This is a genomic window from Amycolatopsis sp. CFH S0740, assembly GCF_004522315.1.
GTDB lineage: Bacteria > Actinomycetota > Actinomycetes > Mycobacteriales > Pseudonocardiaceae > Amycolatopsis > Amycolatopsis nivea.
Genome location: NZ_SDLS01000030.1, coordinates 1 through 57,671 on the forward strand (window position 1 = coordinate 1; position 57,671 = coordinate 57,671).

General features: G+C 71.0%; 42 protein-coding genes and 3 pseudogenes. 18 read left to right on the forward strand and 27 right to left on the reverse strand.

Going from position 1 to position 57,671, the window contains the following annotated elements; translation table 11 throughout:
• Window positions 1-574 precede the first annotated feature (574 nt).
• The gene (locus EIZ45_RS36110) at window positions 575-1,135 is read right to left on the reverse strand and encodes a cysteine hydrolase family protein (RefSeq protein WP_043830035.1); all 561 of its coding nucleotides are present in this window, start codon (window positions 1,133-1,135) and stop codon (window positions 575-577) included.
• A gap of 59 nt (window positions 1,136-1,194) precedes the next feature.
• The gene (locus tag EIZ45_RS36115; RefSeq protein WP_043830037.1) at window positions 1,195-1,719 is read right to left on the reverse strand and encodes a MarR family winged helix-turn-helix transcriptional regulator; all 525 of its coding nucleotides are present in this window, start codon (window positions 1,717-1,719) and stop codon (window positions 1,195-1,197) included.
• Between the two features lie 80 nt (window positions 1,720-1,799).
• Between EIZ45_RS36115 and EIZ45_RS36120 the strand changes: the two genes are divergently transcribed.
• A complete protein-coding gene (locus tag EIZ45_RS36120; protein WP_134668100.1) occupies window positions 1,800-2,621 on the forward strand; it encodes an oxidoreductase in 822 nt (273 codons plus the stop codon).
• A 29-nt stretch (window positions 2,622-2,650) separates the two neighbouring features.
• Here EIZ45_RS36120 and EIZ45_RS36125 read toward each other — a convergent pair whose 3' ends face one another.
• From EIZ45_RS36125 to glgX (EIZ45_RS36155), 7 genes and pseudogenes are all read right to left on the reverse strand, one after another.
• Window positions 2,651-4,102 carry a S1C family serine protease gene (locus EIZ45_RS36125; RefSeq protein ID WP_134668101.1) on the reverse strand — a complete coding sequence of 484 codons (1,452 nt, stop codon included), beginning with the start codon at window positions 4,100-4,102 and terminating at the stop codon, window positions 2,651-2,653.
• 201 nt (window positions 4,103-4,303) lie between these two features.
• A pseudogene (locus EIZ45_RS36130) lies at window positions 4,304-5,128 on the reverse strand (family 16 glycosylhydrolase); the annotation flags it as partial.
• A 495-nt stretch (window positions 5,129-5,623) separates the two neighbouring features.
• A complete protein-coding gene (gene glgB, locus EIZ45_RS36135; RefSeq protein WP_134668102.1) occupies window positions 5,624-7,825 on the reverse strand; it encodes a 1,4-alpha-glucan branching protein GlgB in 2,202 nt (733 codons plus the stop codon).
• 5 nt (window positions 7,826-7,830) lie between these two features.
• Complete coding sequence (locus EIZ45_RS36140) at window positions 7,831-9,243, reverse strand: aminoglycoside phosphotransferase (protein ID WP_370318232.1); 1,413 nt, start codon at window positions 9,241-9,243, stop codon at window positions 7,831-7,833.
• Between the two features lies 1 nt (window position 9,244).
• Window positions 9,245-11,038 carry a maltose alpha-D-glucosyltransferase gene (gene treS / locus EIZ45_RS36145; protein WP_037815557.1) on the reverse strand — a complete coding sequence of 598 codons (1,794 nt, stop codon included), beginning with the start codon at window positions 11,036-11,038 and terminating at the stop codon, window positions 9,245-9,247.
• A gap of 90 nt (window positions 11,039-11,128) precedes the next feature.
• On the reverse strand, window positions 11,129-13,108 hold the full coding sequence (locus tag EIZ45_RS36150) for an alpha-1,4-glucan--maltose-1-phosphate maltosyltransferase (RefSeq protein WP_134668103.1): 1,980 nt from the start codon (window positions 13,106-13,108) through the stop codon (window positions 11,129-11,131).
• Between the two features lie 358 nt (window positions 13,109-13,466).
• On the reverse strand, window positions 13,467-15,611 hold the full coding sequence (gene glgX, locus EIZ45_RS36155; protein WP_134668104.1) for a glycogen debranching protein GlgX: 2,145 nt from the start codon (window positions 15,609-15,611) through the stop codon (window positions 13,467-13,469).
• Window positions 15,612-15,780: 169 nt separating this feature from the next.
• Here glgX (EIZ45_RS36155) and EIZ45_RS36160 point away from each other — a divergent pair, with 169 nt between their 5' ends.
• On the forward strand, window positions 15,781-16,443 hold the full coding sequence (locus tag EIZ45_RS36160) for a helix-turn-helix transcriptional regulator (protein WP_370318234.1): 663 nt from the start codon (window positions 15,781-15,783) through the stop codon (window positions 16,441-16,443).
• Between the two features lie 104 nt (window positions 16,444-16,547).
• Here EIZ45_RS36160 and treZ read toward each other — a convergent pair whose 3' ends face one another.
• The 5 genes from treZ to EIZ45_RS36185 all read right to left on the reverse strand — a co-directional run bounded on the left by treZ (window position 16,548) and on the right by EIZ45_RS36185 (window position 25,781).
• Window positions 16,548-18,254 (reverse strand): malto-oligosyltrehalose trehalohydrolase, encoded by a 1,707-nt coding sequence (treZ, locus tag EIZ45_RS36165; protein WP_134668148.1) that lies wholly within the window; start codon window positions 18,252-18,254, stop codon window positions 16,548-16,550.
• The gene (gene treY, locus EIZ45_RS36170) at window positions 18,251-20,545 is read right to left on the reverse strand and encodes a malto-oligosyltrehalose synthase (protein WP_134668105.1); all 2,295 of its coding nucleotides are present in this window, start codon (window positions 20,543-20,545) and stop codon (window positions 18,251-18,253) included. The genes treZ and treY overlap by 4 nt, the downstream gene beginning before the upstream one ends.
• Complete coding sequence (gene glgX, locus EIZ45_RS36175; RefSeq protein WP_037815545.1) at window positions 20,542-22,668, reverse strand: glycogen debranching protein GlgX; 2,127 nt, start codon at window positions 22,666-22,668, stop codon at window positions 20,542-20,544. The genes treY and glgX (EIZ45_RS36175) overlap by 4 nt, the downstream gene beginning before the upstream one ends.
• Before the next feature lie 53 nt (window positions 22,669-22,721).
• Window positions 22,722-24,662 carry a 4-alpha-glucanotransferase gene (malQ, locus tag EIZ45_RS36180; RefSeq protein ID WP_134668106.1) on the reverse strand — a complete coding sequence of 647 codons (1,941 nt, stop codon included), beginning with the start codon at window positions 24,660-24,662 and terminating at the stop codon, window positions 22,722-22,724.
• A gap of 264 nt (window positions 24,663-24,926) precedes the next feature.
• Window positions 24,927-25,781 (reverse strand): TIGR03619 family F420-dependent LLM class oxidoreductase, encoded by an 855-nt coding sequence (locus tag EIZ45_RS36185; RefSeq protein ID WP_134668107.1) that lies wholly within the window; start codon window positions 25,779-25,781, stop codon window positions 24,927-24,929.
• A gap of 151 nt (window positions 25,782-25,932) precedes the next feature.
• Here EIZ45_RS36185 and EIZ45_RS46305 point away from each other — a divergent pair, with 151 nt between their 5' ends.
• Complete coding sequence (locus tag EIZ45_RS46305) at window positions 25,933-26,226, forward strand: DUF3040 domain-containing protein (RefSeq protein ID WP_167754255.1); 294 nt, start codon at window positions 25,933-25,935, stop codon at window positions 26,224-26,226.
• 3 nt (window positions 26,227-26,229) lie between these two features.
• Here EIZ45_RS46305 and EIZ45_RS36195 read toward each other — a convergent pair whose 3' ends face one another.
• Window positions 26,230-26,709, reverse strand: a complete 480-nt coding sequence (locus EIZ45_RS36195; protein ID WP_037815539.1) for an Lrp/AsnC family transcriptional regulator — start codon at window positions 26,707-26,709, stop codon at window positions 26,230-26,232.
• A 133-nt stretch (window positions 26,710-26,842) separates the two neighbouring features.
• On the opposite strand from EIZ45_RS36195, the gene EIZ45_RS36200 reads away from it, so the two are divergent.
• Both EIZ45_RS36200 and EIZ45_RS36205 read left to right on the forward strand, forming a co-directional pair.
• A complete protein-coding gene (locus EIZ45_RS36200; RefSeq protein WP_134668109.1) occupies window positions 26,843-29,158 on the forward strand; it encodes a pyruvate dehydrogenase in 2,316 nt (771 codons plus the stop codon).
• Window positions 29,159-29,172: 14 nt separating this feature from the next.
• The gene (locus tag EIZ45_RS36205) at window positions 29,173-29,865 is read left to right on the forward strand and encodes a GNAT family N-acetyltransferase (protein WP_205670236.1); all 693 of its coding nucleotides are present in this window, start codon (window positions 29,173-29,175) and stop codon (window positions 29,863-29,865) included.
• Between the two features lie 4 nt (window positions 29,866-29,869).
• Here EIZ45_RS36205 and EIZ45_RS36210 read toward each other — a convergent pair whose 3' ends face one another.
• The 3 genes and pseudogenes from EIZ45_RS36210 to EIZ45_RS36220 form a co-directional block, all read right to left on the reverse strand.
• Window positions 29,870-30,952 carry an alcohol dehydrogenase catalytic domain-containing protein gene (locus tag EIZ45_RS36210; protein ID WP_134668110.1) on the reverse strand — a complete coding sequence of 361 codons (1,083 nt, stop codon included), beginning with the start codon at window positions 30,950-30,952 and terminating at the stop codon, window positions 29,870-29,872.
• Between the two features lie 25 nt (window positions 30,953-30,977).
• Window positions 30,978-32,390, reverse strand: a pseudogene (locus EIZ45_RS36215) (aldehyde dehydrogenase family protein).
• A gap of 63 nt (window positions 32,391-32,453) precedes the next feature.
• A complete protein-coding gene (locus tag EIZ45_RS36220) occupies window positions 32,454-33,125 on the reverse strand; it encodes a GntR family transcriptional regulator (RefSeq protein WP_009079497.1) in 672 nt (223 codons plus the stop codon).
• 181 nt (window positions 33,126-33,306) lie between these two features.
• On the opposite strand from EIZ45_RS36220, the gene EIZ45_RS36225 reads away from it, so the two are divergent.
• The 3 genes from EIZ45_RS36225 to EIZ45_RS36235 all read left to right on the forward strand — a co-directional run bounded on the left by EIZ45_RS36225 (window position 33,307) and on the right by EIZ45_RS36235 (window position 36,331).
• Window positions 33,307-33,795 carry a hypothetical protein gene (locus tag EIZ45_RS36225; protein ID WP_134668111.1) on the forward strand — a complete coding sequence of 163 codons (489 nt, stop codon included), beginning with the start codon at window positions 33,307-33,309 and terminating at the stop codon, window positions 33,793-33,795.
• Between the two features lie 815 nt (window positions 33,796-34,610).
• Complete coding sequence (locus tag EIZ45_RS36230) at window positions 34,611-35,534, forward strand: serine protease (RefSeq protein ID WP_205670237.1); 924 nt, start codon at window positions 34,611-34,613, stop codon at window positions 35,532-35,534.
• Window positions 35,535-35,572: 38 nt separating this feature from the next.
• On the forward strand, window positions 35,573-36,331 hold the full coding sequence (locus EIZ45_RS36235; RefSeq protein ID WP_051729105.1) for a class I SAM-dependent methyltransferase: 759 nt from the start codon (window positions 35,573-35,575) through the stop codon (window positions 36,329-36,331).
• 70 nt (window positions 36,332-36,401) lie between these two features.
• On the opposite strand, the gene EIZ45_RS36240 is transcribed toward EIZ45_RS36235, so the two are convergent.
• The 4 genes from EIZ45_RS36240 to EIZ45_RS46310 form a co-directional block, all read right to left on the reverse strand.
• The gene (locus tag EIZ45_RS36240; RefSeq protein ID WP_037815525.1) at window positions 36,402-37,217 is read right to left on the reverse strand and encodes a hypothetical protein; all 816 of its coding nucleotides are present in this window, start codon (window positions 37,215-37,217) and stop codon (window positions 36,402-36,404) included.
• 94 nt (window positions 37,218-37,311) lie between these two features.
• On the reverse strand, window positions 37,312-38,838 hold the full coding sequence (locus EIZ45_RS36245) for a CehA/McbA family metallohydrolase (RefSeq protein ID WP_134668112.1): 1,527 nt from the start codon (window positions 38,836-38,838) through the stop codon (window positions 37,312-37,314).
• Window positions 38,839-39,803: 965 nt separating this feature from the next.
• Complete coding sequence (locus tag EIZ45_RS36250) at window positions 39,804-40,604, reverse strand: alpha/beta fold hydrolase (RefSeq protein ID WP_134668113.1); 801 nt, start codon at window positions 40,602-40,604, stop codon at window positions 39,804-39,806.
• A gap of 136 nt (window positions 40,605-40,740) precedes the next feature.
• Window positions 40,741-40,902: a hypothetical protein gene (locus EIZ45_RS46310; protein WP_167756662.1), complete on the reverse strand. Its 162-nt coding sequence runs from the start codon at window positions 40,900-40,902 to the stop codon at window positions 40,741-40,743.
• A gap of 173 nt (window positions 40,903-41,075) precedes the next feature.
• Here EIZ45_RS46310 and EIZ45_RS36255 point away from each other — a divergent pair, with 173 nt between their 5' ends.
• Window positions 41,076-41,597, forward strand: a complete 522-nt coding sequence (locus tag EIZ45_RS36255; protein ID WP_205670238.1) for a 2'-5' RNA ligase family protein — start codon at window positions 41,076-41,078, stop codon at window positions 41,595-41,597.
• On the opposite strand, the gene EIZ45_RS36260 is transcribed toward EIZ45_RS36255, so the two are convergent.
• The 3 genes from EIZ45_RS36260 to EIZ45_RS36270 are packed head-to-tail and all read right to left on the reverse strand — an operon-like array spanning window position 41,539 to window position 43,677.
• Window positions 41,539-42,621 (reverse strand): hypothetical protein, encoded by a 1,083-nt coding sequence (locus EIZ45_RS36260; protein ID WP_134668115.1) that lies wholly within the window; start codon window positions 42,619-42,621, stop codon window positions 41,539-41,541. The genes EIZ45_RS36255 and EIZ45_RS36260 overlap by 59 nt on opposite strands.
• A 7-nt stretch (window positions 42,622-42,628) precedes the next feature.
• Window positions 42,629-43,237, reverse strand: a complete 609-nt coding sequence (locus EIZ45_RS36265; protein WP_240690881.1) for a hypothetical protein — start codon at window positions 43,235-43,237, stop codon at window positions 42,629-42,631.
• Window positions 43,234-43,677 (reverse strand): hypothetical protein, encoded by a 444-nt coding sequence (locus EIZ45_RS36270; protein WP_037815518.1) that lies wholly within the window; start codon window positions 43,675-43,677, stop codon window positions 43,234-43,236. Before EIZ45_RS36270 ends, EIZ45_RS36265 begins: the two co-directional genes overlap by 4 nt.
• A gap of 224 nt (window positions 43,678-43,901) precedes the next feature.
• Between EIZ45_RS36270 and EIZ45_RS36275 the strand changes: the two genes are divergently transcribed.
• Both EIZ45_RS36275 and EIZ45_RS36280 read left to right on the forward strand, forming a co-directional pair.
• A complete protein-coding gene (locus EIZ45_RS36275; RefSeq protein WP_037815517.1) occupies window positions 43,902-44,846 on the forward strand; it encodes an NAD(P)-dependent oxidoreductase in 945 nt (314 codons plus the stop codon).
• Window positions 44,843-47,017 (forward strand): glycosyltransferase family 2 protein, encoded by a 2,175-nt coding sequence (locus EIZ45_RS36280; protein WP_134668116.1) that lies wholly within the window; start codon window positions 44,843-44,845, stop codon window positions 47,015-47,017. Before EIZ45_RS36275 ends, EIZ45_RS36280 begins: the two co-directional genes overlap by 4 nt.
• On the opposite strand, the gene EIZ45_RS36285 is transcribed toward EIZ45_RS36280, so the two are convergent.
• Window positions 46,947-47,453: a GtrA family protein gene (locus EIZ45_RS36285; protein ID WP_167756663.1), complete on the reverse strand. Its 507-nt coding sequence runs from the start codon at window positions 47,451-47,453 to the stop codon at window positions 46,947-46,949. The two genes, EIZ45_RS36280 and EIZ45_RS36285, sit on opposite strands and share 71 nt — an antisense overlap.
• A gap of 188 nt (window positions 47,454-47,641) precedes the next feature.
• Here EIZ45_RS36285 and EIZ45_RS36290 point away from each other — a divergent pair, with 188 nt between their 5' ends.
• The 6 genes from EIZ45_RS36290 (at window position 47,642) to EIZ45_RS36315 (ending at window position 56,074) form a co-directional block, all read left to right on the forward strand.
• On the forward strand, window positions 47,642-48,799 hold the full coding sequence (locus EIZ45_RS36290) for an NAD-dependent epimerase/dehydratase family protein (RefSeq protein WP_134668117.1): 1,158 nt from the start codon (window positions 47,642-47,644) through the stop codon (window positions 48,797-48,799).
• A gap of 106 nt (window positions 48,800-48,905) precedes the next feature.
• Window positions 48,906-50,219 carry an SWIM zinc finger family protein gene (locus tag EIZ45_RS36295; protein WP_167754253.1) on the forward strand — a complete coding sequence of 438 codons (1,314 nt, stop codon included), beginning with the start codon at window positions 48,906-48,908 and terminating at the stop codon, window positions 50,217-50,219.
• Window positions 50,216-51,658, forward strand: coding sequence for a DUF5691 domain-containing protein (locus EIZ45_RS36300; protein WP_167756664.1), 1,443 nt, complete (start codon window positions 50,216-50,218; stop codon window positions 51,656-51,658). Before EIZ45_RS36295 ends, EIZ45_RS36300 begins: the two co-directional genes overlap by 4 nt.
• Window positions 51,655-52,740, forward strand: a complete 1,086-nt coding sequence (locus EIZ45_RS36305) for an AAA family ATPase (RefSeq protein WP_043830093.1) — start codon at window positions 51,655-51,657, stop codon at window positions 52,738-52,740. Before EIZ45_RS36300 ends, EIZ45_RS36305 begins: the two co-directional genes overlap by 4 nt.
• Window positions 52,737-54,917, forward strand: coding sequence for a DUF5682 family protein (locus tag EIZ45_RS36310; RefSeq protein ID WP_134668119.1), 2,181 nt, complete (start codon window positions 52,737-52,739; stop codon window positions 54,915-54,917). The genes EIZ45_RS36305 and EIZ45_RS36310 overlap by 4 nt, the downstream gene beginning before the upstream one ends.
• Window positions 54,914-56,074: a VWA domain-containing protein gene (locus EIZ45_RS36315; RefSeq protein ID WP_037815505.1), complete on the forward strand. Its 1,161-nt coding sequence runs from the start codon at window positions 54,914-54,916 to the stop codon at window positions 56,072-56,074. The genes EIZ45_RS36310 and EIZ45_RS36315 overlap by 4 nt, the downstream gene beginning before the upstream one ends.
• A gap of 132 nt (window positions 56,075-56,206) precedes the next feature.
• Here the strand turns inward: EIZ45_RS36315 and EIZ45_RS36320 are convergent, their stop codons facing one another.
• Window positions 56,207-57,097 carry a MerR family transcriptional regulator gene (locus EIZ45_RS36320; RefSeq protein WP_134668120.1) on the reverse strand — a complete coding sequence of 297 codons (891 nt, stop codon included), beginning with the start codon at window positions 57,095-57,097 and terminating at the stop codon, window positions 56,207-56,209.
• A gap of 44 nt (window positions 57,098-57,141) precedes the next feature.
• Here EIZ45_RS36320 and EIZ45_RS47080 point away from each other — a divergent pair.
• Window positions 57,142-57,639, forward strand: a pseudogene (locus EIZ45_RS47080) (maleylpyruvate isomerase family mycothiol-dependent enzyme); the annotation flags it as partial.
• Window positions 57,640-57,671 lie beyond the last annotated feature (32 nt).

A 57,671-nucleotide genomic window follows, 5' to 3' on the forward strand; every position in this document is an offset into this window, starting at 1 on the left:
TGGTCCATCCGCGGCTTACACGGTTGCCATGACACGGCCCTGGCTTCCGCTCCGACCTGCTCTGGCCCTCCAGCCAGGCTCAACTCGAGACCCGCTCGCCCAGTCCCGGCCCGCCGCCCGACACCGAGCCAGGCGCGCCCTGCGAATGCGCCCGGCCACCCGCAGCCCGCCGACCGAGTCCGCCCCGCGAACGCAACCGACCAACCGCAGCCCGCCAGCCGAGCCCACCCCACGAAACGCAAGCGGCCAGCGCACGCTCCGCGTGCGAGACGTCGCGCGCCGCCGGGGCACGGACGATCTGCTGGTCCCGGCTCCCCGGCTTGTGGGTTCGGCTCGCGCTCCCCCGCGCAGATCGGCTGACCCGCCCTGGAGGATGCTCGAGCCCCTCTGCTTCCGGCTCCCGGAGACGGTCTCACGCTCCGAGCCGCGACCACTCGCGGCCAGGGCTGCTCCGGCTCCGGCTCCGGCTCCGGCTCCGGCTCCGGCGACAGTTCCATCCCGCAGCCCGCCGGTCCCACGTGCCGGACGCGAAAGCCTCCGCCCCCGCAGCACCCTTCCGGGATCCCCGCCGGTCTCACGCGCCTGGCTTAAAGGCGACCTCCTTCGTAGCGACAGTGCCCGCAGTCCGACCGGGGGCGGTCTGATGGGTCCAGTACAGGTTCGTGTGCGCGATGACCTGCGCGGGCGGCGGCGCGCCCCACTTCGTGCGGTCGCCCGTGGTGTGGGCGTCGCTCACCAAGGTCGCGTCGTAGCCGCGGACGAAGGCGCCGTGCAGGGTGGAGCGGATGCAGGCGTCCGTTTGGGCTCCGCTGACCACCAGGTGTCCGACTCGCAACTCGGCGAGGACCGACTCCAGGGTGGTGTCTTCGAAGGAATCCCCGTACGTCTTCTCCACCAGAGGCTCAGACGGCGACGGCGTCAGTTCCGGGACCAGGCCCCATTCCGGGCTCCCCTTCGCCAGGCCTTCGCCGTTGTGCTGAACCCACACGACGGGAACCTCGGCCTCCCGGGCCTTGTCCACCAGCGCGGCCACGTTCGCCACGACGTTGTCTCGCTCGTGCGAGTCCTCGACGACGCCGTTCTGGACGTCGACGACTAGCAGTGCGGTGTTCGGCCGGTTGTCGAGAGTGGTCATCGGATCTTCCCTCCAGTCAGGTACCGCTCACGCTAGCGCCGCCCACCGACAAAAAACTGTCACTCGGGGCGGAGGGCATCGTGCTGGGAGGACGGGCCGAACTCGGTTTCGAAGCGGGTCAGCAAGCGGGAGAGGAGAGCGTTGAGGTCAGACAGGTCAGCCTCGTTCAGGACCGCGTTGAACAGAGACTGTTCCCGTTCGGTGCGTTTCCGGGTGGCGGCGGCCCAGCGGGCGCGGCCTTTGCGGGTCAGGCGGACGGGGCGGCTCCGGCCGTCCGAGGACGCGGCGACGCGTTCTACCAAGCCTGCCCGTTCCAGGCGGTCGACGCGGACCGTGACGGTTCCGGAGGTGACGCCCAGGCGGTCGGCCAGTTCCTTGGGCGTGAGGACGGCCGCGCGGCCGGAGCGGTGCAACGCCGACAATGCCTGCCAATCCCCCACGCTGAAGCCGTATTCCTCCGCGACCCCGCGCAGCACCTGCTCGAACTGCCGCGACAGCCGTCCGATCCGCTGGCGGGCTGCTTCGACCTGCTCGTCCACGCCGTCGGGCATCACGGCCAGCCACTCGGGCAGGCCCGCCCCCACTGAGTCCAACTGGACACTCCCTCGATACTCAAGGTAGTTTGATTTGAGTATCAAAGTAACTGGTCCTGGGGAGGTCCGCAATGTCCGGACGCGTCTGGTTCATCACGGGAGCGAGCAGCGGATTCGGCCGTGTGCTCGCGGAAACCGTGCTGGCGCGCGGGGAAAAGGTCGTGGCCACGGCTCGCGACACGAGTGTGCTCGAAGACCTGAAGACGTTCACCGCCCGGCTGGACGTCACTGGTCCGGCGTCGGTGGAAGCGGCGGTGAGCGCGGCGATCGCCGAGTACGGGCGGATCGACGTGCTGGTCAACAACGCCGGGCACGGGCTGGTCGGGGCACTCGAGGAACTGACCGACGCGCAGGCGCGGCAGGTGCTCGAGACCAACGTGTTCGGCGTCCTCAACGTCACGCGCGCGGTGCTGCCGCATCTGCGGGCGCAGCGCAGCGGGCACATCGTGCAGTTGTCGTCGGTCGGCGGAGTCGTCGGGAACCCGGGGCACGCGCTGTACGCGACGTCGAAGTTCGCGCTGGAAGGGATGTCCGAGGCGCTCGCCGGGGAGGTCGCGCCGCTCGGGATCCGGGTGAGCCTGGTGGAACCGGGGCCGTTCCGGACGGACTTCGCCGGGCGGTCGATGACGTTCTCCGAGCCCATCGACGACTACCGCGACACCCCGGCAGGCGTGATGCGCCAACGGTTTTCCGCGCAGGACGGTGCACAGCCGAACGATCCGGCGAAGGCCGCCGAGGCCATTCTCAAACTGGTCGACACCCCGGACGCGCCGCTGCGGCTGCCGCTCGGGCCCGAGGCGGTGACCCGGATCCGGGCGAAGCTCGAGCAGCAGCTCGCCGATCTCGCGGCGTGGGAGGAGGTTTCGCTCGACACGCGGTATCCGGACGACTGAACGATCCAGCCGTCCGGACCGCCGGCGAGTCAGCCCACGGGGCCCTCGGCGGGCACGACGGTGACATCCTGCTGCTGACCGGTCTGGTCGACGACGGTCACCGTCAGCTTGTCGCCGGGGTGGTGCTGGTCCATCAGGGTGGTCAGCGCGGTGGGCGAGTCGACTGCTTTGCCGTCCACCGCGGTGATCACGTCACCGGCGGCCAAGCCGGCCTTCGCGGCCGCGCCGTCGGGGACGACCTGCTGGATCACCGCACCCGAACCGGTTCCGCCCTGCTGTTGCTGCTGTCCGGCATCGCTGACGGTCACGCCGAGGAACGCGCTCTTTCCGATGTGGACGGTGTCGGAGCCGGTGCCGCCGACGATCTGGTGCGCGATGGAGATCGCCTGGTTGATCGGGATCGCGTAGCCCTCGTTCCCGCTCGAACCCTGGGAGCCGTCGCCCTGCGAGTCGCCCGGGGAACCCTGCGAGTCGCCCTGGGAGCCCTGGGAGTTGTCGCCGGGGAAGCCGTTGCCGAGCCCGCCGTGGCCGCGCCGTCCGCCGCCGTTGAACTGGTACCCGGCCGACGCCGCGGTGTCCACGCCGACGACCTGGCCCTGCGCGTTCACGAGCGGGCCGCCGGAATCGCCGGACTGGATGTTGGCGTCGACCTGGATCAGGCCCTGCAGCTTCTCGGACGAGCTGTTCGATTCGTCGGACGCGGTGATCGACTGGTTCAGCGCGGTCACCCGCCCGCCGGCCGGGATCGGCGCTCCCCCGGCGCCGCCCGCGTTGCCGAGTCCGACGACCGCGTCGCCGACCTTCACCGACGACGAATCGCCGAGCGTCTCCGTCGCCAGCCCGGACGCGCCGGCCAGCTTGAGCACCGCGACGTCGTGGCTGCGGTCGTAGCCGAGCACGGAGGCGGTGTACGTCTGGCCGTTGCCGATGTCGGTGACCTTGATGCTCGTCGCCCCCTCGACGACGTGGTTGTTCGTGAGCACCTCGCCGTCGGAGGTGAGCACGATGCCGGTGCCCGCCGCGGCCGCGCCCTGGTAGCCCAGCTCGGTGTTGATGTTGACGATGCCCGCGCTGACCTTCTTCGCGATCGCCTGCGGATCGATCGCCGTGTTCGACGGGTTGGTCTGGTTGCCGATCGAGCCGAAGTTCTGGTTCCCGGACACGCCGGGCGGCGCGGACGGCGTCCACACGAAGTGCCCGACCCCGAGCCCGACGGCGACCGCCACCACGATCGCGCCGACCGTGACGGCCGCTGTCCGCAACGGGTGCTGCGCACGATGCTGCGGCAGCTGCTGCGTCGGATAAGGCTGACCGGCGTACTGGCCGCCCGGCTGGGGACCGTACGCGCCGGGCGGCGGAGTGCCCCAAGCCTGCTGCTGTGCCCAGCCCTGCTGGTACGGCTGCCCCGGCGAATAAGGATGCGCCTGCCCGCCGTAGCCGGGCTGTCCCTGGTCGTGCCCGCCGCGCTCCTGCTCGTTCATCGTCCGCTCCCGCGTCTCGTCACCCTCCGCCAGCTCAGCAAACACCCGCTACCTGAGATTTTCCTTGCCGTGATCCGTGCGGAAGCTGTGTACCCGGGACCGGGCACGGAAAAGCCCCGTCCGGCTCGGGAAAGAGCCGGACGGGGCCCGCGGAGACCGCGCCTTCTCCGCGCCGCCGTGATCCGGCGGCGAGGGTGGTCAGCTCACGTGCACGTAGTCGACCACCAGCTGTTGCGGGAACTGCGTGCTGCCGTCCGGGTCGCCCGGCCAGTCGCCGCCCACCGCGAGGTTGAGGATCAGGAAGAACGGGTGGTCGTACACCCATTTCTTGCCGTTGAGGTCCGCCGGGGTGCGGGTCTGGTAGGCCTGCCCGTCGACCAGCCAGACGATCTTGTTCGGCGACCAGTCGACCGCGTAGGTGTGGAAGTCGTCGGAGAAGTTCGGGCCGGTGAACGCCGCGCCGATGCCGCCCGCACCCGAGTAACCGGGGCCGTGGATCGTGCCGTGCACGGTGTTCGGCTCCTTGCCGATGTTCTCCATGACGTCGATCTCGCCGTCGTCCGGCCATTGCCCGCCGCCGAGCATCCAGAACGCCGGCCACATCCCTTGCCCGCGCGGCAGTTTCATCCGCACTTCCATGTGCCCGTACGCCTGGCTGAACTTGCCGGACGTGTTCAGCCGCGCCGAGGTGTACTGGCACGCGCCGTACCAGCAGGTGTTGCCGGAGTCCTCTTTCTTCGCGGTGATCACGAGGTGGCCCTGGCCGTCGAGCGCGCCGTTCGCCGCGCCCGCGGTGTACCACTGCCGTTCGTGGTTGTTGCCGTTGTTGTCGCCGGTTTCGTAGGTCCACTTGCTGCCGTCGGCGGGCGAACCCGCGGGGCCGTCGAAATCGTCGGAGAACCCGGCGGCCGGGGCGGCGGCGGGGGCGGCGTGCCCCGCGGGCGTCAGCGCGACCGCGCCGGCGAGGGCGAGCGCCGCGGGGATCGCGAGCCGCCGCCAGCGGGAGGAGGTGGGCGTGGACGTCATTGTCATCCCTCAATCACTCGAGGGGCGGCCTGGCGGCGCCACCCCGGGTTTGTTGTGGATGGCAACAAAGTATGCCCACCAGCGCCTTCACCGGCAAGACGTCGCGTGGGTCATTTTCCGACCGGGAGCGGCGAAAGGCGCTCACGGGAGGAATTCCGGGCAATCCGGGAGGGATGGACGGGCAACCGGCACCGGTCCGGACCGAAACCGGCCTGGCGCCGGGCCGGTCTCGGCGAGGTGCGTGAGAGCGACCTTCACGGACGCTGATTCCCAATGCCAGGAACTCAAGAGGTGCGGCAGGTGCGTTTCGAGGCGTATTCGCCCAGTTCGGCGGTGTGGCCGGGCAGGATCTGGGGTCAGCGGTCCGTGAGGGCCACCCTGAGGGAATCTGATTCCCTGAGGGTTCCCCTCACGACCCGCCGCCGTGCGGGAGGGCCACCCTCACGCACGCTGACGCAGGGCCCGCACGACCAAGCGGCAGCGGGCCCGAAAGGATCACTCCTCCACGGACGGACGCTCCTCCAGCAGCCACAACACCCCGCTCGGCGGCAGTTGCAGCACCGCCGACGCGGGCTGTCCGTGCCACGGCTCCTCGGTCGCCTCCACCGCGCCCAGGTTCCCGACCCCGGATCCGCCGAACGACTCCGCGTCCGTGTTCAGCACCTCGGTCCACCGGCCCGCCGACGGGAGGCCCACCCGGTAGTCGTGGTGCGGCACTCCGGCGAAGTTCGCGATGCAGGCCAGCCGCGAGCCGTCCGCGCCGAGGCGCAGGAAGCTCAGCACGTTCCCGGCCGAGTCGTTCGCGTCGATCCAGCGGAAGCCCTCGGGCCGGACGTCGCCACTGAACAGCGCGGCGGTGTCCCGGTAGATCGCGTTCAGCTGCCGGATCAGGTCGCGCACGCCGCGGTGCAGCGGGGTGTCCAGCAGGTGCCAGTCCAGCGACCGCGACTCCGACCATTCGCGCGGCTGGCCGAATTCGCCGCCCATGAACAGCAGCTGCTTGCCCGGATGCGCCCACATGAACGCCAGCAGCGAGCGCAGCCCGGCGGCCTTGTTCCAGTCGTCGCCCGGCATCCGTTCCCACAGCGAACCCTTGCCGTGCACCACTTCGTCGTGCGACAGCGGCAGCACGAAGTTCTCGCTCCAGGCGTACACGAGCGAGAAGGTCATCTCGTTGTGGTGGTACGCCCGGTGGATCGGCTCGTGCGACAGGTAGCGGAGCGTGTCGTGCATCCACCCCATGTTCCACTTGAAGCCGAATCCCAGGCCGCCGAGATGGGTCGGACGGGTGACGCCGGGCCAGGCGGTGGATTCCTCGGCGACCATCACGACGCCCGGGTGTCGCTTGTAGACAGTCGCGTTCAGCTCCTGCAGAAACCGGACCGCGTCGAGGTTTTCCCGGCCGCCGTACTCGTTCGGCAGCCACTCGCCGTCCTTGCGCGAGTAGTCGAGGTACAGCATCGAGGCGACCGCGTCGACGCGCAGGCCGTCGAGGTGGAACTCCTCCAGCCAGAACAGCGCGTTCGCGACGAGGAAGTTGCGCACCTCGTTGCGGCCGAAGTTGAACACGAGCGTGCCCCAGTCCGGCTGCTCGCCGCGGCGCGGGTCCTCGTGCTCGTACAGCGGGCTGCCGTCGAACCGCGCCAGCGCCCAGATGTCGCGCGGGAAGTGCGCGGGCACCCAGTCCACGAGCACGCCGATGCCGCGCTGGTGCAGGTGGTCGACGAGGTAGCGGAAATCGTCCGGCGAACCGAAGCGCGACGTCGGCGCGTAGTAGGAGGTGACCTGGTAGCCCCACGAGCCGCCGAACGGATGCTCGGCCACCGGCAGGAATTCGACGTGGGTGAAGCCGGTTTCCTCGACGTAGTCGGCCAATTGGTCGGCCAGTTCGCGGTAGCCGAGCCCGGGCCGCCACGAGCCGAGGTGCACCTCGTACACGCTCATCGGCGCGTCCGCCCAGTCGGTCGCCTCGCGCCGGGCGACCCAGTCGCCGTCGCCCCAGGTGTACTCCGATTCGGTCACCTTCGACGCGGTCGCGGGCGGCACCTCGGTGGCGAACGCCATCGGGTCGGCTTTCTCGTGCCAGTGCCCGTCCGCGCCGAGGATGCGGAACTTGTAGCAGCTGCCGACCGGGACGCCGGGCACGAACAGCTCCCACACGCCCGAGGACCCGAGCGAGCGCATCGGGTGGCCGCGGCCCTCCCACCCGTTGAAGTCGCCGATCACCCGCACGCCGCGCGCGGTCGGCGCCCACACCGCGAAGGACACGCCTTCGACGACGCCGTTCGGGGTGTCGTACCGGCGCACGTGCGCGCCGAGCACGTCCCACAGCCGTTCGTGCCGTCCTTCGCCGATGAGGTGCTGGTCCAGCTCCCCCACCGTCGGCAGCCAGCGGTACGGGTCGTCGGTGACGACAGTGTGGTTGTCGTAGCCGACTTCGATCCGGTAGTCGCCCGGGTGCTCCGGCAGCGTCGCGGCGAACAGCGCGTCCGCCACGCGGTCCAGCGGAACGCGGCGCTCGCCCGCGACGACCGACACCGACGTCGCGCCCGGGCGCAGCGCGCGCACGACGATGTCGCCGCCGGCGGTGTGCACGCCGAGCACCGAATGCGGGTCGTGGTGCTCGCCCGCCAGCAGCCGGTCGATGTCGAGCGGAGACGGGGCCGCCGAGGGCAGATCCGCGGGGACAGCGTTCACGGGGGTCACTCGCTTCCGTCGGTGCTGCGGGCGATCGCCGCCAGCGGCACGCTCAGCCAGTCCGGCCGGTTCGCGTGCTCGTAGGCGACCTCGTACACCGCTTTGTCCAGTTCAAAGGCGCGAAGCAGGTCCACATGCTCCAGCGGGTCGCCGACCGGGCCGCCGGCGCGCGCGTACCCGGCGCAGAACGCGGCGCGGTTGCGGCGGGCCCATTCCATCGCGTGCCGGGTCACGTCCGCGTTCTCGGGCTGCCCGACGAGCCGCTGGTGCGCCGCGTAGTCGAAGGACCGGAGCATGCCCGCGACGTCGCGCAGCGGCGAGCGCAGCGCGTGCCGTTCCGCGACCGGGGCGGCCGGTTCGCCTTCGAAGTCCAGCAACAGCCATCCGTTGACGGTACGCAGCACCTGGCCCAAGTGCAGATCGCCGTGGATGTACTGCAGCGAGATCGGCGCCTCGTGCGCGCGCACGGCCTCGAACACCTCGCGCAGCGCGGGCGCGTGCACCGCCAGCTCCGGGACCGCCTCGGACACCTGGTCGAGCCGTTCGGTCATCGCGCGCACCGTGCGGTCCAGCTCGTCGCCGTCCGCGGGCTCGGTGCCCAGCGCGGTCGCGAGGTCCGCGTGCACCTCGGCCACCGCGGCGCCGAGCCGCTCGGACTCCCCGGCGAAGTCGCCGCCCGCCTCGGCCGCGGGCTGGTCCGGATCGGCCAGCAGGTCCCGGACGCTCGTGGTCGCCATCGCCCAGCCGTCGACCGCGTCCGGCAGGAACTCCTGCAGCATCCCCATCGTCGCGGGTTCGCCGTGCAGTTCGCCGGAGATCGAGCCGACCACGCGCGCCACGTGCTTGCAGCCCGCGCTTTGCAGCGCGCGGTGCAGCAGCAGGTCCTTGTTCAGTCCCGGGCTGAGCTTGCGGAACAGCTTGAGGATGTACTGCCCGCCGTAGACGAGCGAAGTGTTGCTCTGCTCCGCGGTGATCGGCCGCGAGCGCAGCCCGGGTTCGAGCGTCGCGTCCGGTTCCGCGGCGAACCGCAGCGTCCCGGCGGACCCGCCAGCCGCCATCCGGTCCAGCAGCCCCGCGGTGAGGTCCGCGTCGCCGCTCGCCTCGTAGAACCGCTCGCCGAGCAGCGCCGCCGACGCCACCTCGGGAACCCCGGACCGGCGGCCGACCAGCAGCTGGTACGGCTCGGTCCGGTCGCCCTGCACCACGTCGACGACCGCGTGCACCAGCAGCGGATCCGGGCCCGCCAGCACGGTGAGGCTCGCCGGGCGGACCTCGTCGACCGGCCGGTCCTTGCCCGCGAACCAGCGCTGCGCGGGCAGCCAGTCCGGCAGCAGGGCGGCCAGCGCCCCGGACAGCTCGGGCGGTTCGGACAGTGCGGACAGGTCAGGCGGGGAACCGTGGGGCGACAGCGGACTCACCTCATTCTTCCGGCTCGAGCAGCTGGAACCAGTAGAACCCGTGGCCGGGCAGCGTGAGCAGGTACGGCAGCTCGCCGATGTCCGGGAAGCGCACCCCGCCGGTCAGCTCGACCGGCGTCGCGCCCTGGTGCGCGGACAGGTCCAGTTCCACCGGCTGCGGGAAACGGGACAGGTTGTTGACGCACACCACGACGTCCTCGCGGCCGTCCGGGCGCAGCCACCGGCGCTGGTAGGCGAGCACGCTGGGGTTCGAGCCGCCGAGGTCGGTGAAATCGCCCTGGCCGAACGCGTGGTGCTGTTTGCGGACCTCGATCATCCGGCGCGTCCAGTTCAGCAGCGACGCCGCGTTGTCGGCCTGCGCCTCGACGTTCAGCGCCTGGTGCCCGTACACCGGGTCCATGATCACCGGCAGGTAGATCCGGCCGGGGTCGCAGGTGGAGAACCCGGCGTTGCGGTCCGGGGTCCACTGCATCGGGGTGCGGACGGCGTCGCGGTCGCCGAGCCAGATGTTGTCGCCCATCCCGATCTCGTCGCCGTAGTAGAGCACCGGCGAGCCGGGCAGCGACAGCAGCAGCGCGGTGAACAGCTCCTGCTGGTTGCGGTCGTTGTCCAGCAGCGGGGCGAGCCTGCGGCGGATGCCGATGTTGGCCTTCATCCGCGGGTCTTTGGCGTATTCGGAGTACATGTAGTCGCGCTCTTCGTCGCTGACCATCTCGAGCGTCAGCTCGTCGTGGTTGCGCAGGAAGATGCCCCACTGCGTGCCGGACGGGATCTGCGGCGTCTGCAGCAGGATCTCCGAGATCGGGAACCGCGACTCCCGGCGCACCGCCATGAAGATCCGCGGCATGAGCGGGAAGTGGAACGCCATGTGGCATTCGTCGCCGCCGGACTCCGCGTCGCCGAAGTACTCGACCACGTCGCTGGGCCACTGGTTCGCCTCGGCCAGCAGGATCCGGCCGGGGTACTCGTCGTCGACGACTTTCCGGCAGCGCTTGAGGAAATCGTGCGTGCGCGGCAGGTTCTCGCAGTTGGTGCCTTCCTGTTCGAACAGGTACGGCACGGCGTCGAGGCGGAAGCCGTCGATGCCGATGTCGAGCCAGAACCGCAGCACGTCGATCATCGCGTCCTGCACGGCCGGGTTCTCGTAGTTCAGGTCCGGCTGGTGGGTGAAGAACCGGTGCCAGTAGAACTGGCCGCGCACCGGGTCGTAGGTCCAGTTCGACGTCTCGGTGTCGACGAAGATGATCCGCGCGTCGGCGTAGCGGGAATCGTCGTCGCTCCACACGTAGTAGTCGCCGTAGGGGCCGTCCGGGTCCGAGCGCGACTGCTGGAACCACGGATGCGCGTCCGAGGTGTGGTTGAGCACCAGGTCGGTGATCACCCGGATGCCGCGCCGGTGCGCCTCGTCGAGCAGGTACACGAAGTCCTCGACGCTGCCGAATTCCGGCAGCACGGCCCGGAAATCGCTGATGTCGTAGCCGCCGTCGCGCAGCGGCGAGGCGTAGAACGGCGGCAGCCACAGGCAGTCCACCCCGAGCCAGGCGAGGTAGTCCAGCCGGCCCGCCAGGCCGCGCAGGTCGCCGGTGCCGTCGCCGTTCGAATCGGCGAAGGCGCGCACCAGCACCTCGTAGAACACCGCGCTCTTGAACCATTCGGGGTCCTTCGGCGCCGCGTGCGCGTGCGCGAAGTCGTCCGCCTGCGGTTCGACCAGCAGGCCGTCGGCGGTCACCGCCTCCCCCGTGTGCGGCACGTCCGCCAGTCCCGCCGCGGCGCCGGGCCGGCTCTCCTCGTCCATCCGTTCCACCTTGTCGTGAGTCGCGTGTGCTGAGCAGTGGTTATCCCGTTCGGCGCCGGGATAACCACGGGGGTCGGAGCGGCCGCGGCGTCAGGCCGCGAGCCTGCGGCGCAGCGCGACGATGTGCGCCACCGCCCGCCACGGTTCGAGCCGGACGAAGTTCGCCTGGCCCCAGTCCCACGTCTCGCCGGTGACCTCGTCGTGCGCGATGAGCCGCTCGGTCCAGTCGAAGCCGAGCGCGGGCAGGTCGAGCCAGAGCGTGCCCTCTCGCGCGTTGTGCGGGTCGAGGTTCACGATCGCGACGACCGTGTCGCCGGTCGCCGGGTCCTGTTTGGAGTAAGCGAGCAGCGCGTCGTTGTCGATGTGGTGGAAGCGCAGCGACCGCATGCCCTGCAGCGCCGGATGCGCGCGGCGGACGGCGTTGAGCCGGGTCAGCCACGGTTCCAGCGAACGGCCCTCGGCGAGCGCGCGGGCGAAATCGCGCGGGCGCAGCTGGTACTTCTCGGAGTCGAGGTACTCCTCGCTGCCCGGCCGCACCGCCTCGGATTCGAACAGCTCGTAGCCGGAGTACACGCCCCAGGTCGGCGACATCGTCGCGGCGAGCGCGGCGCGCAGCGCGAACATGCCCGGACCGCCGTGCTGCAGCGATTCGTGCAGGATGTCCGGGGTGTTGACGAACAGGTTCGGCCGGCCGTGGTCCCAGTGCTCGACGAGGTCCGTGCCGAACTCGGTGAGCTCTTCTTTCGTGGTGCGCCAGGTGAAATACGTGTAGCTCTGGGTGAAACCGAGTTTCGCGAGTCCCCACAGCCGGGCCGGGCGGGTGAACGCCTCGGCGAGGAACAGCACGTCCGGATGCGCGTCCTTCACCGACTGGATCAGCCACGCCCAGAAGTCCGGCGGCTTGGTGTGCGGGTTGTCGACCCGGAAGATCCGCACCCCGTGCGACACCCAGTGCAGCACGACGCGCAGCACCTCGTCGTAGATGCCGCGCGGGTCGTTGTCGAAGTTGACCGGGTAGATGTCCTGGTATTTCTTCGGCGGGTTCTCCGCGTACGCGATGGTGCCGTCCGGGCGGGTGGTGAAGAACTCCGGGTACTTGACGACCCACGGGTGGTCCGGCGCGGCCTGCAGGGCGAGGTCGAGCGCGACCTCGAGGCCGAGCTCCTCCGCGCGCGCCACGAACGAGTCGAAATCCTCGATCGTGCCGAGCTCCGGGTGGATCGCGTCGTGCCCGCCCTCGTCCGCGCCGATCGCCCACGGCGAGCCGACGTCGTCCGGCGTCGCGTCGAGAGTGTTGTTGGGGCCCTTGCGGTTCACCCGGCCGATGGGGTGCACCGGCGGCAGGTAGACGACGTCGAAACCCATGCCCGCGACGCGGTCCAGCTCGCGCTCGGCGGTGGCGAAGGTGCCGTGCACGGCGCGGCCCAGCGCGTCGACCCCGCCGGTGGAGCGGGGGAAGAATTCGTACCAGGAACCGAAAGCGGCGCGTTTGCGGTCGACCCACAGCTTCAGCACGCGGCCCTTGGTGATCAGCTCGCGCACCGGGAAGTCGTGCATGAGCTGGCGGACCTCGGGCGAGAGCGCGGGCCCGACGCGCTCGGCGAGATCGCGTTCGTCGTCGCGCAGCGCGGCCGCGGCCCCGGCGAGCAGCGGGCGCTCGGCCCGGCGCTCCGGGCGGCGGGACACGCGGTCGAGCAGCAGCGCCCCGCTTTCCAGGTCGTTCGCCAGCTCCCCCGGCCCCTGCCCGGCGGCGATCTTCACCTCGACCGCGTGCTCCCAGGTGGCCCACGGATCGCTCCACGCGTCCACCCGGTAGGTCCACATGCCCTCGGCGTCGGGCACGATCACCGCGCCGAACCGGTCGAGCCCGCGGCCCTGTTCGGTCATCCGCGTCTGGCGCGCCGCGCGGTCGCCCGGACCGCGCCAGGCGACCGTCGCGGCGACCGCGTCGTGGCCCTCCCGCCAGACCGTGGCGGTGACGGGGAAATGTTCGCCCGCAACGGCTTTGGCCGGATACCGGCCGCAGCTGACAATGGGTGCGACGTCGTCGATCCCGAGCCTGCCGGTCATGGCGATGCCCCTTTTTCACGGTGGGTGGGAGGGTGGTCGGAGGGTGCTTCCGCGAGCACGGTCAGTGTGCCTGATTCCTCCAAAGCCGTTGACAGCGGGGCCTTTTTCTGATTTTCCCGCCACCCGGTCGGGCGAAACGCCCCCATTCGGCGGAACTCCCGGACGCATTCCCGTCCCCCGCCCGCAACACGCTCGCCGAATTGCGTTAACAATCGGCGGCGCGTTCCGGTGATTACCGGTGAGTATCGGTGCGGATGTCCGGGTGACGGTTTCTCGGCGGCGGCTGACTGCAGTCAGGATGCCCCATGACGCCCGCGGCGATCACGCGAAGCGCCCGCACTTCTCGGACTCGGGCTCCTTACAGCTGCGGGATCTCCACCGTGTCCCGCGGCGCGCGCAGCAACAGCAGCGACCGCGCCTCGACCGTGATCCGCGCCTTGGGCTCCAGCACGCCGGGGTTGGCCGGGGTGCCGTCGGCGGTGCTGGTGTCCAAAGTGGGCTTGAAAGTCTCGCCGTACTCCGGGCCGGGCAGCACGATCTCCGCCGGTTCCGCGCCCGCGTGCAGCACCAGCAGCCACGAGTGGTCGGTGACGAGCGCGCCCTCGCGGTTGCGCGCCTGGCTGTTCGACCCGTCGATCCACATGCAGAGCGTGCGGCGGTCCTCGTCGAACCAGTCGATCTCGTCGAATTCCTCGCCGTCCGGGCGGAACCAGACGAGGTCGGGCTTGCCGGTGACCGTGGTGCGGCCCTCGAAGAACTCCGGCTGCCGCAAGGCCGGGCTGTGCGCGCGCAGCCGGACCACGCGGCGGGCGAAGTCGAGCATCGGCTCCGACGCCTCGGTCGGGGTCCAGTCGACCCACGACGTTTCGTCGTCGAGGCAGTAGGCGTTGTTGTTGCCGTGCTGGGTCCGCCACATCTCGTCGCCCGCGGTGAACATCGGGGTCCCGGTGGACAGCAGCAGCGTCGCGAACAGGTTGCGCGCCTGGCGGGTGCGCAGCGCGACGATCGCCGCGTCGTCGGTCTCGCCCTCCGCGCCGTGGTTCCACGAGCGGTTGTCGTTCGTGCCGTCGCGGTTGTCCTCGCCGTTGGCCTCGTTGTGCTTTTCGTTGTAGGACACCAGGTCCCGCAGCGTGAAGCCGTCGTGCGCGGTGACGAAGTTGATCGACTGCCACGGGCGGCGCAGGTTGTGGTCGTACAGATCGGACGAGCCGGACAGCCGGTACGCGAGGTCCCGCACGCCGGTCGCGCCGCGCCAGAAGTCGCGGACGGTGTCGCGGTAGCGGCCGTTCCATTCGGCCCACTGCGCGCCGAAGTCGCCGACGCGGTAGCCCTCGCCGGTCGCGTCCCACGGTTCGGCGATCAGCTTGCAGCGCGACAGCACCGGGTCGGTGGTGATCGCGGTCAGCATCGTCGACTCGCGGTCGAACATCTCGCCGCGCGGGCGGCCGAGCGTGCTCGCCAGGTCGAAGCGGAACCCGTCGACGCCCATCTCCTGCGTCCAGTACCGCAGCGAATCGGTGACCAGCCGGACGACCGTCGGCGAACCGGCGTCGAGGGTGTTGCCGCAGCCGGTGAGGTCGGCCATGTGCCCGCGGCGGGTGTGCAGGTAGTACGCCGGGGCGTCGAGGCCGCGCAGCGAGAGCGTCGGGCCGTCCGGGCCGCCCTCGCAGGTGTGGTTGAAGACGACGTCGAGCAGCACCTCGATGCCTGCCGCGTGCAGGGCCGCCACCATCGTGCGGAATTCCTCGATCTCGCGGCCCGGTTCGCTCGCGTAGCCCGCGTGCGGCGCGAAGTAGCCCAGCGGCGAGTAGCCCCAGTAGTTGTGCCGCCCCGAGCGGATCAGCGCGGGCTCGTCGGCGAACGCGTGCACCGGCAGGAGTTCGACGGTCGTCACGCCGAGCCGGGTCAGGTGCTCGATCGCGACCGGGTGCGCGAGGCCGAGGTACGTGCCGCGCAGCGCTTCCGGGATGAAGGGATGCTGCTGGGTGAACCCCTTCACGTGCAGTTCGCAGATCACCGATTCCTCGAACGGCACCTCGGGCTTGACCCCGGTGTCCTGCCCGCCCGGCGAGGCGACGACCGACAGCGGCACCGCCCCCAGCGAGTCCACAGTGGACATCGGACCGCGCTCGGGGTCGCCGGTGAAGCCCTGCGCGGCGTGCAGGCTGGCGAGCTTGCCGTCGATCCGGCGCGCGTACGGGTCGACGAGGAGCTTGGCCGGGTTGCAGCGGTAGCCGTGCGCCGGGTCGTACGGGCCGTGCACGCGGTAGCCGTAGTGCTGACCGACGGTGACGCCCGGGACGAGCCCGTGCCAGACGCCGAACGTGCGTTCGGTCAGTTCGATCCGCCGCTCGGAACCGTCGTCGCCGATGAGGCACACCTCGACCGCGTCGGCGACGGCGGACGTCACCGCGAACCGGACGCCGCCCGCCTCCGGGTGGGCGCCGAGCGGGAACGGACGTCCGGCGAGGACCTGGTTGTCGGATGCGGGTCGCTGTGCCATGCGCCGATCCTTTCAAACCCTCGGCGGCGACGGGCTCCGGCGCTTGGCTGAACTTGCCCGGAGCAGGGGTGATGACCTGGGCCGACGACGGCGGCAGTAGGGGTTTGAGCCGGGCGTGCCCCCGGGATCCCTGACAGGTTCTGTCAGTGGACCAGGGCATGCTGGCCGCATGCGCGCGAGCCGGCTCGTCTCTCTCCTCTTGCTGTTGCAGGCCCGCCAGCCGAGGACCGCCGCCGAACTGGCCGCCCGGCTGGAGGTCTCGCCGCGCACGGTCTACCGCGACATCGAGGCGTTGAGCGCCGCCGGAATCCCGGTGTACGGCGAGCCCGGCCACGACGGCGGATACCGGCTGGTCGACGGCTACCGCACCCAGCTGACCGGTCTGACCAGGCAAGAAGCCGAGGCGCTCTTCCTCACCGGACTCCCCGCCGCGGCCTCCGGGCTCGGCCTGGGGCCGGTCGCGGAGAACACGGAGCGCAAACTGCTGGCCGCGCTCCCGGCCGAACTGCGCTCCCACGCCGACCGGGTCCGCGAGCGGTTCCATCTGGACGCGGCGTCCTGGTACCACGACACGGAAGCCACGCCGCAGCTGCCGACGGTCTCGGACGCGGCGTGGCAGCAGCGGCGAGTCCGGATCCGGTATCAGCGCTGGGCCGCGCCCCGCGAAGTCGCCCGGACCGTGGAGCCGCACGGTGTGGTGCTCAAGGCCGGGCACTGGTATTTGGTCGCCCGGCATTCCGGGGAGTTCCGGACTTACCGGGTGGCGCGGATCGTCGAGGCGGCGATGCTCCGCCGCTACGCTCCGCCCGGGCGCCCCGATGAAGGTACGTGAGGGGAACCCTGAGGGAATCTGAGTACGTGAGGGTTCCCCTCACGTACCTCCGCCGTGCCCGGCGCGTCTCGCGGGCCGGTGCCGCGATCCCCGGCCCCCGGAGATCAGCGAGTAACGAGCAGCACGAACGACTCCGCGGGCAACATCGTCGCGTCGCCGACCTCGGGGTTGCCCCACGAAGCCAGCACCTCTCCCGCCACCGGAACCTCGACCGGCTTCGCCCCGAAGTTGCACGCCAGCCGCAGCGTGCCCCGGTGCAGGATCAGCCACGCATCGTCCGGCGGGGTCTCCACCACGACGCGGTCCAGCCGCGGATCGGTCAGCTCCGGATGCGTGCGGCGGAGGCGGATCAGCGTCCGGTACAGGCCGAGGATTTCCCGGTGGCCCGGTTTGCCCGGTTCGGTCCAGTCGAGCCGCGAGCGGGCGACGGTGGCCGGGTCCATCGGATCCGGCACGTCCGTTTCGCCCCAGCCGTGCCGGGCGAACTCGCGGCGGCGGCCGGTGCGGACGGCCTCGGCCAGTTCCGGGTCCGGGAACGACGCGAAGAACTGCCACGGCGTCTCCGCGGCCCACTCCTCCCCCATGAACAGCATCGGCGTGAACGGCGAGCAGAACACCACCGCCGCGCCGCAGGCGAGCAGGCCGGGCGAGACTGTCGCGGACAGCCGGTCGCCCGTCGCGCGGTTGCCGATCTGGTCGTGGTCCTGCAAGTAGGCCAGGAACCGGTGGCCGGGGGCGACGCGCCGGTCCAGCGGGCGGCCGTGGACGCGCGAGCGGAACGACGACCAGGTCCCGGCGTGGAAGAACGCCTCCCGCAGGGTCTTGGCCAGCGCGCCGGGCTCGGCGAAATCGGTGTAGTAGCCGGTGGTTTCGCCGGTGAGCCGGACATGCAGCGCGTGGTGCAGGTCGTCGGACCACTGCGCGTGCAGGCCGTAGCCGCCGGCGTCGCGCGTCGTGACGAGCTTGGGGTCGTTCTGGTCGGACTCGGCGATCAGCGTCAGCGGGCGGTTCAGGGCCGCCGACAGCGCGTCGACCTCGGCGGACAGTTCCTCCAGCAGGTGCACGGCGCGGTTGTCGACCAGCGCGTGCACGGCGTCCAGGCGGAGGCCGTCGAAGTGGAAGTCGCGCAGCCAGCCCAGCGCGTTGTCGATGACGTAGCGGCGGACTTCGTCGGAACCCGGGCCGTCGAGGTTCAGCCCGGCGCCCCAGTCGGTGCGGCCGGCGAAGTACGGGCCGAACCGGTCGAGGTACGCGCCGGACGGGCCGAGGTGGTTGTAAACGACGTCGAGCAGGACCGCGAGCCCGCGTGCGTGACACGCGTCGACCAGGCGTTTCAGCCCGTCGGGACCGCCGTACGGTTCGTGCGCCGCGCCCCACAGGACGCCGTCGTAGCCCCAGCCCGCGGTGCCGTCGAAGGAGTTCACCGGCAGCAGCTCGACGTGCGTGACGCCGAGGTCGACCAGGTGCCCGAGCCGGTCGATGACCGCGTCGAACGTGCCCGCTTCGGTGAAGGTGCCGACGTGCAGTTCGTAAACCACGCCGCCAGGCAACTGCCGCCCGGTCCACGACTGGTCGGTCCACTCGAACGCCGAGTGGTCGTAGACCCGCGACGCTTCGTGCACGCCGTTCGGCTGGCGCAGCGAGCGCGGGTCCGGCAGCGGGCGGTCGTCGTCGCCCAGCAGGAAGGCGTAATCGGTGCCGGTGACGTCGGCCTGCCACCACCCGTCCCCGGCGGCGGTCATCTCGTGGTCGGTTCCGTCAACGCGGACGCGGACGCGCTCGGCCGACGGGGCCCATACGCGGAACATCAGGAGTCCTCCCGCACCAGAAGCGCGACCGGGTACTGCTCGAACAAGGCGGACGCCTGCGGGGCATCGCCGACTCCGCGACCGGTCAGCACGTCGGTCCATTCCCCGGCGCGCAGCGGCAGCACGGTGTCGCGCCAGCCGCCCGCCCGGTCCAGACCTAGCGGCAGCCGCGTGACCGCGACGGTCAGGCCGGCACCGCGTTCGAAGGCCAGAAGGTGTTCCGCGGCAACGCCTTCGGCCTGCAGCGGCCGGTATCCGGTGAAGAGCTCCGGCCGGTCTCGGCGCAGGGTCAGCGCGCGGTGCACCACCAGCAGTTTCGCCGCGCCGGTCTCGTCGATCTCCGGCTGTTCGCCGCCCTGGATGCGGTCGAGAAGGGAGCGCCGGGCGGCGTAGTCGACCTCGCGGCGGTTGTCCGGGTCGACCAGCGAGTAGTCCCACAGCTCGGTGCCCTGGTAAACGTCCGGCACGCCGGGTCCGGCCAGTTGCAGCAGCTTCTGCCCCAGCGAGTTCGTCCAGCCCGCGCCGCGCACCCGTTTCACGAACGACTCGATGTCGGCCGCCAAAGCGGCGTCGTCCAGCACCGCGGACGGCCACTCGGCGACGGCGCGTTCGAAGCCCTCGTCGTGCTCCGTCCAGGAAGTGCGGAGTTTCGCTTCCTTCGCGGCCTTGTCGAGGTAGTCGCGCAGCCGCTCCGGCGAGATCGGCCACGCGCCGACGAGCGTCTGCCAGGCCAGGAGATTCAGCGCGGGCTCGGCGATCCCGCGCGCGGCTGTCCAGCGGCGGACCGCGACAGCGAACTCGTCCGCGACCTCCGAGAGCGCCGCCATCCGGGCGCGGGTGTCCTCGGACCGCTTCGTGTCGTGCGTGGTCAGCGTGGTCATCGTGGCCGGGGCCGCGGCCGCCCGGCCCGCGGCCAGCGTGTGGAATTCCCCGGTGCTCAGCCCGAACCGGTCCGGGTTGCCGCCGACCTCGTTCAGCGCGGCGAACCGGGTGAAGCGGTAGAAGGTCGTGTCCTCGGTGCCCTTCGCGACGACCATGCCGGACGTCTGCTGGATCCGCGTCGCGAGCTCGCCGTCAGGCGCGCCGCGCACCTGGCTGTCGAGCGCGTCGAGCGCCGGGGCCAGTTCCGGCCGCCGCTTGCGGGCCCGCGCCACGGCAGTCGCCCAGTGGCCGGACCCCTCGGGAAGGTACGAACGGTAGACCGGGAACGCGATCATCACCTCGGCGACGGCGGCGCGGGCCGCACCGGCGTCCACGCCTTGCAGCAGCGCCGCGATCCGGTGCACCTCGGCGACCAGGATGCCGTCGGTCACCAACCTCCGCGCGTTCTCCTCGACCGCGTGGTAGTCGGTGCGCACGCCCTGTTCGGCGGCGAGCCGGGTGAACACCGACGCGGCGGCCGGGTCCACGAACACGCCGGCGATCTCGCGCAACGCGTCGTATCCGGTGGTCCCGTCGACCGGCCAGCTCTGCGGCAGCGCCTCGCCCGGGTGCAGGATCTTCTCCGCGACCAGCCACGCCCCGCGCGCGCCCTCGCGGAGCCGCCGGAAGTAGCCGCCGGGGTCGGCGAGACCGTCCGGATGGTCCACGCGCAGGCCGGTGACGTCGCCGTCGGACACCCAGCGCAGCACCTCGCCGTGCGTTTCGGCGAACACCTCCGGCCGCTCGACGGCGACCGCGGCCAGGTTCGTGATGTCGAAGAACCGCCGGTAGTTCAGCTCCCGGTTGCCGCGCCGCCAGCCGACCAGCTCGTAATGCTGGCGCGCGTGCACCTCGGCCGGCGTGCCGTCGCCGGTGCCGGGCGCGATCGGGAAGCGGTGGTCGTAGTAGACGAGTTCGGCATTGTCGGCACTGCCCTCGACGGTCAGCTCGGCAACCGCACTGTCCTCGCCGAGCACCGGCAGCAGCAGCCTGCCGCGGCTCCAGTCGATGTCGAAGAACGACGCGTACGGCGATTCCCGGCCGTTCCGGAGAACGTCCCACCACCACTGGTTCGCCTTCGCGACCTCGACCGACATGTGGTTCGGCACGATGTCCACGACGAACCCGAGCCCGGCGTCTTTCAGCCGCGCTGCCAACGCCTTTCGCGCTTCTTCGCCGCCCAGTTCTCCCCGGGCGCGCGTCGGATCGGTGACGTCGTAACCGTGCGTCGACCCGGGTGTCGCGTCGAGCATCGGCGAGCCGTACAACGCCCCGACGCCCAGCTCGCGCAGGTACTCCACGATCGCGGCGGCGTCGGCGAAGCCGAACTCCGGCCGCAGCTGCACCCGGTACGTCGAGGACGGCGTGCTCATTCGCTCTCCTTCGCCGTGCGCTGGAGAACCACGAGCGAACGCGCGGCGAGCGTGAACTTGCCGCCGCCTTCGACCGGTTCGACGCCGCAGTCCCCGACCGCCCCGGTCCGGGTGTCCACCACGACTGTCCATTCGCGACCGTAGCCGTTGCCCGGCAGCGTCATCGCGATGTCCTCCCAGTGCGCGTTGAACGCGAGCAGGAACGAATCGTCCTCCACCGGCATCCCGCGCGGGTCGAGATCCGGGATCCCTTCCCCGTTCAGGAAGATCACCACGGACTTGCCGAACGCGTCGTCCCAGTTCTGCTCGGTCATCTCCTCGCCGGCCGGGGTGAACCAGGCGATGTCGCCCAGTTCCTCGCCCTTGCGCACCGGCTTGCCCTGGAAGAACCGGCGGCGGCGGAACACCGGATGCGCCTTGCGGAACGCGGCGAGCGCGCCGGTGAACTCGACCAGGTCGGCGTTCTCCGTGGCGAGCTCCCAGTCCATCCAGGACAGTTCGGTGTCCTGGCAGTAGGCGTTGTTGTTGCCCTGCTGGGTCCGGCCCAGTTCGTCGCCGTGCAGCAGCATCGGCACGCCTTGGGACAGCAGCAGCGTGGCGAGCAGGTTCCGCCGCTGCCGGGCGCGCAGCGCGAGCACCTCCTCGTCGTCGGTCGGGCCCTCGACGCCGCAGTTCCACGACCGGTTGTCGTCCGCGCCGTCGCGGTTGTCCTCGCCGTTGGCCTCGTTGTGCTTTTCGTTGTAGGACACCAGATCGGTGAGCGTGAAGCCGTCGTGCGCGGTGACGAAGTTGATCGACGCGAACGGGCGGCGGCCGTCGTCCTGGTACAGGTCCGACGAACCGGTGATCCGCGAAGCGAACTCGCCGAGGGTGGACGGTTCGCCGCGCCAGAAGTCGCGCACGGTGTCGCGGTACTGCCCGTTCCATTCCGTCCACAGCGGCGGGAAGTTGCCGACCTGGTAGCCGCCGGGCCCGACGTCCCACGGTTCGGCGATCAGCTTCACCTGGCTCACGATGGGGTCCTGCTGCACGAGGTCGAAGAACGTCGACAGCCGGTCGACGTCGTAGAACTCGCGGGCCAGCGCGGAGGCGAGGTCGAACCGGAAGCCGTCCACGTGCATCTCGGTCACCCAGTACCGCAGCGAATCCATGATCAGCTGCAGCGTGTGCGGGCTGCGCACGTTGAGCGAGTTCCCGGTGCCGGTGTAGTCCATGTAGTACTGCGGATCGTCCTCGACCAGGCGGTAGTACGCCTCGTTGTCGATGCCGCGCATGGACAGCGTCGGGCCGAGGTGGTTGCCCTCGGCGGTGTGGTTGTAGACCACGTCGAGGATGACCTCGATCCCCGCCTCGTGCAGGGCGCGGACCATGCCCTTGAACTCCTGCACCTGCCCGCCCTGGCCCTGCATCGCGGCGTAGGCGTCATGCGGCGCGAAGTACCCGATCGTGTTGTAGCCCCAGTAGTTGCGCAGGCCCTTCTCGTCGAGGCCGTGGTCGGTGACGAACTGGTGCACCGGCATCAGCTCGACCGTGGTCACGCCGAGTTTCTGCAGGTGCTCGACCACCGCCGGGTGCGCCAGCCCGGCGTACGTGCCGCGCAGCCGCTCGGGGACGAATGGGTGCGTCATCGTCATGCCGCGCACGTGCGTCTCGTAGATGACCGTCTCGTGGTAGGGCACCCGCGGCGCGCGGTCGTTGGCCCAGTCGAAGAACGGGCTCACCACGAGCGAGTACGGCACGTGCCCGGCCGAATCGTCCTCGTTGAGCTGTTCCGGGTCGTCGAAGCGGTAGCTGAACAGCGCCTCGGACCAGTCGACGCCGCGGGACAGCGCCTTGGCGTACGGGTCGATCAGCAGCTTGCCCGGGTTGCAGCGCAGGCCGCGGCTCGGGTCGTACGGCCCGTGCACCCGGAATCCGTAGCGCTGCCCGGGGCCGACGCCGAGCAGGTAGCCGTGGTGGACGAACCCGTCGACCTCCTCCAGCCGCGCGCGGGTTTCGTTGCCCTCGTCGTCGAACAGGCAGAGATCGACGTGCTCGGCGACCTCGGAGAACAGCGCGAAGTTCGTCCCCACGCCGTCGTAGGTCGCGCCGAGCGGGTAGGGCTTTCCGGGCCAGGGCCGCACAGGGCTTCTCCTTGGGCATCGGTTTACGTTGTCCGGACAGGCTTTTCGGGGGTTCAGCGCAGCGGGCGGGCCGCGGCCAGCGGAGCGACCGCCGCCCGCACCCGCGGATCGGCGAAGAACCCGTCCACGGTGACGGGAAGCGGGATGCGCCAGTTAGGGTACTCATCCACGGTGCCCGGCAGATTCGGCTGGCGCCGTTCGCCCGCGACGTCCGCGGGCGCGGTGAGCACCAGCCGCGACGCCGCCGAGGCGAGCAGCGTGTGCAGGGCGACCACCAAGTCGTCGTCCGGAATTCCTTCGCTCGCAACCAGTTCGAGCAACGCCCGGCGTTCGGCCGCCGCCTCGGCGTACTCCTGCTCCGCCGGGCGGTCGAGCTGGCCGAGTTCGGCGCGGACCCGGACGTGCTCGGCGTCGAGCCAGCCGGACACGGTCGGCAGGTCGTGCGTCGAAATGCTGGCCATCGCGTCCGGGTCCCAGCGGTCCGGGCGGACGAACCGCTTGCCGGGCGCGTCCCAGTCGCGCTGGAACCACAGCACCGCGGAGCTGAGCAGGCCGCGTTCGTGCATGGTCTCGGTGACGGTGTCCTCGACGGTGCCGAGGTCCTCCCCCACCACGACCGCGCCCGCGCGGTGCGCCTCCAGCGCGAGCACGCCGAGCATCGCTTCGGCGTCGTAGTGCACGTATGTGCCGCGACCAGCCGGTTCGCCCGGCGGAATCCACCACAGCCGCCACATCCCGGCGACGTGGTCCACCCGGATCCCGTCGGCGTGCTGCAACACGCCGCGCACGACGTCGCGGAACGGCGCGTACCCGGCTTCGGCGAGCCGGTCCGGCCGCCACGGCGGCAGATTCCAGTCCTGGCCCTGCTGGTTGAACGCGTCCGGCGGTGCGCCGACCCGCACCTGCGCGGCGAAGACGTCCCGCAGCGCCCAGGTGTCCGCGCCGCCCGGATGCACGCCGACCGGCAGGTCGTGCACGACGCCGACCGGCATGCCCGCCTCGCGCGCGGCGCGGCGGACGGTGTCCAGCTGCTCGTGACAGAGCTGCTGAAGCCAGCCGTGGAACTCGATCCGCTCGGCCAGCTCCTCGCGCGCGGCGGCCACCTCGGCGCTGCCGGGATCGCGCAACGGCTCGGGCCACTCGCGCCAATCGCTGCCGTGCACCTCGGCGAGCGCGCCGAACGCGGCGAAATCGCGAAGGTCGCCGTCCAGGTCGACCGGGTGCGGATGGTGCGGGCGCAAGAGTTCCAGCGCGGCCCGTTTCGCGGTCCACACGGCGTCGTAGTCGATCAGCTCGCCGATCGGATCGGGCGCGAGCGCCAGCACCCGCCGCCGGGTGTCCTCGTCGGCTCGGGCGAACGCTTCGGTGTCGGTCACCCGCAGGTACAGCGGGTTCGCGAACCGGCGGCTGGACGGCGAATACGGCGACCGTTCGACCGGATGCGCCGGGCTGATCGCCTGCACCGGGTTGACGAGCAGCACGCCCGCGCCCAGCTCGGCGGCCGACCGGGACGCCATCTCGGCGAGATCGCCGAAATCGCCCATCCCCCACGACCGTTCGGAATGCAGCGCGTAAAGCTGGAGCATCCAGCCCCACGCGGGCGGCACCGCGGGCAGCCGGTCCGGGACGACGACCAGCGAAACCCGTTGCTCCGCGGTCTTGATCCGGTGCCAGCCGAGCGGAAGGTCAGCCGGAAGGGTGGCGCCGACGTCACGCGTCGTGCCGTCTTCGAGCTCAATCCTCGCGGCTTGGCCGAGTTCGCGTTCTTGCCCGGCGCGCACCACCACCGTCGGCGGCAGCACGCGCGCCGCGCTCGCTTCTTGCACCGCGGCCAATTCTCGCTGAATTGCCTGTGGAGTACGGGCATCGACGTCCAGCTGCGCCAATACCGCGATCACGACGTCGGGATCTACCTGCACTTCGACTTGGTCGGAGTTTTCGTAGTGGGTGGCGACTCCATGGGCGGCGGCCAGTTCGGCCAGTTCGGGGGTCACGTTTCGGTCCGGGGAGCGGGAATGCGCACCGGACCAGTGTCCCGGGCGGCGCCCCGCGGCGCCATTCGCCTCGCCGCCGCGGACGGGCGAAGCGGTGACCGGCCGGTCGGGGGGCGTGCCGGCCGGTCACCGCCACACGAAACAAGAGGGAAGGCGTTCCCCGGAATGACGCGCGAACGCCCAGTTCACCCGTTCAGGCGCTATTCGCGATTTCAGCGCGCGGTTTTCTTCTCAACGAGGTAGCGCCGTGCGAAATGGCCGCGGTCAGGCTCCGGCCAGCTGCCCGAGCTTCCCGGCGAGCCGGTCCAGCCACGCTTCGACCTCGCCCGGCGAACGGTCCGGCAGCCCGAACACGACCTCGGTCACGCCCGCCTCCTCGAGCTTGGCGAGCCCCTCCGGATCGGGACGCGGGCCGAGCGCGATCACCTCCGGCTCACCGTCGCGGCCTTCCTCGCGCCAGATTTCGCGCAACTGCGCGACTTTCCCGGTGATGTCGCCTTCGCCCGGCGTGGTCAGCCAGCCGTCGCTGTGGCGCGCGATCCACCGGAACGTGCGCTCGGTGCCGCCCGCGCCGACGACCACCGGCACCTTGGGCTGCACCGGTTTCGGCCACGCCCAGCTCGGCCCGAACTCGACGAACTCGCCCGCGTAGCTCGCCTCTTCCTCGGTCCACAGCGCGCGCATCGCCTCGAGGTACTCGCGCAGCGCGGTCCGCCGCCGCTTCCCGGGCACGCCGTGGTCGGCGAGCTCGTCGGTGTTCCAGCCGAACCCGACGCCGAGCGTGACCCGGCCGCCGGACAGGTGGTCCAGCGTCGCGACGGTCTTGGCCAGCGTGATCGGGTCGCTCTCCACCGGCAGCGCGACCGCGGTCGCCAGCCGGATCGTCGAGGTCACCGGCACCGCGCTGGCGAGCGCGACCCACGGGTCGAGCGTGCGCAGATAGCGGTCGTCCGGCAGCGAGGAGTCGCCGGTCCGGGGGTGCGGGGCGTCCCGCCGGATCGGGATGTGGGTGTGCTCGGGCACGTAGAAGGTCGCGAAGCCGGCCTCTTCCGCGGCCTGCGCGGCCGCCGCCGGGGAGATGCCCCGGTCGCTGGTGAACAGCACGATCCCGTATCTCACCCCCGGCACGGTATTAGAACGTGTTTCAGTTTGCAACGGCCCCGGGCGCGGGCGATTATTCCTGCGAAAACCCGGGCTTGACGGCGCCCCCGGCCGGGTACTCCACTGGTACTTGAGCGATCACCGGCCCGTCCTGCCCGAGGAGGGGATCATGCTGCCCCATCGCGACCGCAGCGCCCTGCGGAAGATCGAAGAGGAACTCGCCGCGAGCGACCCCGTGTTCGCCGCGACGCTGAGCCAAGGCGTGCCGCCGGTGCAGACCCGGCGATGGCAGAAGATCCTCGTGCTCGCCGAGGTCACCGTGCTGATGATGCTGGTCTTCGGCCTGATGGGCGGGGAGACCGGCTGGTTCCTGTGGGGACTGCTCGCCGCGCCGCTGCTGGTCTGGGCGCACCGGACCATGCTGCAGCGCCGCCGCGAACGCGCGGCCGACGACCAGACGTGACCCTCAGCGCTGGGCAGCGCGCTCGAGCAGCGGAGTGAGCCGGTAAGGCACCATCTCGCGCATGACGAGCGCGTTGTTGGTGCGCTCGACGCCGGGGATCTCCAGGATTTCCCCGGCGATCCGGTACAGGTCGTCCGCGTCGGTCGCGACCACGTGCACCAGCAGGTCCTGCGCGCCGGTCAATCCGCGCACCTGCAGCACCTCCGGCACCGCGGCGAGCGCGCGGCCGACCTCGTCCAGCAGCCGCTGCCGCGCCTGCACGGTCACGAACGCGGTGAGCGGATAGCCGAGCGCAGCCGGGTCGATCCGGTGTTCGGCCGAGCGCAGCGCGTCGCCCTGTTCGAGCCGGGCGAGCCTGCTCTGCACGGTGTTGCGGGACAGGCCCAGTTCGTCGGCGAGCGCGACCGCGGTGGCGCGCGGGGTGCGGCCGAGCGCGAGCAGGATCCGGGCGTCGGTGGCGTCGAGCCGCTGAGTGCTGGGCATGCTGCGCAATCCTCTCCGCACCGTGCGGTGCTGACTTGGGCGTTCTGCGCAATGTTGAACGCGCTTGTTGTGCACCCTACCCAGCTCTGCTGGACTGGCCTGAACTTTCCGCCCAAGAAAGGTCCGATCCTTCGTGAGCAGCGCCGCCCCCGAACGCCTACCGGACAACGACACGGTGACCGTCCTGCGCGAGGTGCAGGACCGGGTGCTGTGGCTGTCGACCGCGATCATCGACCACGCGAACCGGGTGCGGCCCAATCCGACCGGGCTCAAGGTCGGCGGGCACCAGGCGTCCAGCGCCTCGATGGTGTCGATCATGACCGCGCTGTGGTTCGCCCGGCTGCGCGCGCAGGACCGGGTCTCGGTCAAGCCGCACGCCTCCCCCGTGCTGCACGCGATCAACTACCTCCTCGGCGACCTCGACGAGAAGTACCTGACGACGCTGCGCGAGTTCGGCGGCCTGCAGAGCTACCCGTCGCGCTCGAAGGACCCGGACCAGGTCGACTACTCCACCGGTTCGGTCGGCATCGGCGCGACCGCCCCGATCTGGGGCGCGCTGGCGCGGCGCTACGTCGAATCGCACGGCGGCGGCGCGGGCACCGGACGGCAGTACTCGCTGGTCGGCGACGCGGAGCTGGACGAGGGCGCGTGCTGGGAAGCCGTCCTCGACCCGAACGTGGCCGAACTGGGCGAGGTCGTGTGGATCGTCGACCTGAACCGGCAGTCGCTCGACCGCGTGGTGCCGAACATCGGCGCGACCCGGCTGCAGGGCATGTTCGAGGCGGCCGGCTGGCAGGTGCTGACCGTCAAGTACGGGCGGCTGCTGCAGGACCTGTTCGAGCGGCCGGGCGGTTCGGCGCTGCGCCGGCGCATCGACGAGATGTCGAACCCGGAGTACCAGCGCCTGCTCCGCTGCACCCCGGCGCAGCTGCGCGAACGCCTGACGACGCCGGAACTGGCCCCGCTGCTGGACACTCTCGACGACGACACGCTGCACGCCGCCATCCGCAACCTCGGCGGCCACGACCTGTCCGCGCTGCTGGACACGTTCGACGCCATCGACGACCACCGGCCGACCGTCGTTTTCGCTTACACGGTCAAGGGATTCGGCCTCGCCAGCGAAGGACACCCGCAGAACCACTCGTCGCTACTGACCGCCGAGCAGCTGGGCTCGCTGGCCGAGCGCGTCGGTATCTCGCCGGACAACCCGTGGCAGAAGTTCGCCGAGGGCTCCGCGGCCGCGCAGCTGTGCGCTTCGACCGCGGCCCGGCTGGAACGGGAACCTGTTGAGCTGCAACCGGTTCCGGCCCTGCCGTCCGACATCGGCCGCACGCCGTCCGGCCGCACCACCACGCAGGCCGCGCTCGGCCGCGCGCTGCTCGACCTGACCCGCGAAGCGCCCGAGGCCGCGGAACTCGTGGTGACGCTGTGCCCGGACGTCTCGTCCAGCACCAACCTCGGCGGCTGGGTCAACAAGGTCGGCGTGTGGTCGCCGCAGGAACGCGTCGACTGGTTCGCCGACGACCCGGAAACGATCCTGCACTGGCGCGAGCGGCCCAGCGGCCAGCATCTGGAACTGGGCATCGCCGAGGTGAACCTGGTGAGCGCGCTCGGCGAACTGGGCACGACGTGGTCGCGCTGGGGCCGTCCGCTGCTGCCGATCGGGGTGCTTTACGACCCCTTCGTGGAGCGTGCGCTGGAACCGTGGTCGTTCGGCATCTACGGCGGCGGACAGTCCATTTTGGTCGGTACCCCGTCCGGCGTCACGCTCGCGCCCGAGGGCGGTGCGCACCAGTCGGTGACCACGCCGTCGGTCGGGCTGGAGCAGCCGGGTTGCGTGACGTACGAGCCCGCGTTCGCGCTGGACGTCGAGTGGACCCTGCTGGCTTCGCTTTCGCGGCTCGGCCGTCCCGACGGAACTTCCGCTTACCTGCGCCTGTCGACCCGTCCCGTCGACCAGAGCCTGGCCGCGGTGCCGGCCGATCCGGCCGCGCGGGAGCGTCGCCGCCGCCAGGTCGTCGCGGGCGCGTACCCGATCCGCACCGCCGCGGTGGCGCGCCCGGACGTCACGCTGGTGACGATGGGCGCGATGGTCACCGAGGCGCTGGAAGCCGCCGACCGGCTGGACGCGCTGGGCAAGCACGCCGACGTCGTGTGCGTGACGAGCCCCGGCCTGCTGTTCCGCGCCGTGCAAGCGCGGGCAGGCCAGGACACCGCCGACACGTGGATCCTGGAGTCGGCGCTGCCGTCCGAACGGTCCGCGCCGATGGTGACGGTGCTGGACGGGCACCCGCACACGCTGGCGTTCCTCGCGAACGTCCACCGCGTGCGGGCGGCGCACCTGGGCGTGACGCGGTTCGGGCAGTCCGGCGACCTGGAGAGCGTGTACCGGCACCACGGCATCGACACCGACAGCATCATCCAGGCCGCGCTGGACGTGGCCGACTGAGCTAGGAGCATTTCTTGTTCGCCGCCGCCGTCACCCGCCATTGGCTGCCTCCGGTCCCGGACGGCGGCGGATTCAGCCTGACCGTCGACGCCGCGCTCGACGAGGACGAGCGGCTCACCGTCCTCGTCACCGCGGACGGGCGGACCCGGATCCGGCTCACCCCGGCGATGGCCGAAACCCTCGGGCGCCCGCGCGACGAACCGGAGTTCCGGCAGCGGCTGGCCTCGGCGGGGATTGTACTGCACGGGGCCGACAACCTGTTCTATTTCACCGACGAGGCAAGGGAAACGCTGCTCGCCGAACCGGACGACGCGTCGGTCCGGCCGCTCACCGGCTCGGACGCCGAAGCGTTCGCCGCGTTCGAGGCCGCCGCGTCCGAACAGGATCTGGACGACGCGTCGGTCGAACTGGACCACTGGGCGGTGTACGGCGCGTTCGCCGACGGACAGCTCGCGGCGGTCGCGAGCATGTATCCGTGGCGTGCCGCACCGCTGGCCGACTTAGGCGTGGTGACGCTGCCGGCGCATCGGGGCAAGGGGCACGCCCGACGCCTCGTACGGGCGATCTCGCGGCACGCGCTCGGGCGAGAGCACGAGCCGCAGTACCGGTGTCAGCTCGACAACCACGCGTCGATCGCCCTCGCCGCATCCGCCGGGCTGACCTTGTTCGGCACCTGGGACATCGTCTCGCCCGGCTCGCCTCGCTGACGGCTCAGTCCCCGATCCGGATCAGCGAGCGGGCGCCCTCCCCGCGCCGCATCCGGTCGAACGCGTCGCCGACCTCGTCGAGCGAAATCCGGTGCGTCACCAGGGTTTCCAGGTCCAGCGCACCGGAACGGACCTCGTCGGCGAGCACCGGGATGTCGCGATCCGGGTCGGACGCGCCGTAGACGGTGCTGGTGAGCGTGCGGGCGAAGTGGAAGATCTCCAGCGGGTTCAGCACGACCTGCTGGTCCTTCCGCCCGACCCCGACCACCGTGCAGTGCCCGCCGCGGCGCACCGAACTCCACGCGGCGCGGATCGTGGCCGCCGCGCCGACGCATTCGAAGGCGTAATCCGCGCCGCGCCCCTCGGTCAGCCCGCGCACCTGTTTGGCGAGTTTGTCGTCGCTCACCAGGAAATCCGTCGCACCGGCCGCGCGGGCGAGCGCTTCCTTCTCCGGCGACAGGTCGGCCGCGATGATCTGGCCGGCGCCCGCGAGTTTCGCCCCGAGCACCACGCACAGCCCGATCCCGCCGAGCCCGAGCACGAGCACGCTCTGTCCTTTTCGGACCTTCGCGGTGTTGCGCACCGCGCCGACCCCGGTGAGCACCGCGCAGCCCATCAGCGCGGCCAGGTCGAGCGGCACGCCGTCCGGCAGCGGCACGACGGAGTGCCCCGGCAGCACGGTTTCCTCCGCGAATCCGCCGACGCCAAGCAAAACGTTGAGCGGCTGGCCGTCCAGCTCCCCGCGCGGCAGCGTGGTAACGCCCTCGATCGCCGAGCACAACCAGGGTTCGCCGGCCTGGCAGAACCAGCATTCCCGGCACGCGGCGGCCCAGTTGAGCACCACCCGGTCCCCCGGCCGCACGTGCGTGACCTCGCTGCCGACCTCCGCCACGACCCCGGACGCCTCGTGTCCCGGCACGAACGGGTACTGCGGACGCAGCGTTCCGTCCACCATGGACAGATCGGAATGGCACACCCCGGCGGCCGCGACCCGCACCCGCACGTCCTCCGGACCTACCGGCGGCAGCACGATGTCGCAGACTTCCGGACGCCCGCCCTGCTCGCGCACGACCACGGCTTTGACCACGATGTCTTCTCCTTGAAAGCCGGGGCTAGAGCTGGATGGACTTGAGTTCGGTGAACTCGTCGAGCGCGGCGCGGCCCATTTCGCGGCCCAGCCCGGACTGCTTGTAGCCGCCGAACGGGGCGAGCGGGTTGAAGGCCCCGCCGTTCACGTCGATCTGCCCGGTCCGGACCTTGCGCGCGAAGGCGAGCGCCCGGTCCTGGTCGGCCGACCACACCGCGCCGTGCAGGCCGTAGCGGGAGTTGTTCGCGATCCGCAGCGCGTCTTCCTCGTCGTCGAACGGGATGATCGACAGCACCGGGCCGAAGATTTCTTCCTGCGCGATCGTGGAATCCGGGTCGACGCCCGCGAAAACTGTCGGTGCGACGAAGTAGCCTGTGTCCGCAGGAGCTTCGATGCCGCCCGTCACCAGAGTCGCGCCCTCGGCAATGCCCTTTTCGATGTAACCGCGCACGCGGTCGCGCTGCGCCGCGCTCACCAGCGGGCCGAGCTTTGTCTTGGGGTCCAGCGGATCGCCGGTCGTGAACCCTTCGGCGAACGTCTTCGCGAGCGCCGCCGCTTCGTCGTGCTTCTCGCGCGGGACGAGCATGCGCGTCCACGCCGTTCAGGTCTGGCCGCCGTTGAGGAACGCGTTGGAGACGCCGACCTTCACCGCCGTCGCCAGGTCCGCGTCGTCGAGGATCACGTTGGCAGACTTGCCGCCCAGCTCCAGCGTCACGCGCTTGACCGTGCGCGCCGCCAGCTCCGCGACCCGGGTGCCGGCACGCACCGAACCGGTGAACGACACGACGTCGACCTCCGGATGCGTCGCGAGCGCCTCGCCGACCTCCGGCCCGTACCCGGTGACCAGATTGACCACGCCGGGCGGGAAACCGGCCTCGTGAATGGCGTCGAAGAGCTGGTAGGCGCTCAACGGCGCGACCTCGCTCGGCTTCACCACGACCGTGCAGCCCGCGGCGAGGGCGGGCGCGATCTTGCAGGTGATCTGGTGCAGCGGATAGTTCCACGGCGTGATGGCCGCGACCACGCCCGCCGGTTCGCGCACGATCAGCGAGTTGCCGACCTTCTCCTCCGGCTCGTCCTGGCCGAGCAGGTCGACGTACGTCTGCACGTCGGTCTGCGGCAGCGCGGCCTGGATCCGGGTCGCGATCCGCAACGGCGTGCCGACGTCCTTCGCGATCGTTTCGCCGATCTCTTCCGCCCGCTTGGCAAGGCCGTCGTGCAGCTTCCGCAGCAGTTCGCGGCGGTCGGCCCGGCTGGTCTCCGCCCACGCCGGGAACGCCTCGCGCGCCGCCCGGACCGCCCGGTCGACGTCCGCGGCCGTGCCCTCCGGAATGTGCGCCTGGACCTGCTCGGTGGCCGGGTTTTCCACCGGGATCGAGGTTCCGCTTTCCGCACGGACCCATTCGCCGCCGATGTACAGCACGTCGCGCTCAGCCACCGAGTCTCCTTCGCCCTGGGTTCCGTCCCTCGGGCCGGATTCTATAGAAAACGCTCCGGCTGTCTAGTGCGCCGCGAGCACGCCCTGCGCCGCGAGGAAGTCGACCAGCAGGTCCCCCGCCTCGCGGATGTGCGCCGCCATCGCTTCCCGCGCCGCCTCCGGCTTGCGCTCGTTCAACGCGGCCAGCACCCGATCGTGGTCGTCGCGCGCGAGCAGCGGCCAGCCGGGAATGTCCGCGTACGCCGAAAACGGCACGTACCGGAGGGTCAACGACAGCATCCACGTGAACTTCGGCGCGGCAGCCGCGTGATTCACCATGCGGTGCAACGCGAAATCGGCCCGCTCGGTCGCGTCGAGGTCGCCTTCGCGCACGGTCTTCTCGATCTCGCGCTGGAGGTCGTCCAGCCGTGCCAGCCCCGCCGGATCGAACGCTTCCGCCGCCCGCGCGGCCAGCTCGCCGGAGACGTAGGCCTGCATCGCATACACGTCGACGACGTCCCGGCGCGTCACCGGGATCACCCGGAATCCGCGCCCTGGACGGAAATCCACCATTCCCTCGCCCGCGAGCGCCATCAACGCCTCGCGCACCGGGGTCGCGCTGACGCCGAGCCGCTCCGCGAGATGCTCGGTGCGCAACCGCTCGCCGCCGCGGACCGCGCCGGTCAGGATCAGGTCGCGCACCTGCTTGGCGACCCGCGGACTCAGCCGTTCGCGCGCTTCTCCGGCCACTGTCACGAAAACTCCCCGCCAGCGTTGGATTTCCCGCTATCGTAGCCTTTCCCCACCGATGTGACCCCCGTCACTTTTCGCGCCGGAGAGAACCTGCGGAGGGGGTCGCGGCGACTACCCGGACGAACCCCATGGCCCGGGGTGAACCGCAGTGTCCTCAATGGACACACCGAGGGAGGGAACCCGAATGTCAGCGAAGTCTTCCGTCCTGCGCCACGGCCGCCTTGTCGCAGGCACCGCACTGGCCGCGGCCGTCATCGCAGGCGGCACGATCGGCGTCGCGGCGGCCGCCACCAGCGATCATCCGGCGGCACCCGTCGCCGCTGCCGCCGCGCCTGCCGCCGCCGCTGTCGCCCAGCCGCCCGCCGCCGAACAGCCGCCGGAGGGCGCCCGGGCAACCGTGAAGGTCGACCCGAACCCCGCCGCCCCCGGCGGAGACGTCACGATCACCGGCAACTGCGGCGGAGGAAAAGGCCTGAAGAAGGTGATCGGCGGCTACCCAGGCCACCAGATCCTCAAGGACCTCAAGATCGTCGACGCGAACCCGGACGCCTTCAAGGCAACAGCGAAACTCACGACGAAGATCGGCAACGGAGTGGGCCCGGTGATGGTCGACTGCGACGGAGAAGCAGGCGTCACCCTGCTGGTAACCCACACCCCGCCGGCAGGTGAGTGACGATGCCGATCCGCGGCACCCGAGTGACCTGCTTCGGTTCGGAGGCGGTGTCGCCTAGGTAGGCGCTCGACTTCTTCGGATCTGAGTCGTGAGCGCGCTGTTGCCGATCCGGCCGGTGGCCAACGCCCGGACCGGCAACAGCCGCCGACTCGACGCACATCGAGTGGGTGACCGGAGACCGCACGGGCTCGATCATGCGGCCGTCCCGCAGGCTGCCTGCCCAGCAGGTGACCGGCCAGTCCCCAGGCTGGCCGGTCGCCCGTGGCCGACGGCAGCGCGCCCGCCGGTACCGCCGCGTGCAGCCTGTATGACCTGCCAGCCCACCAGGCAGGCCGATCACCCCACGAACCCGGGCAACCCCAACCACAGCCAGGCCGCAACCCGCGGCGCTGCCCGCATGACCCGCCAGCCCACCAAACTCGCCGATCACCCCACGAACCCGGGCAACCCCAACCACAGCCAGGCCGCAACCCGCGGCGCTGCCCGCATGACCCGCCAGCCCACCAAACTCGCCGATCACCCCACGAACCCGGGCAACCCCAACCACAGCCAGGCCACATCCCACGACGCAGCCCACATGACCCGCCAGCCCACCAGGCAGGCCGTTCGTGCCGCACCCGACACCGACACGGGTGTCGAACGAGCACCTCCCAACGCTCGCCAACCACCCGCGCACCACCCCCGCGAGGGTGGAAAATCCCGGCCTCCCCGGCCCGAAATCCCCCTGCTGTGAGCGGATGTGCGAGCGCTGTGAGGTTGCTGTGCATCCGGCCGCACAGGATGCCCGGCGGGCGTCGGCATGGTCATCTTGAAGCGTGAGAGTCAACGTTTCCCGCACAGCGCTGATCGTCTGCGCGGCGGCCGCGATCGTCGCGACCGGCGGCGCCAACGCCGTCGTCGACACCGCTGACGTCACCGGCCAGGCCGTCCAGCCGAGCGGCGCGGGCACCCCGGCCGTCGCGACCGGCGGCGATTCCCGCGGTACGGGGACGAGCACCTCTTCCAGCAACACCTCAGCAACCGCCGATGCCCCCGGTGCCGGGACAAGCACCTCGTCCAGCAGCGCCCCCGCAACCGCCGATGCCTCCAGCCCGGGGACGAACAGTTCCCCCAGCAGCACCGCGACGGCCAGCGCGGCAGTCGGCGCGTTGTTCTCCGGCGGCAACCACTTCTGCTCGGCCAGCGTGGTGCACAGCCCCACCGGCGACCTGCTCCTCACCGCCGCGCACTGCATCGGCGGCGACGTCTCCGGCATCACCTTCAAACCCGGCTATCACGACGGCATCGCCCCGTACGGCACCTGGCAGGTCACCGCCGCGGTCGTCGCCGACGGGTGGAAGTCCTCGTCCGACCAGGACCTCGACTTCGCGTTCCTCAAGGTCGCCCAGCCCGGTTCCGCGAGCCTCGAAAGCCTCACCGGCGCCAACCAGCTCGGCACGAACCAGGGCTTCTCGCACACGATCACCCTCACCGGCTACCCGGACGGCACCGAACAGCCGGTCGTCTGCACGGGCACCACCACCCAGTCCGACACCTACCAGCAACGCGTCGCCTGCCCCGGCTTCCCCGACGGCACCAGCGGCGGCCCCTGGGTCATCAACCAGGACCCGAACACCGGAACCGGTACCGTCATCGGTGCCATCGGCGGCTACCAGACCGGCGGCGCCACCCCGGACGTCTCCTACAGCGCCTACTTCGACGACGACATCGCCCAGCTTTACCGCTCAGCGATCAGCTGACCCGGACAGCGACGGAAAACAGGCTCAGGAGGACTGCGGTGAGTTCCGGATCGGGACCGTCGGCGGAGGACTTCGACGAGTGGTACTCGAACATGCTGGACAGCCCCGCCCGCGACGAGATCCCCCAGCGGCATCTGGGCCTGCCGCCGCGGCTGCTGTCGAGCAGTCTGCTCTCCTGGGACGGCATCGCGGAAGTCGTCGAGGCGCTGCGGCTCGCGCCCGGCGACCGGCTGCTGGACCTGGCGTGCGGGCGCGGCGGATACGGCCTCGAGATCGCATCCCGGACCGGGGCGCGGTTGATCGGTGTCGACTTCTCGCGGGCGGCGATCGAGCAGGCTCGGACCTTGGCTCGGCAGTTCGATTCCGTGGACGCGGAGTTCCAGGTGGGCGACCTTGCCGACACGGCCTTACCAGCGGAGTCGGTCGACGCGGTCGTGTGCGTCGACGCGATCCAGTTCCGGGCGACCGCCGAGACGTTTGACGAGATACGCCGGGTGCTCCGTCCGGGCGGACGCGTCGCGCTGACGACCTGGGAGGCTGTCGACCGCGCGGACGAGCGCGTCTCGGCACGAATCCGGGCAGTCGACACCGAAGCCGGACTCGTCGGCGCGGGCTTCGCGAACGTTGTGGTCCGGGATCGTCCGCAGTGGCGGGCCGCGGAGCGCGCGATGTGGGAAGCGGCTGCGGCGCTCGACCCTGGCGACGACGCTGCCCTGCGCTCCCTCCACGACGAAGGCGTCCACGTGCTGTCCGCTTTCGATCTGAGGCGCAGAGTCCTCGCGACCGCGGACGGCTAAGGCTCGAAGCCGAACGACCCGGCGACAAACTCGCCACGGTCACGTCGAATTTGCCCGTCAGCGCACCCGATCAGCTTGAGCTGGGCGGCGCGGCCGGAGCCTGATGCAGCGAGAGATTCTGCCCCGCCTTCTCGTCCGGAGCCCACGCCCCGGCCTCCGCGGTCCACGTCTGACCGGCGAAGCTCACCCGGTCCACGCCCAGCTTCGCCGCGCGGGCCACGAGCCAGCTCGCGATCCGCCAGCCCTCCGCGGACGGGTGCGCGCCGCTCAAGCGCGCCGTGCCGAGTTCGGCGTTCGCGACGGTCACCAGGTTCGCCGGCGGGTTCAGCGTGAGGTTCCGGCAGGTCAGCGCCGCGGGGTACTGGCCGGTCAGCGCTCCGGTCAGCGCGGTGGCCTCGTCTTCCCACTGGGCGTACGCGTCGGGAGCGCCGGAGCGCTGCACCGCCTGTGCCGCTTCGGTGATCGGAATCGTCTGCCAGTTGTCGAGTTTCGCGAGTTTCTTGTAGAACTCCGTCGCCGAGTAGACCGGGTCCTGGAGCTGGTCGGGCGTGCCCCAGCCTTGGCTCGGGCGCTGCTGGAACAGGCCGATCGAATCCCGGTCGCCGCCGCTCAGGTTGCGGAGCTTCGACTCTTGCAGGGCAGTCGCGAGGGCGACCGTCACCGCGTGCGAGGGCAGCCCCTGCTTGATCCCGACGGCGGCAATGATCGCGGCGTTGTTCATGGGTTCCGGTTGCAGCGTGTACTGCGGCGCGGAAGCGTCGTTCGGCCCCTTCGGCAACGCGACCGTGCAGCCAGGGGTCTTCACCTCGTCACTGCTCGAGAACATGACCACCACGACGACCACCGCCGCGAGCGCCACGACGACCGCCAAGATCGCCGCTCGCACGCCACACCCGCGCACCCGTGCCCGCCCTTCCCCACTGCCCACTTTAAGTGCACAGTCTGCCCGGGCGTCCGGGTCGCGGGACGCTCGGGTCGGGTCAGCCGGCGTCGGCGGCGCCCAGGAAGATCGGGTTCGACATGGCGACCATGGCGTTCGGCGTGGTCGTCTTCGGACCGCCCGACGGACGCCGCACCTCGACGCGGACCCAGCGGCTGTAGCGCGGGTACGTCGTCCACGTGACGGTCGCGGTGCCGGATTCCGGGACGGTCTCGCTGTGCTCCGGGCCGAGCTGGTCGAGGAACGTCACGGTCGTGCCGGGAACTCCCCGAACGACCGCGCGCACCTCGATCGGCGTGCCGATGCCCGCGACGAGCCGTCCGCCGATACCTGCGCTGCGGCCCGCTCCGGACACGGAGAAGTCGAGCTGCACGTCCTTCGACTCGGCGAGCCACGAACGCCCTGCCTTGAGCCCGGCGAGCAGTTCGGCCCGGCCCAGCCGGTCCGCCTGGACGACCGTGTGCGGGAGCGCGACGGTCTGGTCCGGGTTGTGCGCGTCGGAATCGCCGATCGCCGGGATCCACCGGCCGCCGCGCAGCAGACCGTCCCAGTGCGTGACGCTCGCTTCGTCGTCCGCGGTCCACGGGCCGTTCCAGACCTCGACGAGGTCGGCGATCTCGTACGCGAATTCGTAGGTGCAGCCGAAACAATTCGCGAATGGGTGCGCGGCCGTGACCAGACCGCCCGCCCGGTGGACCTGGTCGGTGAACCGGCGGAAGTCGCGCGGGTCGGAAGCGCGGTAGCGCCAGTCGATCCACGTGCCTGCCGGGACGCCGATCGCGGGCCAGTGCCCGGACCGCGTGGTGACCTCTTCGCCGTTCAGGATCAGCAGGTCGTCGGTGGCGTAATTGCCCCACACCAGCTGCGAACTGGACGTGTTGTGGTCGGTGGACACGATGAAGTCCAGGCCGGCCGCGCGGGCATCCGCGACCAGTTGCTCGGGCGTGCGCTTGCCGTCGGAGTGGACGGTGTGCAGGTGGGAGTCGCCGCGATACCAGGAACGGCCGCGGTCGCGCGCGGGCGCGGTCTCCGGCGCCGGGTTCGGCTGGAACGGCTTCGCGGTGTCGCGGCCGAAGGTCAGCGTGATGTCGACGCGGTAGTTCAGCCCCTGCGGCGCGACCGTGTACGGACCGAGAATCACGTGCCAGCGGCCAGGCGTGATCGGCCCGGCGAGGTACCCGGGAGTTGCTTCGGCAGCACTGATCGAGAACCGGTCGCGGAAGCCGCCGGACCAGCCGCGGAAGCCGCGGCGGGTGCCCAGTTCGTGCCCCTCCGGCCCGAACATCCCGATGTCGCAAGCATTTCCGCGCGTCCCCGCGGGCACCGACGGCTTGTAATAGGAGTAGACGACGTCGATCTGCTTCACGCCGCGCGGCACGTCGACCGGGAGGTAGTACCAGTCGGGCACGTCCGGCCGAAAGGTGCCGGTGACGGTCTTCGTCTGCTGCCCGGCACCGGGCGCGGGCGCCGCGAACGAGACGCCCGGCACCATGCTCATCGCCGCCCCCGCCGCGACGACGCCTCCGGCCCGGAACAGGTTGCGCCGGTTGAGTTCCCCAGTGGACATGGCTTACCTCCGCAGCAATGAAGTCGCGCCGACGCTAGCCCTCGAAGCCACCCCCTTCAACGACGCTGCGGTGAACACTGGGCGACTCGCCTCGGCTGCTAGGGATCGCCGCGTTGAGCCGCGCATCCGGCCGACGACGGGCGAGAGTGGTTGCCACGCACCGGATCGTGGAGCGGGACCGGAACATTCGCTGATTCGCTTCGCCCGGCACCGACCCAGCACCACATCGACCCGCGTCACGCGACGCAGGACGACATTCCGCGCGCGGAACAGCAGAGCAGCTGACTGCCGTCGCACAGCGAGCCGCGCACGGCAGCTCGGCTCATGCAGCATCGCCCGAGGGCCCCAGCAAACCGCGCACCGCACGACGCAGGACCACTTGCCGAACCGGGAAAGCCGAGCCGCACCTGAACACCCGCCAACGCACAGCGACTCGCCCGGCACCACACGAACCCACGCACCGCACGACGCAGCACCGCCCATCACACCGCGAACAGCACCCGACCACCGCCCAGCACGCAGCGACTCGCCACGCCCGCGCACCAACCCGGCACCACACCACGCCGCGCACCACGCAACGCAGCACCGCCCGCCGCACCCGGGAACAGCCGAGCCGCACCCGACCACCCGCCACCGCAAAGCGACTCGCCCGGCACCACACGAACCGCGCACCGCCACGACGCAACATCGCTCACCACACCGCGAACAGCACCCGACCACCGCCCAGCACGCAGCGACTCGCCACCCCCGGCGCACCACACCACACCGCGCACCACGTGACGCAACGGCACAACCTTGCGCAGGAAAAAGCCGAGCAGCACCCGACCGCGCGCCACCACCCAGCGCTCAGCAAGTCGCCACGCCCGGCACCGACCTAGCACCACGCTAAACCGCGCACCACACGCCGCAGCACCGCCGCCACAGGAACAGCCGGGCCCCTCAGCCAGCAAGCACCCCACCCACCCTCACGTCACCGCACCACTCCCCTCCTCGACCCGGTCCAGCCATTCGTCCATCAGCGCCTCGAACAACACCGGCTGCTCGAACTGCAGGTTGTGCCCCGCCCGGTCGAGCACCGCGTAACTCGCCCGCGGATAGTGCCCCAGCAATCCGTACAACTCAGCGAATCCCGTAGACGCGTCCTGCCGACCGCACACGATCAGCGACGGTTTCCGGTACACCGGACCGCTTTCCGGATCGACCGACAGCTTCCAGCCCGTCAGCATCCGCTGCAGCGCGGCCCGGTCAGCGGCCGCCAGACCAGGCGCGACGTCCGCGCGGAAGCGCGCCAGCGTCTCCTCGGACTGGACCACCGCCATCTCCCCGTACTCCGCCGCCTCCACCGGATCGAGACTCGCCAGCAGGTCCGGGTCGGCGCGCAGCACCTCGTGCTCCGGCACGTCCCGCTCCAGCACCGGCACCGGGCGGCCGACGGGGCACACCAGCGCCAGCCCCGCGACCTGCTCGGGCCGCGCCCGCGTGAGCCCGCGCGCCAGATAGCCGCCGTACGACTCGCCGACCAGCAGGAACGGCTCGTTCCCGATCAGGTCGTCCACCAGGTCCGCCAGCCCCGCCACCAGGTCGTCCGACCCGCGCGCGGACCCGGCGGGCGACTCGCCCATGCCGGGCAGATCCGGGTAGATCCGCCGGAATCCGGGCCGCCGCGCGAAGACCGGCTCGAGGCAGCCGGTCATCAGGCGGTGGTCCGGCATCCAGCCGTGGACGGCCAGCACCGGCGTGCCGGAACCGTGTTCGACGTAATGCATGTTCCCTCCCTGTTCGCCGGCCACCGTTGTACCGCACGGCACCGACAATTCCGGGACTCCGGCGGCCGGGAGGAGGCGGCCGGGAGGAGGCGGCGCCGGCCGCCGGGCGGCAATTCCGGGGGAATTCTCCGGAAAGTCAGCCGCGGGAGCTGATCAATTCTCTTTCGGGTGCCGGCCGTCCCGGGGCGGGACGGCGCGGAACACAAGCCAGCAGAAGGAAACCTGCCACGACGCCCAGGAGCACGTGGCCGGTGACGGCGCACAATCCGCACAATGCGGTCCATAGGACGATCTTCATCCACCGAGTGTAGGACCGCCGGGAATCGCCGTCGGCGGACTTGGGGAAGACTTAGGGTTCGGTTAAGCGGAATTCACCGGAAGAAGCAGAAAAGAAAGGGTTGCCTTTCCTTTACGCCGGGAAGCGGGGCCCTTGCGGTGCGACCGCGCGGGCGGTCCGGCAGGATCGGGGCCGTGCCCACGCCCGGAACCAGCGCGCTCGTCGTCACGCTCCCGACCGCCGCCGTCCTGCTCGAAGCCGCCGCGGCCGTCGACCCCGGACTCGTCCGTCCCGGTCTTCCGCCGCACGTCACGGCGCTGTACCCGTTCCTGCCCGCCGAAAGGCTCACCGAACAGACCGACGCCGACGTCACGCAGCTCGCCGCCAGCTTCCCCGTGACGGAGGTGCAGCTCACCGACCTCGTCCTCGCACCCGGGTTCGTCGCAGCGGCCGCCCCGGCGCTCCAGCCCCTCGCCGACGCCGTGTGCGATCACTGGCCCGACGTGCCCCCGTACGGCGGACGCTTCGGAGCGCACCCGCCAGCGCACCTGACGATCGCCCTCGGCGGCACCGACGACCAGCGCGCCGAGGTCGCCGAACGCGCGCGAGCAGCGCTGCCGCTCACCGCCCGGGCAGACACGCTTCACCTCGTCGTGCTCACGGAGCAGGGTTGGCAGCTCCGGCTGTCGGCTCCGCTCGGAATTCCTGCGCGATAGCCCGCAGCCGAGCCACCTCAGCCGCGAAAGCGGTCTCCTGGGGCAGCACCGGCGGCTCCGCGGACTGGTCGAGCACCGGCTCAGAACTGCGCAGCACCCGCACCGCCGCGCTCGGCGACAACTCAGGCCCGACCCCGGACAGCAGCAGTCCGTCGTTGATCTCGCTCATCATCGTCAGCAGCCGCTCCCGGCCGGTCCCCGACGCGTCGTCGAGCCGGACGACATCCGGGTACCGGGAAGCCAGGTGCTCCCGCAGCGGCCGGAGCACCGCCCGCGTCCGCGCGTCGCGCACCGCCCGGCCCACCGCGGGCGCCGCAGGCACCGTCAGCCCCACTACGACCAGCAGCACCGATACCGCCGGAAAGCCGACCGCGAGCGTGCACGGAACCGTCGAAAACGCGCCGCGGCACAGCTTCGTGACCGGATGCTCCGCGGTCAGATCGCCGATCAGGCCGACGATCTTGCCGATCAGATAAGCGAAAGCGAACACACAGGCAAGCAACATGATGCCCAGCCCGGCCCGCAGCGCACCGGTGCCCGCGCGCACCGCCCCGGCCGACACCACGGCGATGTCCGCCACCGCCAAACCCAGGTACAGCGTGTAGACGACGATGTACACGACCAGTGTCGGATTCGACCGGTACAGCTCGTCGAAGAGCCCGACGCCCGTCGGAAGCCCGCGCGTCGCGAAGAACGACGCAGTGAGCACGACGAGCGCGACAATCAACGCCCCGAGCCGCGCGCGCCGTCGGCGCTCTGCCACGCCACCGATCTCCGCGACAGTCACTTCGATGCCGTACGCGGCCACCATCGTCGCGAGGTTCGAGAGCAGCCGACCAAGACTCGGGTACAGCTGACTCTCGATCGCCTGCGCGCTGTCGGCGAGCAAGCACAAGGCGACGCCGAGGGCGATCAGGCTGGTCGCGAGACCCGCGCCAGCGCCAGTCCGCCGCGCTCGCACCGCGCGCCAGATCCCGACCGCGACGGCGAGCAGGCCGACGCCGAAGAACAAAACGTCGATCATCCGCGCACTACCCGAGCAGCGACGCGAAGCGCCGCGCGCGATCCGCTGCCGGACCGGAAGCGCCTGGCCGCAGCTGCACACCGCTCTCGGTGGCGGCGCTCATCAGGAACACGGCAATGAGCTCCGCTTCGTACTCGTCGGAATTCGTGGTGACGCGGGTGAGCAGATGCGACAGCAGGTGCGCGCTGAGATCCGGCGCGAGCGTCGCCGCTTCGGCGTCGGTGAGCACGCATTCGCCGCGGTGCTCGCACAGCAGGTGCGCGATTTCGTGGGCGATGATGTGGTCCTGGTGCAGCGACGACGTGCCCGCCGCGTACGCGATGAGGTCGAAGTCGTCGTGCCGCTGCCACGCGCCGGAGGGCTGGCCGGGCGCGTAGTCGACCGCGACCAGGTCGATGTCGCGGCCGCGGTGCCGTTCCAGCCGATCGATCCAGGCGTTCATCGACCACGGCCGCGGGGCGGGCACGTGCCGCAGCAGGTCGCGCACCCGGTCGCGGGCGCGCGCTCGCACGGTCGGGTCGATGTCCCCTCCCGAGGCGATCGGCGGCTGGACCAGCCTGGTGCACCAGGGGGTCCCCGGCGCTCCGGCCGCCGCCAGCATAGCCGCCCGGCTCACTCCGGCTTGCGTCCGCGCCGGGTGCGGTCTCGCCCCTCGGCGTAGCTGCCGAGCTGGTCCATCAGTGCGGAAACGGTCCGCCGGTCGCGCTCGGACAGCCGCATCGCGCGCTGCGCCAAGTCGCGGGCCTGGGTGTCGCGCCAGGCGACCACGTCGGCGACCTGCTCGTCGACCCGGCCGGCGACCTCGTCGTCGAAGAAGTAGGTGACCGGCACGCCGAAGAACCGCGCGAGCGCCTGGATGTGCGACCGCTTCGGGTCGCGCCGCGCGCCCACGGCGAGCTGCTGGACGTGCGTGGCCGACATGCTGACGCCGGTCACGTCCGCGACGCCCTGGGCGATCTCGCGGTAGGAGTAGGGCTTGCGGTCCGGCGGATGCACGGTCGCGATCAGGTGCGCCAGACGTTCCGCGAAGCTGCGCTCCCCCGCCTGCTCGGCCATGCCGCCCCCATCACCGTTCCGTCTCCGTAACAGCGACCAGCATAACCGTCCCGAAAACTTGACACCAGCCGTCCCGTTCCGGCTACACTCGCCGCGCGCATCGTTTAGAAAACTAAACACCGGGATCCGCGTGCGGTCGCTGGGGGTGCCCGCACGCGGTCCCGCGCTCGCGCGGGCGAGGGACGCACAAGTGACGCACAGACTGCGGAGGTAGGTTGTGCGCCATGACACTCCCCCACAGTCCCGAAAGGACACCCGTCGTCGTCACCGGCGGCAGCGGTTTCATCGGCCGCGCTGTCGTGCGCGAGTTCCGTGAGCGCGGTTATCCGGTCACTGTCGTGGACCGCGTGCGCTACGAGACGACGGACGAGGGAGTGCGCGTCGTCGTCGGAGATCTGCGTGCCGCCGAAACGCGCGAAGCAGCTGTCGAGGCAGGCGTCGGCGGGATCGTGCACCTTGCTGCGCTGACGTCCGTGCTGAAGTCCGTAGAGCTGCCGCGCGACACGTACGCAGAGAACGTTGCGGTGACACAAGAACTTCTCGAACTGTGTCGCGTACGCGAGGTGCCGCGCTTCATTCTCGCGTCCACGAACGCAGTGATCGGCGATGTCGGCACTAACACCATCACGGTCGACCTGCCCACGAAGCCGCTTACGCCATACGGTGCCACGAAAGCGGCCTGCGAGATGCTGCTGTCGGGTTACGCGGGCGCGTACGGCATCACGACGTGCGCGCTGCGCTTCACCAACGTGTACGGGCCCGGCATGTCGCACAAAGACAGCTTCGTGCCGCGCATGATGCGCGCGGCGTTGAATAATGAAGGCGTGCGGGTGTACGGCACCGGCGAGCAGCGTCGCGACCTCGTGCATGTAGACGACGTCGTGCGCGCGATCGTGCTCGCCTACGAAAGCGGCTACACCGGTCGCGCGATCGTCGGCGCCGGACGTTCGGTGTCCGTGCTGGAAATGGTCGAGACCGTGCGCGCGGTGACCGGGGCCGAGTTGCCGATCGAGCACGTGCCCGCACCCGCCGGGGAGATGCCGGCGGTGGTCGTGGACGTCTCGGCGAGCGCGGAAACCATCGGCTACCGCCCAGAAATCACCCTCGCCGACGGTCTCGCCACGGCGTGGAAGTACTTCTCCGGACTGGACCGGGCCGAGGCGCCGTGACCGGATTCCTCCGGCGCCACGCGTTCCTGCTGGTGCTCCTCGCCGTGGGAACCACGCTGCGGGTCCTGTCCTGGATCGCCTACCGGCCCGCGCTGCTGTACATCGATTCCTTCCGCTACCTGGACAATCTGCAGGGCCTCCGCGCCGACGGGATCAACCCGGTCGGCTACGACCTGCTGCTCAAGCCGCTGCTCGCGGTCGGCGGGCTGTCGTTCGTCGCCGCCTTGCAGCATCTGGCCGGGCTCGCGATCGCGGTCGGCATCTACGCGCTGGCCCGGCGGCTCGGCGCGCGGAACTGGGTGAGCGCGCTGGCCGCCGCGCCGCTGCTGCTCGACGCCTACCAGGTGCAGATCGAGCAGAACATCATGGCCGAGGTGCTGTTCGAGGCGCTGCTGTTCGGGCTGCTGTGGCTGGTGCTGGCCAAGGGGAAACCGAACTGGCGGCGGATCGCGCTGGCCGGGCTCGTGGTCGGGTTCGGCGTGCTGGTGCGGCTGATCGGCGTCACGATCGCCGCGCCGTTCCTGCTCTACGTGCTCGCCGCGGGCAGCGCGTGGCGTTCGTGGCGCGGCTGGCGCAACGCCGGGGCCGGCTTGCTCGCGATCCTCGTCGTGGTGGTCCCGTATGCGGCGAAAGTCGAGGCGGAGACCGGAAAATGGGGCCTGAGCGGACCTTCCGGCAGCATGCTCTACGGCCGCACCGCCGCGGTCGCGGACTGCGCGAAGCTCCAGCTCGACCCGGTCGTGCGGCAGTTCTGTCCCACCGAACCGGTCGAGAACCGGCTGGTCGACAACTACACGCACGCCGACCTTGACCCGGCGTGGCCCGGCCCGCTGCCGCCCGGCGCGGACAAGGGCGCGCTGGCGCACGAATTCGCGATGACCGCACTGAAAGCGCAGTGGTGGGACGTCGCGACGTCGATCCTCGGCGACTTCGGCAAGAGCTTCCAGTTCACCCGCTACACCGCGCCCACCGACGTGCCGATCGACCGGTGGCAGTTCCAGCTGACCTATCCGCAGTTCGCCGATCCCGCCGCGGTCAAGGCGGTAACCCAGCAGTACGACGGCACGGATCCCCAGGTCAACGAACCGATCGCGGTGTTCCTGCGCGACTACCAGATCAACGGCGGGTTCGTGCCCGGCGCGGTACTCGGGTTCTTCGCGCTGCTCGGCCTGCTGACGGTGCTGCGGCGCAAGAAGCCCCGGCACCCGGCGCGCAGCGGGGCGTTGTTCGCTGCGGGCACTGGGTTGTTCCTGCTGTTCGGGTCCGCCGTGTTCGAGTTTTCCTGGCGCTACCAGCTTCCCGCGCTCGTGCTGTTGCCAGTCGCGGGTGCGCTCGGGTTCACGACGCTCACCGTGGCGAGCCGTCGCCGTCTCGGCAGTTATCCTGACACTGTCGACGAGGGCGCGATCAAGGACTTCCACGACCGGCATCCCGGCGCGAAGCTGTCGGAGCTGACCGTGGTGATCGCCGCGTACAACGAAGCTGGCGGCATCGGCCAGGTGCTGGAGAAGATGCCGGACGAATGTCTCGGGCTGCCAGTGGACGTCTTGGTGGTCGTAGACGGCGGTACGGACAACACTGCGGCCATCGCGGAAGACCATGGCGCGTACGTGTGCGTCGCGCCGACTAACCGCGGCCAGGGCGCCGCGCTCCGCCTCGGGTACCACCTTGCGGCCGAGAACGGCGCGAAGTACATCGTCACCACAGACGGCGACGGTCAGTACGACAACAGCGAAATAGCCGAGTTGCTCGCGCCGCTGCTGGACGGCACGGCTGATTTCGTGACGGGCTCCCGGCGTTTAGGCCACGAAGAGGCCGACAGCCGGATGCGCTGGATCGGCGTGCGGGTATTCGCGTGGCTCGCGTCGGTGCTGACCTGGCGGCGGATCACCGACACGTCGTTCGGATTCCGTTCGCTGCGCGCGGAACTAGCGTGCGCGATCCCGCTCAACGAACCGCAGTACCAGTCGTCGGAACTGCTGCTGGGCGCGACCGCGCAAGGCGCGCGCGTGCTCGAACGGCCCATGAGCATGCGGCTCCGCAAAGCGGGCAAGAGCAAGAAGGGCGGCAGCGTCGTGTACGGCGCGAACTACGCGCGGGTCATGACAGGGACGTGGTGGCGCGGGTACGTGCTGCGCCGCGGTCGAAAACGAACCGGTCGAGCATCGTGAACTTCGCGACGAACACCAGCGCGTAGCTGAGCACGTACGCCGCGTCGAGCAGGACGACCCACCAGAAGTGCGGCAGGTGCAACGGCGCGAGCAGGTGCCCGGCGAGCGTGGTCAGGCCTACCGAGGCGAGGCCGCCGAGCGAGATGACGAGGACGTAGGGCAGCAGCTCGCGGACGGCTTCGGGACGGCCGCGGCGGCCCCACACCCAGCGCCGGGTGAGGAAGAAGTTCAGCACCGCCCCGGCCGCGAACGCGCACGCGCTGGCCAGCCACGGGGCCCCGCCCGCGGCGAGCACCGCGATCAGCGCGGCCTGGCTGAGCAGCGTGGCGGCCACCGAACTGGCGGCCGCGCGGACGAACCTGGCCAGGCCGCGGCGGCGCGGCTCGGGCGATTCTTCCGTCGTGCGCGGGTTCGCCGGGTTGGTTACCGTCGTCATAGTCCCAGTCTCCCCTCGGGCCGCCGGCTCCGCCGCGCGACCCCCCGGCCCACAGCGGATTCACAGCTGACTGCCAGCCGAACATCAGCGGCGGGCGATTAGGTTCGGATCTGCCACCGCGACATCCGGGCGTCGTGTACAACGAAAGGCCGTGCCTGTCGCGAAAACGAAAGGAAAGGGTGCTCCGGATGCGAGTGCTGGTTCTCGGCGGTGACGGCTACCTGGGCTGGCCCACTGCGCTCCACTTGTCGGACAAAGGCCACGAAGTGGCTGTTCTGGACAACTTCGCGCGGCGGCAGTACGACGTCGAGCTCGGCGCCGAGAGCCTCGTCCCCATCGAAGACCTGAGCACCCGCGTCGACGCGTGGCACGAGGTGTCCGGGAAGCGCATCGCGAGCTACGAAGGCGACCTGCTCGACGCGGAATTCCTGTTCGACGCGGTGCGCGATTTCCGCCCGGCAGCGATCGTGCACTTCGCCGAGCAGCGGTCCGCGCCGTATTCGATGATCGACCGCGAGCACGCCGTCTACACGCAGCACAACAACGTGGTCGGCAACCTCAACCTGCTCTACGCGATCGCCGAGATCGACCCGGACATCCACCTGGTCAAGCTGGGCACGATGGGCGAGTACGGGACCCCGAACATCGACATCGAGGAAGGCTGGCTCGAGGTCGAGCACAACGGCCGCCGCGACCGGATGCTGTACCCGAAGAAGCCGGGCTCGTTCTACCACCTGTCGAAGGTGCACGACTCGCACAACATCGAGTTCGCCTGCCGGATCTGGGAACTGCGCGCGACCGACCTCAACCAGGGCGTCGTGTACGGCCAGCAGACGCCGCAGACCGCGCTCGACCCGCGCCTGGCCACGCGGTTCGACTACGACGCGGTGTTCGGCACGGTGCTCAACCGGTTCGTCATCCAGGCCGTGCTGGGGCAGCCGCTCACGGTGTACGGCAAGGGCGGGCAGACGCGCGGGCTGATCGACATCCGCGACACCGTCGAGTGCATCCGGCTGGCCGTGGAGAATCCGGCCGGGCGCGGCGAGTTCCGGGTCTTCAACCAGATGACCGAGAGCATGTCGGTGCGGGAGATCGCCGAACTCGTCGCCGACCGCTTCCCCGGGCCGGTGCAGATCGAGAACCTGGACAACCCGCGGGTGGAGCAGCCCGAGCACTACTACAACGTCAAGCACACCGGGCTGGTCGGGCTGGGGCTGGAGCCGCATCTGCTGTCGGACACGCTGATCGAGTCGATGTTCGACATCGTCGGCGCGAACAAGCACCGGGTGAACGACGACCGGCTGCGGCCCACGGTGCGCTGGCGCGGGGCGGTCGAATCCTCCTGATTTCCGCTGCTCTCCCCCGCCGCCCGCGGAAATTGTCGGTGGCGGGTGGGATGCTCTTCGAGTCAGCCCCCGAGGGGGGAAGAACTGGAAGAGCGGCAAGGAAAACGTGGGGGACGAAGCAGCGGCGCGGTGGAGCCCGGAGCGGGTGCTCGAACTCGCTCCGGACGCCGCGTCGGCGAAAGCCGGGCGCGGGCAGGCGGCGCCGGCGAAGTGGTCGGACGCGGGCGCGTCCGCCCGTGCGGTCTGGGGCGCGTGCCAAGGCAGCGGGAAGCGGCCGTACCAGACGACGGTGGAAACGGCCGGACCCGCGTTCCGGTGCACCTGCCCGAGCCGGAAGTTCCCGTGCAAGCACGCGCTGGGGTTGCTGCTGCTCTGGGCCGACGGCCAGGTCCCCCGCGCGGAGGAGCCCGGATGGGTGCACCCGTGGCTGGACGAACGGGCCGCGCGAGCGGAGCGGGCCGAGAAGAAGACGGACGCGCCGAAGGATCTCGAAGCGGCGGCGAAGCGGGCGCAGGAACGGCTCGCGCGGGTCACCGCCGGAGCCGCTGAGCTGCGCGGATGGCTTGCCGACCGGGTGTCCGCCGGGTTCGCGGCGTTCGAACGCGGCGGCGCCGACGAGCTGTACACGGTCGCCTCGCGCATGGTCGACGCGCAAGCTCCCGGGCTGGCGAACGGCCTGCGCCGGGCGGCGGCGCTGGTCGGCCGCGGCCGGGACTGGCCGGACCGCCTGCTGGCCGAGTTGTCGCTGGTGTACGTGCTCGCGGACGCGGCGAGCAGGCTGGAGTCGCTGCCCGCCGGGCTCGCCGACACCGTCCGGACCCGGCTCGGGTTCTCGGTGAGCAACGCGCAAGTGCTGGAGTCCGGCGAACGGGTGCCGGACCAATGGCTGGTCACCGGCGCGATCGACGAGGAGCAGGAGTCGCTGCGCAGCAGGCGCACGTGGCTGCGGGGCAAACGCAGCGGCCGGCACGCGCTGGTGCTGTCGTTCGCTCCGCCCGGGCGTCCGCTGGACAGTTCGCTGCCGCCGGGATACGTCGTCGCGGGCGAGCTGGTGTTCCACCCGGGCGCGGTGCCGCTGCGGGCGGTGTTCGACCATCGGGAGGAGCCCGTCGCTCCGGAAAGCGGGCCGGTGGGCGGCACCTTCGCTGCCGCGCTGGCCGAACACGCCGCCGCGCTCGCGGCTGATCCGTGGCTGGACCGGTGGCCGGTGCTGGTGAGCGATCTTCGTCCGGCGCGGCACGGGGAGGGATGGGCACTGTCCGATGTGGACGGTGCAGCGCTGCCGCTGGTTCCGTCCGTGGATCCGTGGCCGCTGCTGGCGCTCGCGGCCGAGCGGCCGGTCACGGTGGCCGCGGAGTGGACGACAGCGGGGCTGCGGCCGTTGAGCTGCTGGCATCGCGACGGGATGGTGCGACTGTGACTGCCTGGAACGATCTCGTCAGCACCGTCCTGCTCGGCACTCGCCGCCGGACCCTCGACCCGGCCGGATTACCGCCCGGGGTAACGGAAATCGCCGGACACCGCGCCGACCCCGCCGACCAAGCGCTCGTCGCGGCGGCGGCGTACACCGGCTACCGGCGCGCCGGGCAGCGACCGCTCACCGGCATCGAGCCCGAACCCGCCGCGGCGGAGGACACCCGCCCGTTCATCCCGAACGTGGCGCGGGCGCGGCTCGGGCACCTGCTCTCCGCGAACCGGCCAGAGCTGGTCGAGGAATGGCTCGACACGGTGGCGCACAAGGGATTCCGCGTCCCGGCCGAGCGGCTGCCCGCGTTGGCCGACGCGGCACGGACCCGGGTGTCGCTGCGGGCGCCGCTCGCGACGGTCGCCGGGCCGGTCGGCGCGTGGCTCGGCGAGCGGAACCCGGATTGGGCGTTCCTGGTCGCCGCCGACGACGACACCAGCGACGACGCCTGGCAGTTCGGCACCGCCGCGCGTCGGCAGGCCTGGCTGGAACGCGTGCTCGCCGCCGATCCCGCCCGCGCGCGGGAGACGCTCGCCGCGGCTTGGGGGAACGAACCGGCCGACGTCCGGGCGACGTTCCTGACCTTGCTCGGCGAGCACCTCACCGAGGAGGACGAGCCGTTCGTCGAAGCCGCGCTCGGCGACCGGGCGGCCGGGGTGCGCGAGATCGCGCTGCGGCTGATCGGCCGGTACCCCCATTCGGCCTCCGGTGAGCGGATGATCGAACGGCTGCGCGCCTGCGTCACCGTGCGCAGCCGTGCGCTGCGGGCCGACGTCCTCGAATTCACCCCGCCCGAACCGGACGAGAGCCTGATCCGCGACGGCATCCGCGTCCCGGCCGGGCCCGGGCAGGGCACCGCCCGGTTGCGCGCGATCATCGCCGCCGCTCCCCTGCGGTTCTGGGCCGAGTACGGCACTCCGGGCGAACTGGCCGGGATGCTCGTCGAAGGGCCGCCGCTGAACGTGGTGCGCGAAAGCTGGGCCACCGCCGCGCTCCGGCAGCGCGACGAGCAATGGGCGCAAGCCCTCGTGGAAGCCGAACCCGGCGGGCGCAGCACCGCCGCGCTCATCGGCGTGCTGTCGCCCGAACAACAGGCCGCCACGGTCGCGAAGCTGACCCGCGGCCTGCCGGTCGAAGCCCTCACCAGGCTCATCCTCGACCTGCCTCAGCCGTGGCCCGCCGCGCTCGGCACGGTGCTGCTCGACTGGGTCGCCGGGCAGCGCGACCACCGGCTGGTCGCGCACGCGGCCGCGCTGATCGCGAAAGCCGTGCCCGTCGCCTGCCTCGGCCACCCGCTGGCCGAGATCCCGCTTCCCGGCGAGGCTGCCCCGTGGCGGCGCGCAGTCGCCGAAACCCTGTCCTTCCGCCGTGAAATGCACAAGGAGCTCGCATGACGTCCCCCGTCCTCCGGCCGCACGCCGAACAGGAATACGCCGGCGAACTGGCCGCTCTCGCCGCGGCCGACGACCGGGCGAAACCGCCGTCGTGGCGGCTGTCCCCGTGGGCGGTGGTCACCTACCTGCTCGGCGGGAAACTCGACGACGGCACCGCGATCAGCCCGAAATACGTCGGCCCGCGACGGCTGATCGAGGTCGCGGTCGCCACCCTCGCCACCGACCGCGCGCTGCTGCTGCTCGGCGTGCCGGGCACGGCGAAGACCTGGGTGTCCGAACACCTCGCGGCGGCGATCAGCGGGGACTCCACGCTGCTCGTCCAGGGCACCGCGGGCACCGCCGAGGAGCAGATCCGCTACGGCTGGAACTACGCGCGGCTCATCGCCGAAGGGCCGAGCGACCAGGCGCTCGTCGAAAGCCCGATCCTGCGGGCGATGCGCGACGGCAAGGTCGCCCGGCTCGAGGAACTCACCCGGATCCCGGCGGACGTGCAGGATTCGCTCATCACGATCCTGTCCGAGAAGACGCTGCCGATCCCCGAGCTGGGCTCCGAGGTGCAGGCCCGTCCGGGGTTCACGCTGGTGGCCACGGCGAACAACCGGGACAAGGGCGTCAACGAGCTGTCGAGCGCGCTGCGGCGGCGGTTCAACACCGTCGTGCTGCCCCTGCCGGACACCGCCGAAGCCGAGGTGGACATCGTCCGGCGGCGGGTCGGCCAGCTCGGCGCCGCGCTGTCGCTGCCCGCCGAAGCCGCCGATCTCGCCGAAATCCGCCGGGTGGTCACGGTGTTCCGCGAGTTGCGGGCCGGCCGCACCGAGGACGGCCGCACCGCGGTCAAAACCCCGTCGGGCACGCTCTCGACGGCCGAGGCGATCAGCGTGCTCACCGGCGGTCTCGCGCTGGCCGCCCACTTCGGCGACGGCGTGCTGCGCGCGCAGGACGTCGCGGCGGGGATTCACGGTGCGGTGGTGAAGGATCCGGTCGCGGACAGCGCGATCTGGAGCGAGTACCTGGAGACCGTGGTGCGCGAGCGGGAAGGCTGGGCCGACTTCTACCGGGCAGGCCAGGAGATCGCCGGATGACCACTCATCTCCTCGGGATCCGGCACCACGGTCCCGGTTCGGCGCGGGCGGTCGCCGCCCGGCTCGCCGAGCTGGAACCGGACGTGGTGCTGATCGAGGGACCGCCGGAAGCGGACCAGCTCGTCGATCTCGCCGCGGACGACGGCATGCGTCCGCCGGTGGCGCTGCTGGCGTACGCGTCCGACGACGTGTCGCGCGCGGCGTTCTGGCCGTTCGCGGTGTTCAGCCCGGAATGGCAGGCCCTGCGGTACGCCGCCGCGGCCGGTGTTCCGGTGAAGTTCTGCGATCTCCCCGCGGCACACCAGTTCGCGCTCGGCGAGGAACGGACCGCACCGCGCGTCGACCCGCTCGCGGAGCTCGCCGCGGCGGGCGGATACGACGATCCGGAACGCTGGTGGGACGACTTCGTCGAATCCCGCCGTGGCGAGGAATCGCCGTTCGAGGTGATCGCCGACGCGATGACCGCGCTGCGCGAGGGCGACCGGCCGGACGATCCGCACGAGCAGCGGCGCGAGGCGTACATGCGGAACGTGCTGCGCAAGACGCGGAAGGAAGGCTACGAACGGATCGCCGTCGTGTGCGGGGCCTGGCACGTGCCCGCCCTCGCCGATCCGCTGCCGCCCGCGTCGAAGGACCAGGCTGTCCTCAAAGGACTCCCGAAGCGGAAGGTCGTGTGCACGTGGGTGCCGTGGACGCACGGCAGGCTCGCGTCCGTCACCGGCTACGGCGCGGGCGTCCGCTCTCCCGGCTGGTACCACCACCTGTTCAGCACCTCCGCCGACGTCACCACCCGGTGGCTCACCGCCGTCGCCGGGGTGCTGCGCGAAGAAGACCTGCCGGTCTCCACCGCGCACGTGATCGAAGCGGTGCGGCTGGCCGACACACTGGCCGCCCTGCGCGGCCGGTCGTCCGCCGGACTGGCCGAGGTCGACGCCGCCACCCGCGCGGTCCTGTGCGGAGGCGACGACGTCCAGGCCGACCTGGTCACGCGACGGCTCGTGGTCGGCGAACTGCTCGGCGAGGTCCCGGACCACGTGCCGCAAGCACCGCTGGCCGCCGACCTGATCGCCACCGCCCGGCGGCTCCGGCTCAAACGCGAACCTCAAGCGCGGGAACTGGATCTGGACCTGCGCACCCCCGGCGGTCTCGACCGCTCGCGCCTGCTGCACCGCCTGCAGATCCTCGGCATCCCCTGGGGCGAGCCGGAACTGTCCTCGGTGCGCAACAAAGGCACCTTCCGCGAGACCTGGACTTTGTGCTGGGAACCAGGGTTCGAAGTCGACCTGGTCGCGGCCGCGGTCCACGGCACCACCGTGCCCGCCGCCGCCACCGCGGTCGTGCGCGAAACCGTCGCCGAATCTCCGCCGCTCGCCGACATCACCGTCGCGGTAGAACGCTGCCTCCTCGCCGACCTGGGCGACGCCCTGCCGGAAACCCTCGCCGCTCTGGACACCCGCGCCGCCGCCGACGCGGACGTCGCGCACCTCATGACTGCGCTGCCGCCACTGGCGCGGGCAACCCGCTACGGCGACGTCCGCGGCACCGACACCGCGCAATTGCAAGAAGTCGCCGACCGGATCCTCACCCGGGTCTGCGCCGGCCTTCCACCCGCCGTGCACGGCATCGACGAGGAGGCCGCCGCACAGTTCTGCGAGCTCATCGACGACGTCCACGAGGCCACAGACCTCCTCGGCGACGCCGCTCGCGACCGCTGGTTCACTGCCCTGGCCCGCCTCTCCACCCGCGACGCCCTGCCCCCGCTGCTGGCTGGCCGCATCGTGCGTCTGCTGCACGACGCCGACCTGCTGGACGGCGCGGAGGTCGAACTCCGGCTGAGCCGCATGCTCACCCCCGGCGTCGCCCCGACCGACGGCGCGGCCTACGTCGAAGGCTTCTTCTCCGGCGGCGCGCTCCTGCTGGTCCACGACGAACGCATGCTGCGGGTCGTCGACACCTGGCTGACCTCGATCCCGCCCGAGGTCTTCACCGAGGTGCTTCCCTTGCTGCGCCGCACTTTCGGCGCTTTCGCCAGTCCGGAAAAACGCGCGATCGGCGAACGCGCCGCCACCCTGTCCGGCACTCGCCGGGTCGAGCCGGCGCTCGCCGAAGACCTGGACGAAATCCGCGCCGCAGCCGCCCTGCCGGTCTTCGCCACCCTCCTGGGAGCCGCCCCGTGACCACCGACCCCGAACGCCTCCGCCGCTGGCGCCTAGTGCTGGGGGGAGATTCCGACGGCACCGGCCACGCACTGTCCGAAGGGGACACCGGCGTCGACAACGTGCTGGCCGCCCTCTACGACGAGCGCCCCAAAAACTCCCGCAGCAGCGGTGACCGCAGCGGCGGCTTGCAAGCCTCCGCGCCACGAGTCGCGCGCTGGCTCGGCGACATCCGGAAGTACTTCCCCGGCTCCGTCGTCCAAGTCATGCAGCGCGACGCCGTAGACCGCCTGGGCATCACCCGGATGCTGCTGGAACCGGAACTGCTCAGCGCCGTGGAACCGGACGTCCACCTGGTCGGCACCCTGTTGTCCCTCAACAACGTCCTGCCCGAGGAGACGAAGGAAACCGCACGCACCGTCGTACGCAAAGTCGTCACCGAGCTAGAGGAACGCCTAGCCGAACGCACCCGAGCAGCCGTCCGCGGCGCACTGGACCGTGCCGCCCGAACCCAACGCCCCCGAGGCGCGGACATCGACTGGGACCGCACCGTCCGCCGGAATCTGAAGCACTACTCCCCCAAGCTGAAAACCATTGTGCCCGAACAGCTTTTCGGCTTCGGCCGCCGAGAACAAAGCGTCCGCCGCGACGTGATCCTCGCGGTCGACCAGTCCGGCTCAATGGCAGAATCCGTGGTGTATTCAGGCGTTTTCGGCGCTGCCCTGGCCTCGATGCGCGCCCTGAGCACGAAATTCGTCGCGTTCGACACCGCAGTCGCCGACCTGTCCGATCACCTGGACGACCCCGTCGACGTCCTCTTCGGCACCCAACTAGGCGGCGGCACCGACATCAACCGCGCATTGGCGTACTGCCAAGGACTCGTGGAACGCCCCGAACAGACCCTCCTGGTGCTGATCAGCGACCTGTACGAAGGCGGAGTACGAGACGATCTGCTGCGCCGAGTCGCAGACCTGGTGGGATCCGGAGTGCAAGTGGTCACGCTGCTGGCATTGTCGGACTCGGGGGCACCGTTCTACGACCACGAGAACGCGGCCGCGCTCAGTGAACTGGGGGTGCCTGCTTTCGCCTGCACGCCAGACCTTTTCCCGGATCTGATGGCCGCCGCACTCCGAAGGGAGGACTTGTCCCGCTGGGCCGCCTCGGCGACCGCTCAATGACCCGGCGCGCCTAGCCTCTTCCGCCGGGAACGGTTCGGCGAGCGCGGGCTAGGGAGCGAACCCCCGCTCGCTGGTCCGTCCAGCTCAGCGAAACGTATCGCGCGAGCCGACACGTTTCCCGCTCGAGAAATCTCAGCCGGCCGAGCGGTCCAGCGCGTCCAGCAGCCAGGTGTGCGCGACCCCGACCGGCGCGGCTTCTCCGGTGACCTGGCCCGCGAGACGCCAATAGCGGCGGACCTGCGGGTGCCGGTCGCCAGCGGTGCGCCGTCGCAGAGTGCGGCGGAACTCCGGCGTGTCGCCGGTGCCGGACGCGGCGGCGTGGGCTGCGGCGAAACGGTCGAGTGCGGGTCCTGCCTCCGGCTCGGATCCGGCCGCCACCTGCGGGGCCGCCAGCTCGCAGGCCTCGCCGACGCCTTCGTGGAGGGCACCCAGGTGTGTGACCAGCGGGCTGACGCGCAGCCGGGCAGCGAACGCGCGGTCGGCGGCGAGCAGCACTAACTCGGCATAGGCGACGACCTGCTCCGGCGTCGGCAGTTCGGGCGGCCGCGGCGCGCTCGCGGCGAGGAACATGTCTGCCGTGTCCGGCGGGACGGCGCCGGTGGCCATCGGGTGCCAAAGGCGGACCAGGGCTGCATGCGCGGCCGAGCCGTCCGTGGCGACGGACAGCAGCTCGAGCCGGGCGGGGCGGGCGGCAGGCGGTGCCTCCTCGACGGCGCGGAGGGCTGAGCGTCGCCAGGCCAGCGTCGTCAGCTCGCGGTCCAGCGCGGCGCGCTCTGCGGACACGGCGTCGGAAAGGGAACGTTCTCCGGCGAGGACGTCCATGATCGGCTTCAAGCTCAGCCCGAGTCCGCGCAAGCGCCGCACCAGGACGAGGCGGTTGACGTCCGCCGGGTCGAATCGGCGATGTCCGCCGGCGCTGCGCACGGGTGCCAGCAGTCCCTCGTCACAGTAAAAGCGGATCGTGCGGACGGGCACGCCGGTGCGCCGCGCCAGGTCGCCGATCCCGAGTGTGTCGCCGGTCACTTCCGATGGAACCTCCAGCCGGGTGGAGTTCCTACGGTACGGCCATGGATCTCGATACCGCACGACTTCTCCAGGGATTGCACGAACACACGGAGGGATTCGCGAAGGCGGTCGCCGGGGCGGATCCGGAGGCTCCGGTGCCCACCTGCCCAGAGTGGCCGTTGCGAGTGCTGGCCGGTCACGTCGGCCAGGCGCACCGCTGGGCGGCGGACCTCATCCGATCCGGCCCGGCCCCGGTCCCCGACCCGTTCGAGGCGGACCCAGGCGCACCCGGCGAATGGTCGGCCTGGCTCCAAGCGGGCGCCGCGGACCTCGCCGACGCGGTGCTCGCCGCCTCCGACAGTCCAGTGTGGACCTACTTCGGCCCGCGACCGGCGACGTTCTGGCTGCGCCGCATGCTCCACGACACGACGGTGCACCACGCGGACGCGGCCTTCGCCACCGGGACCGCGTTCGCAGTGGCACCAGACCTCGCGGCCGACGCGATCAGCGAGTGGCTGGAAATGCTGTCCCATCCGGTCATGGCGACGCGTCGAAATGCCACCGGTTCTTGGCCGTTTTCGGCTCCGGAACC

Bases quoted from the DNA above. Each gene is read 5' to 3' on its own strand.
- EIZ45_RS46310 (WP_167756662.1), bottom strand. From the start codon at position 40,902: ATGAAGATCGTCCTATGGACCGCATTGTGCGGATTGTGCGCCGTCACC.
- glgX (WP_134668104.1), bottom strand. From the start codon at position 15,611: ATGGCACAGCGACCCGCATCCGACAACCAGGTCCTCGCCGGACGTCCG.
- EIZ45_RS36305 (WP_043830093.1), top strand. From the start codon at position 51,655: ATGACGTCCCCCGTCCTCCGGCCGCACGCCGAACAGGAATACGCCGGC.
- EIZ45_RS36195 (WP_037815539.1), bottom strand. From the start codon at position 26,709: ATGCCCAGCACTCAGCGGCTCGACGCCACCGACGCCCGGATCCTGCTC.
- EIZ45_RS36150 (WP_134668103.1), bottom strand. From the start codon at position 13,108: ATGACCGGCAGGCTCGGGATCGACGACGTCGCACCCATTGTCAGCTGC.
- EIZ45_RS36310 (WP_134668119.1), top strand. From the start codon at position 52,737: ATGACCACTCATCTCCTCGGGATCCGGCACCACGGTCCCGGTTCGGCG.
- EIZ45_RS36285 (WP_167756663.1), bottom strand. From the start codon at position 47,453: ATGACGACGGTAACCAACCCGGCGAACCCGCGCACGACGGAAGAATCG.
- EIZ45_RS36110 (WP_043830035.1), bottom strand. From the start codon at position 1,135: ATGACCACTCTCGACAACCGGCCGAACACCGCACTGCTAGTCGTCGAC.
- EIZ45_RS36245 (WP_134668112.1), bottom strand. From the start codon at position 38,838: ATGTCCACTGGGGAACTCAACCGGCGCAACCTGTTCCGGGCCGGAGGC.
- EIZ45_RS36260 (WP_134668115.1), bottom strand. From the start codon at position 42,621: ATGATCGACGTTTTGTTCTTCGGCGTCGGCCTGCTCGCCGTCGCGGTC.
- treY (WP_134668105.1), bottom strand. From the start codon at position 20,545: ATGAGCACGCCGTCCTCGACGTACCGGGTGCAGCTGCGGCCGGAGTTC.
- EIZ45_RS36275 (WP_037815517.1), top strand. From the start codon at position 43,902: ATGACACTCCCCCACAGTCCCGAAAGGACACCCGTCGTCGTCACCGGC.
- EIZ45_RS36125 (WP_134668101.1), bottom strand. From the start codon at position 4,102: ATGAACGAGCAGGAGCGCGGCGGGCACGACCAGGGACAGCCCGGCTAC.
- EIZ45_RS36160 (WP_370318234.1), top strand. From the start codon at position 15,781: ATGCGCGCGAGCCGGCTCGTCTCTCTCCTCTTGCTGTTGCAGGCCCGC.
- EIZ45_RS36120 (WP_134668100.1), top strand. From the start codon at position 1,800: ATGTCCGGACGCGTCTGGTTCATCACGGGAGCGAGCAGCGGATTCGGC.
- EIZ45_RS46305 (WP_167754255.1), top strand. From the start codon at position 25,933: ATGCTGCCCCATCGCGACCGCAGCGCCCTGCGGAAGATCGAAGAGGAA.
- EIZ45_RS36225 (WP_134668111.1), top strand. From the start codon at position 33,307: ATGTCAGCGAAGTCTTCCGTCCTGCGCCACGGCCGCCTTGTCGCAGGC.
- EIZ45_RS36270 (WP_037815518.1), bottom strand. From the start codon at position 43,677: ATGGCCGAGCAGGCGGGGGAGCGCAGCTTCGCGGAACGTCTGGCGCAC.
- EIZ45_RS36290 (WP_134668117.1), top strand. From the start codon at position 47,642: ATGCGAGTGCTGGTTCTCGGCGGTGACGGCTACCTGGGCTGGCCCACT.
- treS (WP_037815557.1), bottom strand. From the start codon at position 11,038: ATGGACGAGGAGAGCCGGCCCGGCGCCGCGGCGGGACTGGCGGACGTG.
- EIZ45_RS36250 (WP_134668113.1), bottom strand. From the start codon at position 40,604: ATGCATTACGTCGAACACGGTTCCGGCACGCCGGTGCTGGCCGTCCAC.